General features: G+C 48.3%; 62 protein-coding genes and 1 tRNA gene (2 of these 63 running past the window's edge). 32 read left to right on the forward strand and 31 right to left on the reverse strand.

The window, feature by feature from the left end:
• The 4 genes in view from IEV19_RS03940 to IEV19_RS03955 are tightly spaced (at most 28 nt apart) and all read right to left on the reverse strand, a layout consistent with a single transcriptional unit that may run on beyond the window.
• Positions 1 to 155, reverse strand: the beginning of a protein-coding gene (locus IEV19_RS03940) for an MBL fold metallo-hydrolase RNA specificity domain-containing protein (RefSeq protein ID WP_308418523.1). Its footprint begins 1207 nt before the window's first position; only the first 155 of its 1362 coding nucleotides appear in the window; its start codon is at positions 153 to 155; its stop codon lies off the left edge, out of view.
• Between the two features lie 11 nt (positions 156 to 166).
• A complete protein-coding gene (locus IEV19_RS03945; RefSeq protein WP_188369386.1) occupies positions 167 to 1006 on the reverse strand; it encodes a restriction endonuclease in 840 nt (279 codons plus the stop codon).
• Positions 1007 to 1034: 28 nt separating this feature from the next.
• Positions 1035 to 1880 carry a universal stress protein gene (locus IEV19_RS03950; protein ID WP_188369387.1) on the reverse strand — a complete coding sequence of 282 codons (846 nt, stop codon included), beginning with the start codon at positions 1878 to 1880 and terminating at the stop codon, positions 1035 to 1037.
• 17 nt (positions 1881 to 1897) lie between these two features.
• Positions 1898 to 2743 carry a universal stress protein gene (locus tag IEV19_RS03955; protein ID WP_188369388.1) on the reverse strand — a complete coding sequence of 282 codons (846 nt, stop codon included), beginning with the start codon at positions 2741 to 2743 and terminating at the stop codon, positions 1898 to 1900.
• Positions 2744 to 2860: 117 nt separating this feature from the next.
• On the opposite strand from IEV19_RS03955, the gene trxA reads away from it, so the two are divergent.
• Positions 2861 to 3160 carry a thioredoxin gene (gene trxA / locus IEV19_RS03960; protein WP_188369389.1) on the forward strand — a complete coding sequence of 100 codons (300 nt, stop codon included), beginning with the start codon at positions 2861 to 2863 and terminating at the stop codon, positions 3158 to 3160.
• Between the two features lie 71 nt (positions 3161 to 3231).
• Here the strand turns inward: trxA and IEV19_RS03965 are convergent, their stop codons facing one another.
• On the reverse strand, positions 3232 to 3531 hold the full coding sequence (locus IEV19_RS03965) for an HPF/RaiA family ribosome-associated protein (protein ID WP_188369390.1): 300 nt from the start codon (positions 3529 to 3531) through the stop codon (positions 3232 to 3234).
• 360 nt (positions 3532 to 3891) lie between these two features.
• Between IEV19_RS03965 and IEV19_RS03970 the strand changes: the two genes are divergently transcribed.
• The 13 genes from IEV19_RS03970 to IEV19_RS04030 all read left to right on the forward strand — a co-directional run bounded on the left by IEV19_RS03970 (position 3892) and on the right by IEV19_RS04030 (position 15939).
• Positions 3892 to 4893, forward strand: coding sequence for an efflux RND transporter periplasmic adaptor subunit (locus tag IEV19_RS03970; RefSeq protein WP_229732473.1), 1002 nt, complete (start codon positions 3892 to 3894; stop codon positions 4891 to 4893).
• Entirely contained in the window at positions 4890 to 6152 is a 1263-nt protein-coding gene (locus IEV19_RS03975; protein WP_188369392.1) for an ABC transporter permease, read from the forward strand. The genes IEV19_RS03970 and IEV19_RS03975 overlap by 4 nt, the downstream gene beginning before the upstream one ends.
• Before the next feature lie 9 nt (positions 6153 to 6161).
• Positions 6162 to 6839, forward strand: coding sequence for an ABC transporter ATP-binding protein (locus IEV19_RS03980; RefSeq protein ID WP_188369393.1), 678 nt, complete (start codon positions 6162 to 6164; stop codon positions 6837 to 6839).
• 80 nt (positions 6840 to 6919) lie between these two features.
• Entirely contained in the window at positions 6920 to 7369 is a 450-nt protein-coding gene (locus IEV19_RS03985; RefSeq protein ID WP_188369394.1) for a hypothetical protein, read from the forward strand.
• A gap of 28 nt (positions 7370 to 7397) precedes the next feature.
• Positions 7398 to 8480, forward strand: a complete 1083-nt coding sequence (locus IEV19_RS03990; RefSeq protein ID WP_188369395.1) for a DUF6920 family protein — start codon at positions 7398 to 7400, stop codon at positions 8478 to 8480.
• A gap of 84 nt (positions 8481 to 8564) precedes the next feature.
• Positions 8565 to 8651 (forward strand) — tRNA-Leu (locus IEV19_RS03995).
• A gap of 109 nt (positions 8652 to 8760) precedes the next feature.
• Positions 8761 to 10011 carry an NAD(P)/FAD-dependent oxidoreductase gene (locus IEV19_RS04000; RefSeq protein ID WP_188369396.1) on the forward strand — a complete coding sequence of 417 codons (1251 nt, stop codon included), beginning with the start codon at positions 8761 to 8763 and terminating at the stop codon, positions 10009 to 10011.
• A 122-nt stretch (positions 10012 to 10133) separates the two neighbouring features.
• Positions 10134 to 11033, forward strand: coding sequence for a MerR family transcriptional regulator (locus tag IEV19_RS04005; RefSeq protein ID WP_188369397.1), 900 nt, complete (start codon positions 10134 to 10136; stop codon positions 11031 to 11033).
• A 23-nt stretch (positions 11034 to 11056) separates the two neighbouring features.
• Positions 11057 to 12514, forward strand: coding sequence for a bifunctional phytoene desaturase/3,4-desaturase (crtID, locus tag IEV19_RS04010; RefSeq protein WP_188369398.1), 1458 nt, complete (start codon positions 11057 to 11059; stop codon positions 12512 to 12514).
• 7 nt (positions 12515 to 12521) lie between these two features.
• Complete coding sequence (locus IEV19_RS04015) at positions 12522 to 13361, forward strand: phytoene/squalene synthase family protein (RefSeq protein ID WP_188369399.1); 840 nt, start codon at positions 12522 to 12524, stop codon at positions 13359 to 13361.
• Positions 13362 to 13371: 10 nt separating this feature from the next.
• Positions 13372 to 13821, forward strand: a complete 450-nt coding sequence (locus tag IEV19_RS04020; protein WP_188369400.1) for a sterol desaturase family protein — start codon at positions 13372 to 13374, stop codon at positions 13819 to 13821.
• A 5-nt stretch (positions 13822 to 13826) separates the two neighbouring features.
• Positions 13827 to 15314 carry a 1-hydroxycarotenoid 3,4-desaturase CrtD gene (gene crtD / locus IEV19_RS04025; RefSeq protein WP_188369401.1) on the forward strand — a complete coding sequence of 496 codons (1488 nt, stop codon included), beginning with the start codon at positions 13827 to 13829 and terminating at the stop codon, positions 15312 to 15314.
• Entirely contained in the window at positions 15307 to 15939 is a 633-nt protein-coding gene (locus IEV19_RS04030) for a carotenoid biosynthesis protein (protein WP_188369402.1), read from the forward strand. Before crtD ends, IEV19_RS04030 begins: the two co-directional genes overlap by 8 nt.
• On the opposite strand, the gene IEV19_RS04035 is transcribed toward IEV19_RS04030, so the two are convergent.
• From IEV19_RS04035 to IEV19_RS04060, 6 genes are all read right to left on the reverse strand, one after another.
• Positions 15924 to 16655: a DUF3291 domain-containing protein gene (locus IEV19_RS04035; RefSeq protein WP_188369403.1), complete on the reverse strand. Its 732-nt coding sequence runs from the start codon at positions 16653 to 16655 to the stop codon at positions 15924 to 15926. The two genes, IEV19_RS04030 and IEV19_RS04035, sit on opposite strands and share 16 nt — an antisense overlap.
• Before the next feature lie 2 nt (positions 16656 to 16657).
• On the reverse strand, positions 16658 to 17218 hold the full coding sequence (locus tag IEV19_RS04040; RefSeq protein ID WP_188369404.1) for a TlpA family protein disulfide reductase: 561 nt from the start codon (positions 17216 to 17218) through the stop codon (positions 16658 to 16660).
• Positions 17219 to 17282: 64 nt separating this feature from the next.
• Entirely contained in the window at positions 17283 to 19556 is a 2274-nt protein-coding gene (locus tag IEV19_RS04045) for an aconitate hydratase (RefSeq protein WP_188369405.1), read from the reverse strand.
• 193 nt (positions 19557 to 19749) lie between these two features.
• A complete protein-coding gene (locus IEV19_RS04050; RefSeq protein ID WP_188369406.1) occupies positions 19750 to 20703 on the reverse strand; it encodes an AAA family ATPase in 954 nt (317 codons plus the stop codon).
• 3 nt (positions 20704 to 20706) lie between these two features.
• Positions 20707 to 22137, reverse strand: coding sequence for a peptidylprolyl isomerase (locus tag IEV19_RS04055; protein WP_229732474.1), 1431 nt, complete (start codon positions 22135 to 22137; stop codon positions 20707 to 20709).
• Positions 22130 to 23014: a peptidyl-prolyl cis-trans isomerase gene (locus tag IEV19_RS04060; protein ID WP_229732475.1), complete on the reverse strand. Its 885-nt coding sequence runs from the start codon at positions 23012 to 23014 to the stop codon at positions 22130 to 22132. The genes IEV19_RS04055 and IEV19_RS04060 overlap by 8 nt, the downstream gene beginning before the upstream one ends.
• 113 nt (positions 23015 to 23127) lie before the next feature.
• Between IEV19_RS04060 and IEV19_RS04065 the strand changes: the two genes are divergently transcribed.
• The 10 genes from IEV19_RS04065 (at position 23128) to IEV19_RS04110 (ending at position 30301) form a co-directional block, all read left to right on the forward strand.
• Positions 23128 to 23574 (forward strand): SRPBCC family protein, encoded by a 447-nt coding sequence (locus tag IEV19_RS04065; RefSeq protein ID WP_188369408.1) that lies wholly within the window; start codon positions 23128 to 23130, stop codon positions 23572 to 23574.
• 3 nt (positions 23575 to 23577) lie between these two features.
• Positions 23578 to 23835, forward strand: a complete 258-nt coding sequence (locus IEV19_RS04070; protein WP_188369409.1) for a hypothetical protein — start codon at positions 23578 to 23580, stop codon at positions 23833 to 23835.
• Between the two features lie 19 nt (positions 23836 to 23854).
• The gene (locus IEV19_RS04075; RefSeq protein ID WP_188369410.1) at positions 23855 to 25015 is read left to right on the forward strand and encodes a serine hydrolase; all 1161 of its coding nucleotides are present in this window, start codon (positions 23855 to 23857) and stop codon (positions 25013 to 25015) included.
• A 4-nt stretch (positions 25016 to 25019) separates the two neighbouring features.
• Positions 25020 to 25535, forward strand: coding sequence for an SRPBCC family protein (locus IEV19_RS04080; protein WP_188369411.1), 516 nt, complete (start codon positions 25020 to 25022; stop codon positions 25533 to 25535).
• A 62-nt stretch (positions 25536 to 25597) separates the two neighbouring features.
• Positions 25598 to 26371, forward strand: a complete 774-nt coding sequence (gene modA / locus IEV19_RS04085; RefSeq protein ID WP_188369412.1) for a molybdate ABC transporter substrate-binding protein — start codon at positions 25598 to 25600, stop codon at positions 26369 to 26371.
• Positions 26364 to 26768, forward strand: coding sequence for a TOBE domain-containing protein (locus tag IEV19_RS04090; RefSeq protein ID WP_188369413.1), 405 nt, complete (start codon positions 26364 to 26366; stop codon positions 26766 to 26768). The genes modA and IEV19_RS04090 overlap by 8 nt, the downstream gene beginning before the upstream one ends.
• On the forward strand, positions 26765 to 27436 hold the full coding sequence (gene modB / locus IEV19_RS04095) for a molybdate ABC transporter permease subunit (protein ID WP_188369414.1): 672 nt from the start codon (positions 26765 to 26767) through the stop codon (positions 27434 to 27436). The genes IEV19_RS04090 and modB overlap by 4 nt, the downstream gene beginning before the upstream one ends.
• Positions 27433 to 28317 carry an ATP-binding cassette domain-containing protein gene (locus tag IEV19_RS04100; RefSeq protein ID WP_188369415.1) on the forward strand — a complete coding sequence of 295 codons (885 nt, stop codon included), beginning with the start codon at positions 27433 to 27435 and terminating at the stop codon, positions 28315 to 28317. Before modB ends, IEV19_RS04100 begins: the two co-directional genes overlap by 4 nt.
• Positions 28318 to 28330: 13 nt before the next feature.
• Entirely contained in the window at positions 28331 to 28891 is a 561-nt protein-coding gene (locus IEV19_RS04105; RefSeq protein WP_188369416.1) for a cysteine hydrolase family protein, read from the forward strand.
• Between the two features lie 12 nt (positions 28892 to 28903).
• Positions 28904 to 30301, forward strand: a complete 1398-nt coding sequence (locus IEV19_RS04110; protein ID WP_188369417.1) for a short-chain fatty acid transporter — start codon at positions 28904 to 28906, stop codon at positions 30299 to 30301.
• A gap of 77 nt (positions 30302 to 30378) precedes the next feature.
• Here IEV19_RS04110 and IEV19_RS04115 read toward each other — a convergent pair whose 3' ends face one another.
• Positions 30379 to 30900 carry a fasciclin domain-containing protein gene (locus IEV19_RS04115; RefSeq protein ID WP_188369418.1) on the reverse strand — a complete coding sequence of 174 codons (522 nt, stop codon included), beginning with the start codon at positions 30898 to 30900 and terminating at the stop codon, positions 30379 to 30381.
• Positions 30901 to 31020: 120 nt separating this feature from the next.
• Between IEV19_RS04115 and IEV19_RS04120 the strand changes: the two genes are divergently transcribed.
• From IEV19_RS04120 to IEV19_RS04130, 3 genes are all read left to right on the forward strand, one after another.
• Entirely contained in the window at positions 31021 to 31578 is a 558-nt protein-coding gene (locus IEV19_RS04120) for an RNA polymerase sigma factor (protein WP_188369419.1), read from the forward strand.
• Positions 31571 to 32359 (forward strand): anti-sigma factor, encoded by a 789-nt coding sequence (locus IEV19_RS04125; protein ID WP_188369420.1) that lies wholly within the window; start codon positions 31571 to 31573, stop codon positions 32357 to 32359. The genes IEV19_RS04120 and IEV19_RS04125 overlap by 8 nt, the downstream gene beginning before the upstream one ends.
• A gap of 165 nt (positions 32360 to 32524) precedes the next feature.
• Positions 32525 to 32992: a hypothetical protein gene (locus tag IEV19_RS04130; protein ID WP_373284800.1), complete on the forward strand. Its 468-nt coding sequence runs from the start codon at positions 32525 to 32527 to the stop codon at positions 32990 to 32992.
• Between the two features lie 73 nt (positions 32993 to 33065).
• On the opposite strand, the gene rimO is transcribed toward IEV19_RS04130, so the two are convergent.
• The 13 genes from rimO to recR all read right to left on the reverse strand — a co-directional run bounded on the left by rimO (position 33066) and on the right by recR (position 43776).
• Entirely contained in the window at positions 33066 to 34370 is a 1305-nt protein-coding gene (rimO, locus tag IEV19_RS04135; RefSeq protein WP_188369421.1) for a 30S ribosomal protein S12 methylthiotransferase RimO, read from the reverse strand.
• Between the two features lie 62 nt (positions 34371 to 34432).
• Positions 34433 to 36115, reverse strand: coding sequence for an amidase family protein (locus tag IEV19_RS04140; RefSeq protein ID WP_229732476.1), 1683 nt, complete (start codon positions 36113 to 36115; stop codon positions 34433 to 34435).
• Positions 36091 to 36963: a DUF2911 domain-containing protein gene (locus IEV19_RS04145; RefSeq protein WP_229732477.1), complete on the reverse strand. Its 873-nt coding sequence runs from the start codon at positions 36961 to 36963 to the stop codon at positions 36091 to 36093. Before IEV19_RS04145 ends, IEV19_RS04140 begins: the two co-directional genes overlap by 25 nt.
• On the reverse strand, positions 36960 to 37913 hold the full coding sequence (ftsY, locus tag IEV19_RS04150; protein WP_188369422.1) for a signal recognition particle-docking protein FtsY: 954 nt from the start codon (positions 37911 to 37913) through the stop codon (positions 36960 to 36962). Before ftsY ends, IEV19_RS04145 begins: the two co-directional genes overlap by 4 nt.
• 88 nt (positions 37914 to 38001) lie before the next feature.
• A complete protein-coding gene (locus IEV19_RS04155) occupies positions 38002 to 38154 on the reverse strand; it encodes a DUF4295 domain-containing protein (RefSeq protein WP_188369423.1) in 153 nt (50 codons plus the stop codon).
• Between the two features lie 6 nt (positions 38155 to 38160).
• Entirely contained in the window at positions 38161 to 38343 is a 183-nt protein-coding gene (gene rpmG / locus IEV19_RS04160) for a 50S ribosomal protein L33 (RefSeq protein WP_188369424.1), read from the reverse strand.
• Between the two features lie 18 nt (positions 38344 to 38361).
• Entirely contained in the window at positions 38362 to 38598 is a 237-nt protein-coding gene (gene rpmB, locus IEV19_RS04165; protein ID WP_188369425.1) for a 50S ribosomal protein L28, read from the reverse strand.
• A gap of 72 nt (positions 38599 to 38670) precedes the next feature.
• Positions 38671 to 39918, reverse strand: coding sequence for a competence/damage-inducible protein A (locus IEV19_RS04170; RefSeq protein ID WP_188369426.1), 1248 nt, complete (start codon positions 39916 to 39918; stop codon positions 38671 to 38673).
• Entirely contained in the window at positions 39918 to 40256 is a 339-nt protein-coding gene (locus IEV19_RS04175; protein ID WP_188369427.1) for an Hpt domain-containing protein, read from the reverse strand. Before IEV19_RS04175 ends, IEV19_RS04170 begins: the two co-directional genes overlap by 1 nt.
• Entirely contained in the window at positions 40257 to 40868 is a 612-nt protein-coding gene (locus IEV19_RS04180) for a fumarylacetoacetate hydrolase family protein (protein WP_188369428.1), read from the reverse strand. It lies immediately after the preceding gene.
• 13 nt (positions 40869 to 40881) lie between these two features.
• On the reverse strand, positions 40882 to 41658 hold the full coding sequence (locus IEV19_RS04185) for a 3'-5' exonuclease (RefSeq protein ID WP_188369429.1): 777 nt from the start codon (positions 41656 to 41658) through the stop codon (positions 40882 to 40884).
• Between the two features lie 51 nt (positions 41659 to 41709).
• Positions 41710 to 43071, reverse strand: coding sequence for a dihydrolipoamide acetyltransferase family protein (locus IEV19_RS04190; RefSeq protein ID WP_188369430.1), 1362 nt, complete (start codon positions 43069 to 43071; stop codon positions 41710 to 41712).
• Positions 43072 to 43155: 84 nt separating this feature from the next.
• The gene (recR, locus tag IEV19_RS04195; RefSeq protein WP_188369431.1) at positions 43156 to 43776 is read right to left on the reverse strand and encodes a recombination mediator RecR; all 621 of its coding nucleotides are present in this window, start codon (positions 43774 to 43776) and stop codon (positions 43156 to 43158) included.
• A gap of 58 nt (positions 43777 to 43834) precedes the next feature.
• On the opposite strand from recR, the gene IEV19_RS04200 reads away from it, so the two are divergent.
• Positions 43835 to 45295: a sodium:solute symporter gene (locus IEV19_RS04200; protein WP_188369432.1), complete on the forward strand. Its 1461-nt coding sequence runs from the start codon at positions 43835 to 43837 to the stop codon at positions 45293 to 45295.
• 6 nt (positions 45296 to 45301) lie between these two features.
• Here IEV19_RS04200 and IEV19_RS04205 read toward each other — a convergent pair whose 3' ends face one another.
• Positions 45302 to 45664, reverse strand: a complete 363-nt coding sequence (locus IEV19_RS04205) for a CoA-binding protein (RefSeq protein WP_188369433.1) — start codon at positions 45662 to 45664, stop codon at positions 45302 to 45304.
• A gap of 187 nt (positions 45665 to 45851) precedes the next feature.
• Positions 45852 to 46859, reverse strand: coding sequence for a 3-oxoacyl-ACP synthase III family protein (locus tag IEV19_RS04210; RefSeq protein WP_188369434.1), 1008 nt, complete (start codon positions 46857 to 46859; stop codon positions 45852 to 45854).
• A gap of 207 nt (positions 46860 to 47066) precedes the next feature.
• Between IEV19_RS04210 and IEV19_RS04215 the strand changes: the two genes are divergently transcribed.
• Positions 47067 to 49526, forward strand: a complete 2460-nt coding sequence (locus IEV19_RS04215; protein WP_188369435.1) for a S9 family peptidase — start codon at positions 47067 to 47069, stop codon at positions 49524 to 49526.
• A 3-nt stretch (positions 49527 to 49529) separates the two neighbouring features.
• Here the strand turns inward: IEV19_RS04215 and IEV19_RS04220 are convergent, their stop codons facing one another.
• On the reverse strand, positions 49530 to 50840 hold the full coding sequence (locus IEV19_RS04220) for an ABC1 kinase family protein (protein WP_188369436.1): 1311 nt from the start codon (positions 50838 to 50840) through the stop codon (positions 49530 to 49532).
• A gap of 26 nt (positions 50841 to 50866) precedes the next feature.
• The gene (locus IEV19_RS04225; protein WP_188369437.1) at positions 50867 to 51526 is read right to left on the reverse strand and encodes a TetR family transcriptional regulator C-terminal domain-containing protein; all 660 of its coding nucleotides are present in this window, start codon (positions 51524 to 51526) and stop codon (positions 50867 to 50869) included.
• A gap of 362 nt (positions 51527 to 51888) precedes the next feature.
• Between IEV19_RS04225 and htpG the strand changes: the two genes are divergently transcribed.
• Positions 51889 to 53772 (forward strand): molecular chaperone HtpG, encoded by a 1884-nt coding sequence (gene htpG, locus IEV19_RS04230; protein WP_188369438.1) that lies wholly within the window; start codon positions 51889 to 51891, stop codon positions 53770 to 53772.
• Between the two features lie 59 nt (positions 53773 to 53831).
• Positions 53832 to 54185, forward strand: coding sequence for a DoxX family protein (locus IEV19_RS04235; protein WP_188369439.1), 354 nt, complete (start codon positions 53832 to 53834; stop codon positions 54183 to 54185).
• A gap of 33 nt (positions 54186 to 54218) precedes the next feature.
• Here IEV19_RS04235 and IEV19_RS04240 read toward each other — a convergent pair whose 3' ends face one another.
• Positions 54219 to 54629, reverse strand: coding sequence for a hypothetical protein (locus IEV19_RS04240; RefSeq protein WP_188369440.1), 411 nt, complete (start codon positions 54627 to 54629; stop codon positions 54219 to 54221).
• Between the two features lie 3 nt (positions 54630 to 54632).
• A complete protein-coding gene (locus tag IEV19_RS04245) occupies positions 54633 to 55196 on the reverse strand; it encodes an RNA polymerase sigma factor (protein WP_188369441.1) in 564 nt (187 codons plus the stop codon).
• 127 nt (positions 55197 to 55323) lie between these two features.
• Here IEV19_RS04245 and IEV19_RS04250 point away from each other — a divergent pair, with 127 nt between their 5' ends.
• Positions 55324 to 55367: the 5' portion of a DUF6249 domain-containing protein gene (locus IEV19_RS04250; protein ID WP_188369442.1), read on the forward strand. It continues 310 nt past the right edge of the window; the window shows 44 of its 354 coding nt (coding positions 1–44); its start codon is at positions 55324 to 55326; its stop codon lies beyond the right edge, outside the window.

A 55367-nucleotide genomic window follows, 5' to 3' on the forward strand; every position in this document is an offset into this window, starting at 1 on the left:
ACAGCCACCGGCAGGGGTTTCCAGTTTTCCTCTCTCAGTGACTTCAATCCCTGAAACATCCCACAATCGACCATGAGGTCCATGTCGCCGGCAGACACGTGAAATTTAGACCCCGTGACCGTACGTGCTGCTCCCAAAAATCGTACACTGACCATCATCATTCTTTTTAGATCCGACAGAGGTCCTCGATCTCCTTTAATATCCTGGATTTCCGATTCTCAGAGACCCCCAGGTGATCCAGGAAAAATGTGTCCTTTATAAGTTGTCTGCACAGTACAATATCCCGGCTAAGCAGGAAGTGTTTTTCCCGCTGAGACAGGAGGGTTGATACCGTAATGGGATAGAGGGCAAGCCGGTCTATCCTGTTCCTGATACCGTCGTCTTCAGGGTAATCCCAGCTGAGCAGATACAATCCTGCGCATTTGCCGTAAGCGACCGCTTCCTGGGTGAACCTGGTATTGGTGACCACCCAGCCTTCGTCCGGTTTTGAGAAACCAGCCCCTTCCCCGTTATCTGCAGACTTTACATCCTGGAACCTCGAATGGATGTAAAGGGGAATCTTTACGTTGCAGTTTCGCCCTTCCTCCCCGTGAAATTTACACTCGATCAGGAAGGTCTTCCCGTTCTTTCGGGCCAGTACATCGATCTCATGGGATACGCACTTCCCTTTAACTACCTCTCCTACCCGGGTTTCATAACCGGAATACTGCAAAAGGGTACTGATAAACTTTTCGAACGGAAATCCGGTCGGTCCCAATTCATAAATCGCTTTTTTCAATTTGTATTTGGAGGCGTAGACGGGTCTTTTTCGCTTGAGCATGGCATAGGCCCGGTTGTAGATCTCCCGGGTGCTAATCCCTGGAAACAACTCTTCTTCCACCTTCTGAAGTATATCATTCACCGTCGCCTCATCTGCCCCGCTGTGCCTGAGTGAATCGGCAAGTCGGAGTGAGGAGAAGGGGACCGTTTCCCCAGATGATTTAACGATCTCTACACGGTGTTTCATATTCCTGATTTCCTATAACCTTTTAGTGTTATTCATTGGGGTGCGGCAAAACCAGGAAAGGAATGGTGACATGAAATCCTATCTTTTTGATGACAGGCTCTATGAACAGTCTTTCCAGGAAGGTGTGCTTGTTCTGCACCATGGCCAGAAGGTCGACTTTGGTTTTAGACTTAAAGCTATTGATCCCGTCTATGATCTCCTGGCTGGGCACATCGTGGAATTCGTGTTTTAGTTCGGCAAACATTCGGGAAAGACCCTCTTTATTGCGTTTTTGTTTCTCCGTTAATTCGTATCCCGTGGAAACGTGTAAGACATGAATCAGAGATTTATACATAGAAGCGATCTCCATCAGGACGGAGAGCTTGGTATGCTGATAATCCACTTCAAAATCAGTGGGGAACAAGATCGCTCCGGGAGCTTCATAGGAGTACTCTGCCGGGATCGCGAGCACCGGACATGGCGCTTTCTTGATCACGTGGACCGTATGAGATCCCAAAAAGATCTCCTTTGCTCCGGTGGCTCCCTGGGTTCCCATGATGATCATATCCACTTCCTCCTTTTTGGCGAGGTCACATACCTCATCCACAAGCAGATTGAAGACAGAGTGAATGACAAAAGTGTGCTTGGGGTTTTTAAATTTTCGTTCCAGATCTTTTTTGAGATCCTCGAGGTTTTCCATGGAAAGTGACTGGTATATGTCCCCAAGACCTATCTGACCCGGACTGTGAAGGATGTACTCCGATTCGTAAATAGCCGGGGTGTAGGTATTCAGAAGATAGAACCTGCATTTTTCATTCTTAAAGAGCTTTAGCGCATACGTAATGGCGTTATAGGCATTCTTTGAAAAATCGGTAGGAAGGATGATCGTTTTCATGACCGGGGTACTTTTAGTTATCGTGCGATATTCTGTAATACAAGGAAAGGGATCTTGATGTGCAACCCCAATGTATTAACCGTGGAAGGCATCAGCATGTCCTCCAGGTGAGAGTGTCTGGTATTGACCATGACCAGCATATCGATATTCTGGTGGACGATGTACTTGGTGATGGCAACGGTCTTGTCTTTTTCTTCAGTGGTTTCAAAGGTGAGGTTGGCCTTTTTTAATTCATTCTTTAAAAATTCTTTGTTATCCTCCTGCCTCAAAGACAGTTTTTTCATTGGATCTATATAAAGCAGGTGGATATTAGACCGGAAGGAACCCGTGAGTTCACAGAGAAGTTTCAGCTCTCTTCTCTTGTAAGGGATCAAATAATTGGTGGGAAACAACAGTTCACGGGGCGCGTGATAGACGTAATCCTCGGGAATGGCCATTACAGGGCATTGCACGTATTTCATCACCATAAGCGTATTGCTGCCAAAGGTGATGCTCCGGTCATTGGCCGCACCCCGGGTACCCATAACCACAATATCTGTATTCTCACGGTTCACGAGGTCATTCACCTCGTCAATAAGAGAACCAAAGGCAGGAATGGTCCGGAAGGTGTGCTGAGGATTAGGTGAATACTCCCTGATCCTTTCCAAGATTTTCTCCAGGGCTTCGACGGATCGCTGCTCTACTTCCTCTTTCTTTTTATTCAGCAGGGAACGGTCTGTAATATTGCCAAGCTGGTAGACCTCATCTGCATAGGCATGGAGGACGAAAATCTCGCTTTGCTCGTATTTAAAGATCTCACAAGCGTATTTGAGGGCGTTAAAGGCATTTTCCGAAAAGTCTGTTGGAACCACTATCTTTCTCATGACCGTCTCTTTTGGATATCTTCCTTAAAGGTAGCCATTTCCAGCACTCAGAAGTATGACATTCGTCAGGTTGAAGTCCTGTTTTTTTAATTAGTTTTACGAGGCTCAAAAACGAATATGAAGAGTAGTTTTAAAAATATTATTTCCTCGGAGATTCCGGTTCTGGTCGACTTTTACGCTGATTGGTGCGGGCCGTGCAAGGTGCTGGCCCCCATCCTGAAGCAGGTGAAGGACCAACTGGGTGACTCCGTGAAGATCATCAAGATAGATGTAGACAGGAATGCCTCCCTGGCCGAGCGGTATCAGGTCAGGGGTGTTCCCACCATGATCCTGTTCAGGGATGGCAAAACGCTCTGGAGGCAGTCAGGGGTCATGCAGAAGAACGACCTGGTGAAGGTAATAGAGTCCTACGCTTGATAAACAGCAGCAGGTTGGGTACAAAAACCTCCCTTTGGCCAGGGAATACCTCTTAAGTATAAAAATTTAATTCAGCGTTTGCTGTAGACGGCCTTGCGTTTTTTAAGCTGTCGTTCCATTTCTTTAAGCGTGGCGGCCGCGGCTTTCTCAAAATTGTCTTCAGTAGAACCGGCAAAAATCCGCGGGCCGGGTACCTCCATCTTCATTTCACACACCTTGTTCTTCCCGCTGGAATCATTGGCGAGCTTGAAGTATACATCTGTACTCAGAATCCAGTCATATTTAGCCGAAAGTTTTTGAAGTTTTTGTGTAAGTAGTTCGTTCATCGCCTCACTGGTCGGCATGTGTACGTATTGAATATTGATGGTCATAAATCTGAAGTTTATTTACAGGTTCAAGATAAGTTTTCCCTCTTTGTCTTTTTATGACAATTGTCAGGCCGGATTTGTAAAAAATTTACTTTCGCCTCAATTGAGATCACCCGACCATTTCCGAAGATATAGATTTTGTAATTTACTTAAAAATACGACAAATTTCCACAGGTAGACCCTACTTCGGGCGAATGTGATAATTATCATGGTGTAAAGGCTCTTCGGGGAGTAATTTTGCACTAAAACCACAGTATGGGCAAAGCGTTTATATCGGGGGTTTTATTATCGGCTTTAGTCCTTTTTGTTGGGATGATGTTCCTCAGTTGTAACGATAAGAGGGAGCGCGTATACCCGCAAAGAATGATGATCACAGAATCTGTGTACTCCTCGGTGACCATACAGCCAGACAGCCTGTACATGGCTTATGCCTCGGTGGGGGGCATCCTCGACAGGAACCTTGTGGAAGAGGGGTCGGTGGTTTCCAAGGGCGAACCAATTTCCCAGATCATCAACAGTGCCCCTGCACTCAACCGGGAGAATGCCAGGCTTGCCCTTGAACTGGCAGAACAAAACTACAAAGGCAACAATGCCGTTCTGAAAAGCCTCCGGGAACAGATCGATGCTGCCAGAATGCAATTCAGAAATGATTCCATCAATTATGAACGGCAAAGAAAACTCTGGGAACAGGGCATAGGTTCCCGGGCTGAATATGACAGGCGGGAACTGGCCTTTGAACTCTCCCGCAATAATCTCAGCTTGAAGGAAAGTGCTTATGCCCAGGCCAAAAATGAGCTAGAATCTCTCTACAGGCAGGCCCGCAACAATTACGAATCTGCCCGCATTACTGCCGGGGATTTCGCCATAGAAAGTAAGATCAACGGCACTGTTTATGCCCTTTACAAAGAAGCGGGAGAGATCGTGACCACCATGGAACCGGTTGCCTCAGTAGGCAGCAGTGAAAAATTCCTGGTGGAAATGCTCGTAGACGAGGTGGATATTGTAAAAATTATGCTGAGACAAAAGGTCCTGATCAGTCTTGATGCTTACCCCGGAAAGGTATTCGAGGCCGAGGTGAGCAAGATCTACCCAAAAAAGGATGAGCGTTCCCAGACCTTTAAGGTGGAAGCCCTTTTTGTGAACCCACCACCGACCTTGTACCCGGGACTCTCAGGGGAGGGGAATATTATCATCGACCAGAGGGAAGATGCCCTGGTGATCCCTAAGGAATTTCTCAGCCATGACAGTATCGTAGAGACCGAAGGAGGTCCGGTGACCGTCAGAACAGGCCTGCAGGATCTCGATAAGGTAGAGATCCTCTCGGGGATCGATGCCGGTACTGCACTTGTAAAACCGGAGAAATGACCAACTGGAGCGTCATACTCAACATCGCCAAGACCCATCTCCTGACCAAGATGAAATCTACTGTGACGGCCTCCCTTGGGGTCACATTCGGAATCGGGGCTTACATTACTCTTGTCAGTTTTATGACAGGGCTCAATCAGATGCTGGATGATCTGATCCTGAACCAAACCCCTCATATTCATCTCTACAACGAGATCGAACCCTCTGAAGATCAACCTGTTTCACTGTACAAGGACCTGGAAGGAGCCTTCAATGTGGTCCACTCAGTAAAGCCCAAACAGAGTCAGCGCAAGATTCACAACGCCATTCCCATTCTCAATTACCTGAAGAAAGATCAAGGCGTACGAGGAGCCACACCACAGATGAGGACCCAGATCTTTTACCTCTCAGGCTCTATAGAACTGGGAGGGAATCTCACGGGTGTAGACATAATGGAAGAAGTGCGAATTTCAAATTTCCGGGATTATATCGTATCTGGAAGCCCGGAAGCCCTCAGGAATTTGGAGAACGGGATCCTGTTGGGCGCCGGACTGGCTAAAAAGATGTCACTGGATATTGGAGACAGAGTTCAGGTAAGCACCGTGGATGGAGGCATCTTTCCACTTAAGATCGTGGGGATCTACCAGAGCGGGATCGCAGATATCGACAATATCCAGAGTTATGCAAATCTGAAAACGGTACAAAGGATCAGCGGGGAGGCCCAGAATTACATCACAGACATCAATGTTAAACTCCACGACATCAGCCATGCTCCGTCTATGGCGCAAAAGCTGGGAAATCAGTTCGGGATCAAGGCAACGGATATCAATACCGCCAACGCCCAGTTCGAAACAGGTTCAAATATCAGGAACCTGATCACATATGCCGTTTCCATCACTTTGTTAATTGTGGCCGGGTTCGGCATTTACAATATCCTGAACATGCTCATTTACGAGAAAATGAATGACATTGCCATCCTCAAGGCAACCGGATTTTCAGGAAGGGATGTACAACTCATTTTTATGAGCCAGGCGATCATAATCGGACTCGTCGGGGGATTTTTAGGACTGCTGATCGGATTTGGCCTTTCCGTTTTTATAGATCAGTTGCCCTTTAATACCGAGGCTTTACCTACGATTACTACATACCCGGTTAATATGCAGTTCAGATATTACATGATCGGGATACTATTTGCCCTGCTCTCCACCTTTGTGGCGGGTTACCTGCCTTCAAACAAAGCAAAAAAAATAGATCCCGTCCGAATTATTCGGGGCAATTAAAAAGAAAGAATGGACTGCGTACTGGAAGCCAGACATATAGACAAACATTTCAGGAAGCCGGTGGACTTTCATGTGTTGAAAGACATCAGTTTTTCTGTGAAACAGGGTGAATTTGCTTCCATCATGGGAAAATCAGGATGCGGTAAATCAACCCTGCTGTATATTCTGTCTACCATGGATACGGACTACACCGGGGAACTGTTTATCAACGGGGAACTCATTACAGGCAGATCGCATCAGACCCTTTCCAGGGTCCGTAATGAGCACATAGGCTTTGTCTTTCAATTCCATTACCTCCTATCAGAATTCAGTGTCCTTGAGAACGTAATGCTGCCTGCAAAAAAACTCGGGGCCAGAACTCACAGGGAAATTGAGATGGATGCGAGGGAAAAGCTGGAGATGCTGAACATAGGTTATCTGGCTGAGAAAAGGGCTTCGAGGATATCGGGAGGAGAGAAACAAAGGGTGGCTATTGCCAGGGCCCTGATCAACAACCCCACCATCCTCATGGGAGACGAGCCTACAGGAAATCTCGACAGCTATAACGCTGACAATGTGCTGCAAATATTCAAACGCCTCAAGGAGGAACAGGGCTTATCGCTTTTGGTGGTCACCCACGATATCGACTTTGCAAAAAGTACGGACCGGATCATAGAAATGGAGGACGGAAGGATCATAAAATCCTGATTGAACATGAAAGTATGATATAAGTCATGAGTTAGAAAATGCTTCATGAATAACTTTAGGGTATATAAAAAACTGTCACTATGAGCAACCCAGTCGAACCCGCCTTTATTCCCATAGGTCGAAAGATAAATTGGTATGAAGTATATATCCTGGTGAATCACTGGAAATCCGATCTGGAGTTCTACAAGGAAGATATACAGTTTCTGCAGCAGCTAATTCAAAAATACCTGATCTGGATCACCAAGAAAGAAAATATGGAACGTGTGAACGAAATCAGGAAAAAGGAACACGAACTCCAATTGAGATGCCGGCAGTTACAAGATTCCGTCAAGGACCACCTCGGTGTTATCGTAGACGCCATCCAGGGTAAAAGAACCGTTTCCGGTGAGGAGTTCCGTACTCACCATAGCCAAATGGAAAGGGAATACGCAGCTTTTATCAAGGATTTCAGGGAGATCCGAAAGGAAGTATTTAAAGTGACCGAGTACGTGATAGACAGTGAGGAACTTCAACATATACTGGATTCCTGAATTAAGTTCTTAGCTCAATTTTTGACGCATGAAAGTGGTCCTCGTCACGCTACTGTGTCTGCACGGTCTCATACACATTATGGGATTCCTGAAGGCGTTCGAAATAGGACGGTTTCCCATGATGACGGAGAATATAAGCCGCTTACACGGGCTTGTATGGCTCTTTACCGCAGGCCTTTTCATGGTTTCCTTGGTTTTATATCTGATTCGCAGCGAATCTTGGTCCTGGGTCGGACTGGCCGGTGTGATCCTGTCACAGATCCTCATCGTGATTTCCTGGACGGATGCCAAGCACGGTACCTGGATCAATTTACTGTTGCTAATTCCCTTGATCACGGCGCTCTCAGAGATGAGATTTAATTCGATGACGGAGTGCGCAGTGGAGCAGCTTTACTCCACAAATGAGTCCATTTTAGATGAGAATTCTGAGGAAGCTCCACTTCACGAATTGCCGGGTATTGTGACCAAATGGATTGATAATTCAGGTATACAAGACCTCGGAGAGATTCGGAAAGTACATTTGAGGCAGAAAGGACAAATGAGGTTGACACCAGATGGCAGGTGGATGTCGTTTTCTGCGGAGCAATGGTTTAACTCTAACGAACCTGGCTTTGTCTGGAAGACCAAGGTCGATGCATTTGGTCCTATTTTTCTATCCGGCAGAGACCAATTGATAACGGAAAGGGCCAGCATGAACATATCCCTCCTATCCTCAATTCCGGTTGTTTCGGAAAGTGAGGATCCCAAACTCACTCAGGCTACTATGACCCGCTTTCTCGCTGAGATTTGCTGGTTTCCTTCTGCGGCACTTCATCCTTACTTGGTATGGGAATCAATAGATGAATACACTGCAAGGGCAACCTTCAGGGATCATCCTGAAGTATCAGGTGTGTTTCATTTTGATCCTCATGGTCAGATGGTTTCTTTTGAAGCCCTCAGATACAGGGATTCAGGGGAACATGCAAGTTTGGAGCCGTGGTCAGTAAGAAATACTTCTTTTAAGCAATTCGGACCTGTTAAGCTTCCCAATAAGTCGGAGGTTTGCTGGATAACGGACGAACGAGAATTCCATTGGCTGAACCTGGAAATCACAGAGATTGATTACAATTGAATTAAATTGAGACTATTTCCTGCTTTATTAAATTGGTGGATACAGATTAGGTTTCTATCTTTGCCTCCCGAAAATCAATTTCATGCCCACGTGGTGGAATTGGTAGACACGCTACCTTGAGGGGGTAGTGTTCGCAAGGACGTGCTGGTTCGAGTCCAGTCGTGGGCACCAAACGAGACCGCTATTTTCTTTACCATGAGGATAGCGGTTTTTTTATGCAGTGATTTCAGCATATTCCATATTTTAGCGAGGCCGGATAATCTAATCGGACATGTAGCATATGGGCAAGAGCATTCTAGTTGTTGGTGGTGGTATCGTTGGCCTCAGTTGTGCCTACTACCTGCAAAAGGAAGGGCACGAAGTTACAGTGATCGACAAGTCGGCCATGAACAGCGGTGCTTCCTATGTGAATGCGGGATATCTTACCCCCAGCCATATCATCCCTCTGGCGGCTCCGGGTATGATGGCTAAGGGAATCAAATGGATGTTCAACAGCAGCAGCCCTTTCTACATGAAGCCCCGCCTGGATGCCGATTTCCTGAGGTGGGCCTGGGCCTTTAACAGGTCTTCAACCCAGGCACATGTCGAAAAAGCCATTCCTTTGATCAGGGAGATCAATGTGCTCAGCAAGGACCTTTACAGCGACATGCACGATTCCGGGGAGCTGGGGGATTTTCAACTCGAGAAGAAGGGCCTGCTTATGCTGTATAAGACCCAGAAGGAAGGGCGACACGAAAAGGAGGTTGCCAGAAGGGCGGCCGATGAAGGCCTGGAGGTTACAGAGCTTACCCGGGAGGAACTCGACACCATACAACCCGGACTGAGTCCGGAGATAGACGGTGCCGTACACTATCTCTGTGACGCACATACTTCTCCCAATGAGATCATGGACCGACTCAAAATGTACCTGAGGGTACAGGGGGTTGTGATCCGACAGGATGAAGAGGTGATCGGGTTTACCCAAAATAATAAGAAGATTACCGGGACGCTGACTAAAAAGGCCACGTACAGTGCAGATGAGGTAATCCTTGCCGGGGGATCATGGACCTCCGGGCTTCTCAAAAATCTCGGGATCAGGTTACTGCTGCAGGCCGGAAAAGGTTACCGCATCAATGTTTCCAGGCCGGTGGGGATCAACCTCCCTGCCATCCTAATGGAGGCCAAGGTCGCCGTCACCCCCATGAAACATTTTACTCGATTTGCCGGGACCATGGAATTCTCAGGGATCAACCACAGGATCAGGCCAGAGCGGGTTGAGGCTATCGCCAGGGCAGCAGAGAGTTACTACACCGAGTTGGAGATCCTTCAACAGGAGAAACAGGCCGCTCAGTGCGGATTGAGACCGGTGAGCCCGGACGGACTGCCGTACATTGGCAAAACCTCCCACTATGACAACCTTACCATCGCCACAGGACATGCTATGATGGGCTGGAGCCTTGGGCCGGCCACGGGCAAACTCGTCTGTGAATTGATCTCTGAACAAACCCTGTCTATGTCGCTCGAGGGCTTCCATCCAGAAAGAAGGTTTTGACTAACCTTGTAATTTCCACAACGACAGAGGCATAAATACCTCAACTCTCTAAAATTTTAACTTTCCTCTTAGAACATTAGCGACAAAAAAATGTAACTTTGTTTAAGTTTTATCGATAAAACATGAACAACGTAAAGAAATACTTTAGTATTCGTGACCTTGAAAACCTTTCCGGGATCAAGGCCCATACGATCCGGATATGGGAGAAGAGGTACAACTTACTGGCTCCGGAACGCACCGCCACGAATATCAGAACGTATAGCCTTGCAAGCCTGCAAAAACTGTTGAACATCACCTTGTTGTATAACAACGGGTACAAAATCTCCAAGATCGCCAAGATACCGGAGGGAGAGTTGCCTGTAGTGGTAAGGGAGCTGGTGGCTCAGAACAGTACCAAAAGTCATGCGATCAATGCTTTCAAACTGTCGATGATCAATTTTGATGTCTCCCTGTTTCAAAAGACCTATAACAGCCTGATCGCCGAGCGGTCCTTCAGGGAGATATTTTGGGAAGTTTTCATTCCCTTGCTGAACGAACTCGGCCTGCTGTGGCAGACAGATACCATCAGCCCGTCTCATGAACACTTTATCACCAATCTGATCAAGCAAAAGATCTACATCAGTACGGAAAAAATACAGGAGATGGAATCTACGAGGGATGATAAGGTCTTTGTCCTTTTCCTGCCGGAAAATGAGATACATGAAATAGGCTTGCTGTTCGTGAACTATGAATTGTTACTCAGGGGATACAAAACCATTTATCTCGGACAGACCATGCCGCTGGAAAGTCTGACCGATCTTCAGAAATATTACAACAATCTTCATTTTCTCTCTTACTTTACTGTAATCCCTACAAAGGATGGATTGCAACAATACATTGAAGATTTCAACCGTATCCTGAGTCCGAACGGAGCTTCCAAGCTCTGGATCCTGGGCAGGCAGACCCAGTATCTCACAAGGGATAAACTGCCCGGACATATCCGTTCTTTTGAATCCGTGGAACACTTATCTGCCGCCCTCTAAGGCTTCGCCTATGCTTACCTCCCATGAGTAAAAAAGTTGTCATCATCGGTTCAGGGTTTTCCTCCCTTTCCGCATCCTCCTACCTCGCACAGGCAGGGTTTGAAGTAGAGATTTATGAAAAGAATTCAACCGTAGGTGGCCGTGCCAGACAGCTTGTAAGGAATGGATTCACCTTTGATATAGGCCCGAGCTGGTACTGGATGCCGGATATTTTTGAACGCTTTTTTGGCGATTTCGGCAAGAGCACATCAGACTATTATCAATTGGATAAACTCGATCCGGCATACAAGATCTTCTTCTCAGACGATGTCATCACAGTGGGCGATACTATGGACAAGATCTGCGAAGAATTTGAACGCATAGAGCCCGGAAGTTCGGTTCACCTGAGGAAATTTATCTCAAAGGCACAGGAGAACTATGACATAGCGATCAATAATATTGTTTACAGACCCGGTCTCTCCCCCTTCGAACTCGTAACAAAAGACACAGCGATGAGGGTCGACCAGTTCTTTAAAACCATCAGCGGGCAGGTCCGCAAGCAATTTAAAAATCCGAAGCTCGTTTCCACCCTGGAATTTCCTGTCCTGTTCCTGGGGGCCAAGCCCAGTAAAACCCCTTCTTTTTACAGCTTTATGAATTACGCCGACTTCGGATTGGGAACCTGGCATCCCAGGGGAGGGATGTACAAGATCATCGAGGGGATGAGGTCACTGGCCGAGGAACTGGGTGTCAAAATTCATACGGGGCAGGATGTTAGCAAGATCCTCGTAAAAGATGGAAAAGCGACCGGGATAGAAGCAGGTGGCAAGTTCATCGAAGCCGATTTTGTCCTCTCAGGAGCAGATTACCATCATTCGGAGACATTGTTGGAGCCACAATACCGCCAATTTTCAGAAGACTACTGGAACAAGAAGACATTCGCTCCCTCTTCCTTACTGTTCTATGTGGGATTCGACAGGAAATTAAAGAATGTGGAACACCACAACCTGTTCTTTGATACCGACTTTGAGAGACATGCCGAGGAGATCTACGACAGGCCAAAATGGCCAACTGAACCCTTGTTCTACGTAAACTTTCCTTCGGTCACAGATCAGAGTATGGCTCCGGAAGGTTGCGAAACAGGATTTTTTCTCATCCCGATCGCCCCGGACCTGGAGGACACCCCGGAACTAAGGGAGCAGTATTTTGATATAGTCATCAGGCGGCTGGAAGAGCGCACCGGTCAAAGCATCGAAAATAATATTATATTTAAGGAGTCCTTTTGCGTAAAAGATTTCAAGGAACAATACAATTCCTACAAGGGCAATGCCTACGGGATGGCAAATACCTTGTTGCAAACGGCATTCCTCAGACCTGGTTTGAGGAGTAAAAAAGTGAAGGACCTGTATTTTACCGGACAACTTACCGTTCCGGGGCCCGGAGTACCACCATCCCTTATTTCGGGCAAATTGGTTTCCGAACTTATTGCTCAAAAAAAATAATATTGCTATGAAGTCTATATTTGACAAAGTTTCATTTGAGTGCAGCAAGACCGTGACGGAGTCGTATAGCACCTCATTTGCATTGGCCACTAAAATGCTGGCCCCGTCTATCCGGAAGGATATTTATAATATTTACGGCTTTGTGCGCTTCGCTGATGAGATCGTGGATACCTTTCATGACTACGACAAAGAAACTCTCTTCAATGCGTTCCAAAGAGATCTTGAAGACAGCCTGGTAAACAAGATCAGCCTGAATCCCATTCTGAATGCATTTCAGCACACATATCATCGCTATGGGATCCCAAGGCATCTTGTGGATTCCTTTATGAAGAGTATGAGGATGGACCTCGATAAACAGGTATACGCCACCCACGCCGAATTCAAGGAATACATCTACGGTTCTGCAGACGTAGTGGGTCTTATGTGCCTCCGGGTCTTTGTCAATGGGGTTGACGAGCGATATGAAGCCCTTAAAGATTCAGCCATGGCCCTGGGGTCTGCCTTCCAAAAAGTGAATTTCCTCAGAGACCTCAAAGCGGATTACGAGGACCTCAACAGATCGTATTTCCCAAATACCAATCTTCTCCAACTCGATGAGGCTTCTAAACAGCGGATCGTGGAAGAGATTCGTGAAGACTTTAAAAAAGGGTATGAAGGTATTGCCAAACTTCCCAATGAAGCTAAATTTGGGGTGTATACAGCCTATAAATACTACTATCAGTTGCTCAGAAAACTTCAAAAAACACCCTCATTGGAGATCAAGAACGCCCGGATCCGTGTTCCAAATTACCAGAAATTCGGATTGCTGGCTACCTCCTATGTAAACTATAAGTTGAACCTGGTATAATTTCATCATCATGCAGATCGCACTTTGGATCCTGATATTTTTAACCACTTTTTGCATCATGGAATTCATGGCCTGGTTTACCCATAAATACGTGATGCACGGATTTCTCTGGAGCCTGCACAAAGACCATCACAGAAAGGATCACGATTCCTGGTTCGAAAGGAATGATGCTTTCTTTATTTTCTACGCCGTGATGAGTATGACCTTTATCATACTCGCAGGGGAAACTTCTTTCTGGTACGGATATCCCATTGGCTTCGGGATCATGGCCTATGGGGCTACCTATTTCCTGGTACATGATATTTTTATCCACCAGCGTTTCAAGCTTTTCCGGAATGCCAACAACTGGTACGCCCGGGGGGTGAGAAGAGCCCATAAGATCCACCACAAGCACCTGGGGAAAGAAGACGGCGAATGTTTCGGCATGCTCTGGGTACCGTTCAAATATTTCAAGAAATAAGGCTCATGCCCAAGGCCATAGTTATCGGCTCGGGAATTGCCGGTCTGGCATCAGCCCTGCGGATTAAAAAGCTCGGATACGAAGTAGACGTCTACGAGAAAAATCCATATGCCGGGGGCAAACTTCACGCGATAGAAAAGGACGGTTTTCGGTTCGACCTGGGGCCTTCCCTCTTTACCATGCCCCACTATGTCGATGAACTCTTTGAACTACACGGTAGAGAACCCGATGCTTTTTTCCGGTATTCCCGTAAAGAGACCATTTGCAATTACTTCTGGGAGGACGGTTCCCGCTTCTCAGCCAAAGCCGATAAGGATTCCTTTGTTCGTGATGCTGCTGCTGCTTTTGGGGAGGATGTGACAAACCTAGAATCTTATCTCGAAGGCAACCGGAGGAAATACGATCTTACGGCCGGTATCTTCCTGGAAAAATCCCTTCATAAAGCGAGTACCTACCTCTCACCCGATACCCTGAAGGCGATAGCCCGACTCGGGATCCTCGATCTGAATACTTCCCTCCATAAGGTAAACGCGAGCCGTTTCAGGAATCCAAAGCTCGTTCAGCTATTCAATCGCTATGCCACTTACAACGGTTCATCTCCATACAAAACCCCGGGAATCATGTCCCTGATACCCCACCTGGAGATGCATTTCGGAACGTTCATTCCTGAAGGGGGTATGCACAGGATCAGCCAGAGCCTGTATGAACTGGCCTGCGACATAGGTGTCCGTTTTCATTTCGAAAAAGAAGTGAAACAAATACTTACACAAGAGGGCCGTGCTGTTGGGATTGTGACAAATGAAGGATCTCATTCCGCGGATATCGTGATCTCCAATATGGATATCTATCCCACCTATAAAAAGCTTTTGCCCAAACTGCCCCATCCTAAAAAAACGCTAGCTCAGGAGAGGTCGAGTTCTGCCCTTATATTTTATTGGGGGATCAAGGGAGAGTTTGAGGAACTAGATCTTCACAACATTTTCTTTAGCGAGGACTATCCAGGGGAATTCAAGGCCATTTTCGACGATAAAAGCCTTGCTGAAGATCCCACTGTGTATGTGAACATTACCTCTAAGGACGTTCCCGATGACGCTCCGGAAGGGTCAGAGAACTGGTTTGTTATGATCAACGCCCCTGGGAATTACGGGCAGGATTGGCAAGCGCTAAAAAGGGATGCCCGACGGCATATCCTACAGAAGCTGGAAAAATGCCTGGGAAAAGACATAGAAACCAGGATCGTCACTGAACACGTCCTGGATCCCATCGGGATCGAGGATAATACCAGTTCTTATAGGGGCGCCCTCTACGGGGCTGCGAGTAATTCCAAATTCGCCGCCTTTTTGAGGCACCCCAATTTCTCGAGTCGAATTGAAAACCTTTATTTTTGCGGGGGTTCAGTACACCCTGGTGGAGGCATACCCCTTTGCCTGCTATCAGCGAGGATCGTTTCAGATCTGGTGCCTCAACCTTTCCTAAAAAAAGAACATGCCTGAGTCAAAAAATACGAAATGGGCCATTTGGGTCATCTGGATCTTCCACGTATCAGCCCTGATCGGGATCAGTGTGGGCTTTGAAAACTGGTTTGTCTCTAAAACCCCGATTAATCTCCTGATCTCCACCTTCCTGCTCTTTCTCGTATTTCCTGTAGGCAACCTTAAAAAGATTGTCACTTTTAGCGCTTTGTGGTTCTTGGGGATGCTGGCGGAATGGATAGGGGTACATTACGGGATCCTCTTCGGATCTTATTCTTACGGTGCCAACCTCGGACCTAAAATCGACGGGGTACCCATCCTCATTGGGATCAATTGGGCGCTGCTCAGTTTTATAACCGCGAGTATTGCCCAATACGTTTTATCCAACAAGGTTTTACAGGTCTCATTCGCTGCCATGTTGATGCTGGTACTCGATTATTTTATGGAGCAGTCGGCACCCCGCTTCGATTTCTGGGAATTTGAGGGCGGTATCGCACCTCTTTGGAATTACTGGAGCTGGCTGGGTGTGGCCCTGATCTTCCAGGTAGTAATTCTATGGATGAAGATCGGGGGCGAACTGAGGTTTTCTGCCCATCTTTACGCCGCCCAACTGGTATTTTTCCTCTACTTCTACCTCTGGCTCTGATCAGAGCTTTTCACCTTTAGGGCCCCAATATCTACCCCGTTCCAGCTACCCTCGAACCTGTATGGCTGAAACCTGGAAAACAATTCTTCCCGGTACCAGCCCAGTTTCCTGGTGTCTCCTATAACCCTGATGTGTTCCCTGCTCCTGTAGGCAAAGGCATCGAGGGATTGCTGGTCTTTCCACAAACTGAAGGTCGCCATCTGCAGGAAGGGCACCTCCCCTATCCCTTTGGTATAAATAAGTCCGGGATTATCCTTCAAAGGGCTTTGGGATGCAGGCACACTCTTCCAGAATTTTCTCAGGTATTTAAATTTGATGGTAGCCCGGGTTATGGCGGCAACATAAGGGATACTCTCAGAGGTTTCCGGATGCCGTGAAAAAGGCATATTGCCTGCCCACCGACCTCTGGATATCTTGTTCTTCATATAGAGGATCCAGTGTTCATCACTCCTTTTCCGGTACCTGTCCATAAGCTTGGAAGCCGCGAAGAACCGTTCTGCTTTTTCCTCGTTCTCCCATACCTGGAGGAGGGCATAAACCGTCCAGTCGGGCATAGGATTGAACCCCACCTTACCGCTACCGAGCAGTTTGTAGAATGTCTGTCCTTCCACTTTGCTGAGTTTCGGATGGGCAAACTGCATCATGCCAAATGCCCAAATCTTATTGAACAAAGTCTTGTACCGGAAGAAGGTAAGGGTTGTGATCTGTCCCGCCAACACTATTTATTGAGGAGATTCTCCAGGAGGTTTACAATGCTCGTACTATCCCAGTCGCCTATGCCATCCCGTTTAACTACAATATTCCCGTCTTTATCCAAAATATAGGTCGCGGGGGGTTCCGGGATCGGAAAGGGTGCCTTCTCCCCTATGATAAGGTAGGTCACAGGAAAATAGAAGTCGTTCTCCTCCATAAACTCCAGGACCGGTTCCCGTTCCTCATCCGTAATGATGTAGAAATCAACCTGCCCTTTGAATTGATCGTACAGATTTTGTATGCTTTTCAGTTCTGCTGCACTTGGAAGACGCCAGGAAGCCCAGAAATTGATGAAGACCACCTTACCCTTCGAGCGTTCAAAACTAAAAAAGTTCCATTGCTCATCCTTCAATGTCCATTCGTAATCAGCGATCGCCACCCTGTCCCCTTCCGGAATGACGTCAGGCGTGCCGGCAAATAATCGGTTCAGAAGGATCTTGCTGTGATATCCCAGGGGTGTTACAAAAAAAGAAAGCACCAGGACGATCAGCAAAATATTGAAAACCGTCTTTTTCTTAATGGCCATGAATACGCGACTTGATCTTGTTACCTATGATTCCGAATTAACTCTAATATACTGACCAATTGGCTTAAGCCGCATTTTCTTTTTTGATCATATTCAGGGCAGACCCTTCGCGGAACCAGGCGATCTGCTGTGCATTATAAGAATGATTCACCTTGATCAGATCCTTGGATCCGTCTGCATGCACCACCTCTATGGTCAGAGGAACATCAGGAGCAAATTTATCTATATCGACAAAATTGAAGGTGTCATCTTCCTGTATCTTGTCGTAGTCATTCTCATTGGCAAAGGTCAGGGCGAGCATCCCCTGCTTTTTGAGGTTGGTCTCATGGATCCTCGCAAAGGACTTCACAAGCACGGCCGCAACGCCCAAATGCCTGGGCTGCATGGCTGCGTGCTCACGGGAAGAACCTTCTCCATAATTGTGATCTCCTACAACAATGGTCTTTATCCCTTTCGCCTTGTACGCCCTCTGTGTGTCAGGAACTCCCCCGTATTCGCCGGTGAGCTGATTCTTGACAAAGTTGGTCTTCTTGTTAAAGGCATTTACCGCCCCGATCAGGGTATTGTTGGATATATTATCTAAATGCCCTCTGTACCTCAACCAGGGTCCGGCCATGGAGATATGGTCCGTGGTACACTTGCCGAAAGCCTTGATCAGGAGCTTCATCCCCTTCAGGCTTTCATTGGTGATGGGTGTAAATGGGGCCAGCAGCTGCAGCCTTTCGGAGTCGGATGCCACTTTAACCTCCACGGAACTTCCGTCTTCCTTGGGAGCGATATACCCGGCATCTTCTACGGCAAATCCTTCCGGAGGCAATTCATAACCCCTCGGTTCATCCAGTTTAACTTCCTGACCCTCCTCGTTGATCAGGGTGTCCGTGATGGGGTTGAAATCGAGCCTGCCCGAAATGGCTATGGCCGTCACCAGCTCCGGTGAGCCGACAAATGCCAGGGTATTCGGGTTACCATCAGCCCTTTTGGCAAAATTCCTGTTGAAGGAATGTACGATGGTGTTCCTGGGTCCGTTGGCAGCCTTATCGCCATAACGGTCCCACATTCCTATACAGGGCCCGCAGGCATTAGCAAATACAGTGGCTCCGATATCGTTGAATGTTTTTATGAAACCGTCACGCTCTATGGTATAGCGCACCATCTCAGAACCCGGGGTGATAGTGAATTTCGACTTGGTCTTGAGTTTCTTATCAGACACCTGTTTTGCAAGGGAGGCAGCCCTTGAGATATCTTCATAGGAGGAGTTCGTACAGGATCCGATAAGGCCCACCTCCACATTAAGGGGCCAGTCGTTCTTTTTGGCAGCCTCTCCCATTTTAGAGATAGGAGTTGCCAGATCCGGAGTGAAGGGCCCGTTTAAATGGGGCTCTAAAGTACTCAGGTCGATCTCGATCACCTGGTCGAAATACTTTTCGGGCTCCCTGTATACTTCGGGATCTGCCGTCAGGTAGGCCGCTACTTTTTTCGCCTCGTCGGCCACATCGGCACGGTCGGTACCCCTTAGGTATCTATCCATGGATTCATCGTATCCGAAAGTAGAGGTAGTGGCACCCACTTCAGCCCCCATATTGCAGATGGTTCCTTTACCGGTACACGACATGGAGGTAGCCCCTTCTCCGAAATATTCTATGATGGCGCCGGTGCCACCCTTCACGGTGAGTATGTCCGCTACCTTCAGGATCACATCCTTGGGAGCTGTCCAACCGCTGAGTTTTCCGGTTAATTTTACCCCTATGAGCTTAGGGAACTTCAATTCCCAGGCCATTCCCGCCATCACATCCACAGCATCAGCTCCACCCACACCGATAGCCACCATTCCGAGTCCGCCTGCATTAACCGTATGGGAATCCGTACCTATCATCATCCCTCCTGGAAAGGCGTAATTCTCGAGGACCACCTGGTGGATGATCCCGGCACCAGGCTTCCAGAACCCGATCCCGTATTTATTGGAAACGGACTCCAGGAAATCGAATACCTCATTGCTGGTCTGATTAGCTCTTTTAAGATCGGCTTCGGCCCCAACCTTGGCCTGGATCAGGTGATCACAATGGACTGTAGTAGGAACAGCCACTTTAGGTTTTCCTGCATGCATGAACTGCAAGAGGGCCATCTGGGCCGTGGCATCCTGACATGCGACGCGGTCCGGGGCGAAATCCACATAATCCTTCCCCCTTTTGAATTCCTTCGTAGGAATTCCGTCCCAAAGGTGGGAATACAGGATCTTCTCGGAAAGAGTCAAGGGTTTCCCTGTGAGTTCACGCGCTTTATCAACCCGCTCCGCCATCCTGGCGTAAACGCTTTTAATCATGTCAATATCAAATGCCATTATATGAGTTTTTACCGATTGTTAATCTCCCAAAGATAAAAAATTAATAAGGGTTGGGGAAACTTTTTAAAGCCCCTCCTAAGTATTGTCAAGTCCGCAAAACAGGGCAGGCCGGAATATTATTTTCTATATCTCCCGGCCCTGAATTTGAAAGGTTGTGAAGGAAATTCTGTTTTCTTCGGAAGTCCGGCTGCTACATCAGGTGGTTGATGATGTCCTCCTCGGTGATCCCTTCAGCTTCTGCCTTGTAATTCTTGATGATCCTGTGCCTGAGAATTCCGAGGGCAACAGCCTGCACATCTTCAATATCCGGTGAAAATTTACCGTTGACTGCAGCATGGGCCTTGGCACCGAGAACCAGGTTCTGGGAGGCTCTGGGGCCTGCTCCCCAATCGAGGTACTGGTTAATGTAGTCCGAGGATGACGGAGTGCCGGGGCGGGTACTGTTAACCAGCTTCACAGCGTATTCCACCACATTGTTAGGTACAGGTATCCGGCGTACCAGGTGCTGTACGGCCAGTATTTCTTCCGCATTGAATAAGGGCTTAATGGTAGCTTCCTCGTCATCTGTGGTCTCTTTGACGATCTGCACCTCCTCTTCCATGGAAGGGTATTTCAGTTCTATGGCGAACATAAACCGGTCTAACTGAGCTTCCGGGAGAGGATATGTTCCCTCCTGCTCAATGGGATTCTGTGTGGCAAGCACGAAGTAGGGAGCCTCCAGTTTATGTCTTTCTCCCGCTATGGTTACAGCCTTTTCCTGCATGGCTTCCAGAAGTGCAGCCTGCGTCTTTGGAGGGGTACGATTGATCTCATCGGCCAGGATGATGTTGGCAAAGACAGGGCCTTTGATAAACTTGAACGACCTGTTCTGGTCCAGCACCTCACTTCCCAGGATATCGCTGGGCATGAGGTCCGGGGTGAACTGAATACGCTTAAAATCCAGGCCAAGGGTCCTGGCGATGGTGTTGACCATAAGGGTCTTTGCCAGGCCCGGTACCCCGATGAGCAGCGAATGCCCTCCGGTGTAGATCGAAAGGAGAATAAGATTGATGACCTCGTGTTGCCCAACAATGACCTTGGCGATCTCTTTTTTAAGCGCCTGGTGTTTCTTCCCTAATTCCTCAATGGCCTTTACGTCAGACATGATCTATTCCTTCACCCAGTTATTTGCAAAGTCGCAGGACTTGTTAGCCGCATTGACGCTCACATAGGTATCTTCAATATGATCATCCATCCATTCCTGAATGGCTTTGTACTGCTTTTCCCTAAGCGCCAATTCCTGGATCTTGAGGTAGTCCTTGGCAAAATCGGCCTCGTGCTCGTCATACCTGTTGGTCACCTTCAAAATTTTATACTTGGGTGGTCCACCTCTCGGATCTGCTTCCAGCAAGGGATAAGAGATCTCCCCGTCCTTCAGGTTTCTCACCTGGTTATAGAGGGTAGGATCCATTTTTGTCAGCTCAAATCGGGAATCAAAATTGATGGGGTTTCTGAGAAGGCCACCGTCAAATTTCGTCTCTTTTTCGTCCGAAAAATTCAGGGCCGCTTCTGCAAAGGTATACTTCCCTTCCAGGATGTGTTTTCGGATGGTGTCAAGCTCTGTTTTAGCTGCGTCAATGGCAGATTGGGGGATCTCCGGCTGGATGAGGATATGCCTGAGATCGAGTTCCTGTCCCCGTATCTTTTCTATATAGATGATATGATACCCGAATACCGTCTCGAAAGGCTCTGAGATCTCCCCTTCCTGCAGGCTGAAGGCTACGTCCTTGAATTCCTTCACAAAGGGAGTCTGTCTTGTCATGCTGTAAAAACCACCTTTCGACTTCGACCCCGGATCCTGGGAATACAGGATGGCCTTTACACTGAAACTCGCATCATTATCCTCCACATCGGCCTTGATCTCCCTCAACTTGTTGATGACCTTTTGCTTCTCCTCCTCCGGGATCACAGGCATCTTCACGATCTGGGAGATCTCGAGTTCTGCTCCGAAAACAGGTTTTTCATCTTCAGGGATATTCCGGAAGAACTGGCGCACCTCTTCGGGGGTAACCTTGATATCACTAACGATCTTTTGCTGCATCTTCTCTGAAAGCATGCGGAGCTTATTGATGTTGTAGAGTTCCTCCCTGAAGTCTTCCACGCTTTCCTTCTTGTAGAATTGCAGTACTTTTTCCATTGAGCCAACCTGCTGGATCAATTGCTGGATCTGCCTGTCACTTGTGGCATTCACCTCGTCATCCGAAACAAGGATACTGTCCTGCACAGCCTGGTGAGCATACAAACGGTCTTCCATGAGTTTTCCCAGCAAACTGCAATGGGTGATATCTTCCGTGGAAGCGCCCTGACTTCTGAGGTCGATCAGCGTCTTTTCGATATCCGAATCCAGGATCACATAGTCGCCCACAACGGCCGCAATACCATCCAGTTTTATCCTTTGAAAAGACTTTGCGGTATCCACCTCCGCTATTGCAGCTTCCTGCCCTGTCGCATCTACGGGTTCTTCTCCTTGTTGTGCCTGAGAGAAAACAGCACAGGCCATCATCAGCACTGCCAGAATCTTGGTTGCTCCTTTATTCATAGATCTCAAATTCATTACGTTTTACAGCCTCATCGAGCAGTTCCGTCTCCAGTCTTCGAAGGAAATCAAGTTTCCGGCGGTTGAGCAGGACCTGCCTCAGAGTTGGCTTAATGTACCCCAGAGGGGCTATTTCGTTCAGAGTCCGGACTTCCCCGGTCTTACCCAAATATACCCCCAGGGAGTCCTCCAATTCAAAAAATTGTGATTTTTTTAGGTATCTCTCTTCATTCTCATAGTTCAAAGGTGGGATCTCCTGAATGATCCTTGTGAGGGGGACCCATAGGGAATCGTTGAAGTTCAGTTTTTTGAATTGCACCCCAATGGAGTCCAGAAAAACCTGGTCTTCCTGACTGAACCTGTCGAGACGTTGCCTCACTTCGTCCTTATTCAGGAACTGTTTCGGCAATTGAACAAAACGAAGCTGGACCACCTTCTCCTTAAGCAGGAAATTCTCTTTCTCGGTTTCGTAGAACTGTCTCAGTTGAGAATCGGTCACCGTGGTATCTTCACCCCGGAGTACCAAAGCCTCTTTGTAGGCCCGGGTATACAGGTCGACCCTGTAATTAGACACGAGTCTTTCGAACTCCTCGATCTGTTCCTCTGTAAGGTTGATCTGTGCCTTTTCGTACAAGAGCTGCTTAACTGCCCAGTTGTTTATGTAATTAGTGACCAGGGAGGCACTGTCCTGTTCGTTAACCGCGTTGTTGAGCAAAGACTGAATATCCTCCCTGTATAGATAGGCATCCCCTACCCTGGCAAGCGGATCATTCTCGGGAGCTCTTTTAAAGAGCCCTTCACAGGAGATCAAGACCAGAAAGAGTAGGAGACTTCCTAGAATGGTCCCCGGATATAAGCGATTTCCCGAAGCAAAATGCATTTCGCAAAATTAAGAATTCGAATCTCCTGAACAAGGATAACACCGGGCATTAACAGATTTTTATTTCTCACTTCTCAATATTTAGTAATTTTAGGCCTCTACCATACTGACTCATGAAATATCTCACTGAAATCACTGTAGATGTACCTCTGGCTGAATTCATAAAGAAATTTGACAACCCGGAGAACATGAAATTATGGCAAAAGGACCTGTTGTCGGTGGAACATCTGAGCGGAATCCCGGGTAAAGAGGGAGCCCAGATGGAACTGCGTTACAAGATGGGCAAAAGGGAAGTGATCATGGTTGAGACCATCCTCAAGCGCAATCTGCCACATGAGTTCCACGGCACATATGATGCCAAAGGGGTCCACAATATCCAAAAGAATTATTTTAAACCCCTTGGGGAAAACTCCACCAAGTGGATCTCGGAATCCGAATTTCACTTCAGTGGATTCTTTATGAAAATGATGGCCTTCCTTATGCCCGGGGCCTTCAAGAAGCAAACCTTAAAGTTCATGAAGGATTTCAAGAATTTTGCGGAAGGAAATCCCTCTAGTTGAACTATGAAACAGAATAGGAAGATCAAGTTATTGTGGGATTTCAGAGGCCCTGATGCGCTGGAGATCGCCAAACATCACGCAGTACACCTGTCCGATTTCATTAAAAAGGAAAAACTTCCGTTAGACATCAGCGGGTTCGATTCCCTCTCAGAACAGCATGCTGTCGCTTATCTGGTTGTGGAAGAGTCCATGATGATACAGATACGGGACGCCTTATTGCCTCATCGGGGGGAAGTTTATTTGGAAAAGGAATCTTCCTGATCCCTCATAACAAACCCTTATGCCGCAACTGAGTTCTTACCGCAAGATCTATATCTCCATCCTGGGCCTTTTCCTGATGGTCCTTGCAGGATGTTCGGGTGATCTTCCTGTTAAGGATCCGTTGGTACAGGCCCTGTCTTCGGAAGACCCCAGAATCAGGAAGGTTATGAACGATCCCGCTCCCTATGAGGTACAGATCAGGTACACCCAGATAGATCGAAAAGGGGATTCGGTTGTATTCAGGGATTTTGATTTCCAGGTTGATAGTGAACAATACTTTTATCCGGCGAGTACGGTTAAATTTCCCATTGCCGTTATGGCGCTCGAGAAATTGAACCGGCATGACAACCTGGACCTGAACACACGGTTCTACGTGGAAGGAGATACGCTGGAAACCACCTTTGGCAAGGAGGTTATCAAGATCTTTGCCGTAAGCGACAATGCGGCAAATAACAGGCTCCTGGAATTCCTGGGGCAGGATGCCATCAATGCCGGCTTCAGGACAAAAAATACCGGTCCTGCGAGGATATCCCACAGGCTTTCCGTGCCTGAAGCAGACGAGGTTACAACCAAACCCCTGATCATCTATCTGAACGACAGTACGACAACCCTGATTCCCGCCAGTATCAACAAACCTCCAAAACGGTTGCAATTGAAAGGAATAAAAAAGGGAAGCGGTTATTATGAGGGAGATTCCCTGATGACCGGGCCCTTCGACTTCAGCCTCAAGAACTACTACCCTGTGACCACCCAGCACGAGGTCCTGAAAAGGGTCGTATTCCCGGAAGCTTACAAAGAAGGTGAACGGTTCAGGCTCACTGACGCACAGCGTTCCTTTCTCCTGGACGCGATGAAGATACTGCCCCGACAAGCGGGCTATGACCCTGTGGAGTACTATGACAGTTACGGTAAATTCTTTTTATTCGGGGACTCTAAAGAGCCCCTCCCCGATCACGTAAAGATCTATAACAAGGTGGGGTACGCCTATGGCACCCTTACAGATTGCGCCTATGTTAGCGATGAGAAGAATGGGGTAGAATTTCTGCTCACCGCTACGGTCCTCGTCAACGAAGATCAGATATTCAACGACAATGCCTACGAATATGATGAGATCGGGATCCCTTTTCTCGCCGCCCTCGGGGAAGAACTCTACCAGCTCGAACTAAAAAGAAAAAAATAGGAATATGTCATCACTGGGATTTGAAAGTTTTACGAAAAAGATCTATATCAAGGCCCCACTGGAAAAACTCTACTGGTGCTGGGCTACGCCTGAGGGGATCTGTTCCTGGTTCCTCCGTGAAGCCGTGTATGTACAAAGGGAAGGCCAGGAAAGAAAACCGAAGAAATTCATCAGCAAGGGCGATCGGTATACCTGGCGGTGGTACAACTGGGATGGGGAGGAGACCGGCGAGATCCTGCAGGCTAACGGGAAGGACAGGATCGAATTTTCCTTTGCGGAATTCTGCAGGGTGACCGTCGATCTGAAAAAGGAGGGAGACCTGGTACTAGTCGCCCTCACACAGGCAAACATCCCTACCGATGAGGAGAGCAAGATGAACCTGCATGTAGGTTGCAGCAATGGCTGGACCTTCTGGCTTGCCAATCTCAAAGCATATCTCGAGCACGGAATCCTGCTCCACGAGACCAAAAAAGACCTCACGAAGATCCCTATGGCGAGTTTTGAGTTCGTGAATATGTAATACTCGGTTCTTCATTGTATATTCCCGGGAAACATCCGACCCTGGATCCAAAGGCCTATGTCATGATGAAATACTTCGCAGGCATTTTCCTCCTGCTTTTTGCGACGATCTTTTTGACGGGTTGCAGGGAGGGCAGGAATCATGAGAATACCCTCCGAATTGCCATAGCCTCCAACCTGCAATACGCTGTGGATTCGGTGGTAGCCGGCTTCGAAAAGGAGCATGAAATTATCTGTGAAGTGATCCCGGGTTCTTCCGGCAAACTCTTTGCCCAGATCAGGGAAGGTGCCCCTTATGATCTCTTCCTGTCTGCAGATATGGATTATCCGGAGGCCCTTTTCAAAGAGGGCAGGACAATTCAAAAACCCGAGGTGTTTGCCTACGGTGCCCTGGTGCTGTGGACCGGCAGACAGAATCTCAAGCCCAGCATAGAAATACTGGCCTCGGATTCCGTCAGGTATATTGCCTTGGCCAATCCGAGGATCGCCCCTTTTGGAAGGGCAGCGCAGGAAACTCTGGTGTATTACGGCATGGAAGAAAAAGTCAGGGACAAGATGGTCTATGGGGAAAGTGTGGCCCAGGCCAACCAGTTCATTCAGTCGGGTTCTGCCGAGGTGGGATTTACTTCCCTCTCCATAGTTATGAGTCCTGCTCAAAGGGAAAACGGCAAATGGATCCTTATTGACACCGCTGCCTACCAGCCCTTACCCCACGGTGCTGTACTCCTTCAGACCGGTAAACCTGTAAAGCCTGCTGCCAGGCAATTTTATGAGTATCTTTTCTCTGGGAAAGGAAAGGAGGTCCTCAAAAATTTTGGATATTCGGTACATGAATAGGTTTGAGGGACATATCAGCGAAATTGAAACCGATGGAGGGTTATCTCTGGTCACTGTCAGGACTGCAAAAGACCTTGTATTCAGGTGCATAATCATCGATACGCCGGCTTCAGCCCCTTACCTGGAAAGGGACAGAAAAGTTGAGGTCCTTTTTAAGGAAACAGAGGTCGTCATAGGCCTGCAAAATACAGAGAATATAAGCCTGAGTAACCGGATACCCTGCTCAGTGGAATTCGTGGATAAAACTACCCTCCTGAGCAGTCTGGATCTCAATTGTGCTGAGGGCAGGATTCGATCGGTAATCAGTACGCGGTCTGTAGAGGAACTGGGCCTGGTTCCAGGAAAATCCGTCATGGCCCTGATTAAATTAAACGAAGTGATGCTGGCGCCGTTATGAACTGGGACCCCCTGATACTGACCTTTGAACTGGCTTTGACAACCACCCTGGTGCTGTTGGTAGTCGGCATTCCTCTTGCCTACTGGCTCAGCAAGACCCGTGCCAGGATAAAACCCATACTGGAAACCCTGGTCAGCATGCCCCTGGTCCTTCCCCCTACAGTACTGGGATTCTATTTCCTTTTGGCCTTCAGCCCGAATAACGCCTTTGGTGCCTGGATAGACGAATGGTTGGGGATCCCTCTGGTCTTTTCCTTTGCCGGACTCGTTTTGGCTTCCGTAATCTACAGCCTGCCCTTTATGGTACAACCCATACAGGCGGGACTGTCCTCCCTTCCGCCTTCTCTGTCAGAAGCTGCTGCCACCATGGGGAAGTCAGCTTCCACCCAGCTTTTCCGCATCCTGCTTCCCAATATCAGGAAATCCCTCCTTACCGGGATCGTCCTCTCCTTTGCCCATACGGTGGGTGAATTCGGGGTGGTCCTGATGATAGGAGGAAATATCCCGGGGAAGACCCGGGTGGCCAGCATTGCCATTTACGATGAGGTTGAGGCCCTGAACTATGCCGCGGCCAATACCTATTCCCTGATCCTTTTTGTTCTCACCTTTGTACTCCTCCTCACTGTTTATTTGGTCAATGGAGGATATCTAAAACGATTCTGGAGATGATCGAGGTGCGCATCCATAAAGAACTCAGATCTAAAGGAGGTGATTTTTCACTTGATCTGGAATTGGAGATTCCTGAAGGGCAACTGATCACCCTCTATGGCCCTTCCGGTTCCGGCAAAACATCTTTGCTGAGGAGCCTGGCCGGATTGCTCACCCCGGATCGCGGCCGCATCGCTAGGAAAGAACAGGTGTGGTTCGACTCCCAAAAGCGGACTAACCTGTCGCCTCAGAAAAGAAACGTGGGGTTTGTATTCCAGGAGAATGCCCTCTTTCCCAACATGACCGTCCTGGGAAATCTGAAATTTGCCCAACAAAAGGGATCTTCCCATGATCTGTCGGAAGAATTAATCAGGGACCTCGACCTGCAGGACCTCAGGGACCGGTATCCGGACTCCCTTTCAGGAGGCCAGAAACAGAGGGTTTCCCTGGCAAGGGCCCTGGCACAAAGACCTGACATCCTGCTTCTCGACGAGCCCCTGGCAGCCCTGGATGCTGAAATGCGACTGAAATTACAGGAGTACATCCTCTCTTCCCACCGGAAATTCGGACTGACCACCCTGATGGTGAGTCACGACCTGGCTGAGATCATCAAACTCTCAGATCTGACTGTGGTCATGGAAAAGGGCAGGATCAGGAAAACCGGGACCCCCAGGGAGATCTTTATGGAAAGAAGACTGAGCGGTAAATTCCAGTTTACAGGAACCTTGCTGGAACTGGAGCGGGAAAGGGTCATTACAGTCGCCAGTGTTCTTATAGGAAACCATATAATCAAAGTTGCGGCTCACCCATCGGAGATGGAAGGCCTGCTTCCGGGAGACCAGGTTGTTGTAGCCTCTAAGGCTTTTAATCCCGTGATCTATAAGGTGGATGAACAGCAGTAATTGAATAAGCACTATGGAATTTAAGAATTCCCCGGCATTGATTTTAATCGACATCCAGAAAGGACTGGAGGAAGTCGACTATTACGGAGGTTGCAGGAATAATCCAGAAGCAGAACATCGGGCAGCGGACCTCCTGGCTATCTGGAGAGAAAAAAAGTATCCGGTATACCATATCAAGCATGACGGAAATCCCCCATCGCCCCTGTCGCCGGGGACTCCGGGAAACGATTTTAAGGACATGGTTACACCCGGGGATGGTGAAACCATTGTGGAAAAGAATACCAACAGCGCCTTCCTAGGGACCCCCCTGCACCAAATGCTGCAGGACTCCGGGATTACGGATCTGGTGCTGGTAGGTTTGACGACGGCCCATTGTGTTTCCTCTACGGCCCGAATGGCAGGAAACCTTGGCTACAACACCTTCGTGGTATCGGATGCGACCGCAACTTTTGATACCTTAGGCCCGGATGGGACAAAGTACGAGGCAGATTTGGTCCACAGGATATGCCTTTCGAGCTTGCACCGGGAATTTGCCACGGTAATAGAATCAGATATTTTGATCCCTAACCTTTAGACACGAGAAAGAATGATTCAGAAACTGGGAAAGAAGTTCACGGATATTTTTCAGAGGTTTATGCCGGATGCCTTTGTCTTTGCCCTTTTGCTTACCCTGATCACGGCGGCCTTGTCCATGACCTGGGTCGATGCGAGCCCTCTGATGGTCATCCGCTCCTGGTATGACGGTTTCTGGTTGCTCCTCGAATTCGGGATGCAAATGGTACTGCTGGTGGTCACGGGCTATTCCATCGCTTTATCCCCTCAGGTCAACAGGGGGATTGACAGCCTGGCGAAAAGGATCAGATCGCCCCGGCATGTCTATTATCTGGTTGTATTCCTGGGCTCACTTTTTACCCTGGTCAGCTGGGGATGGATGGTCATTACCGCTGTACTGGGACGGGAACTGGCCCTGAGGATCAAAGGGATACATTATCCCTATCTGATCGCCTGTATCTATTTCTCGAATTTGATATGGGTATGCGGCCTGTCGAGTTCCATTCCGCTGTTACTCAATACCCCTGGAAATTTTATCATTGAAGCCGGAATCCTGGAGACCACCCTGCCTACAGCAAATACCCTGGGGAGCGGACTCAACCTGGCTATGCTCGCCTTAATTGTGGTTGCGGGACCCCTGATGATGCATTACCTGGCACCTAAGACTGAAGAGGTCCCCACCCTGGAGAAATTACTCGGGCCGGAATCTGATAAGGTATCAACGACTATACATGAGGAAGCCCGACTCCTGAAACTTCCCTTCCGGGCATTTTCCGACCTGTTGAATAACAGCAGGCTCCTGCAATACGTGATCGCGATTTCGGGGCTGGTCTACCTGGTGCATCACTTTATGACCCGGGGACTCGACCTGAACCTGAACATCATGATCTTTATTTTCTTGATACTCGGTCTTTTCCTTCACGGAACGCCCATGCGGTATGTGATCGCCATGAAAAGAGCCAGTGGAAATATCTCGGGTATCGTTTTTCAGTTCCCCTTCTACGCGGGCATCATGGGGATCATGATCTACACGGGTCTCGGAGAGGAGCTGGCGATGTGGATGGCTTCAGTGGCCAGCGTGGATACCGTTCCCTTTTTTGCATTCCTTTCCGGGGCCCTGGTCAATTTTGCCATCCCGTCTGCAGGGGGTGAATTTGCCGTGATCGGGCCTTCGATCATAAAAGCCGTACAGGAGATAGGGGTCGCACTACCCCCGGAGGAGTTGAACGCTCTGATCTCCCGGGCCGTGATGTCTGTGGCCTATGGGGAGAGCCTCACTAATTTCCTGCAACCCTTTTTCCTGCTTGTGATCATCCCTGTTCTGGGAGCAGGGACGAAAATCCAGGCTCGCGACATTATGGGGTATTTGGTGATCCCTTTCCTCGTGTTTCTGATAATGCAGTTGGCTGTGGTCATGTATTGGCCGATCTGATTGCAGATTAATGATCTCCATAAAACGAAAAAGCACCGCCTTCTGGCGATGCTCTTTCTCAACAACCAACCAACCAACTACTTGGGCATGACCACATCCTCGATGATGTGAATCACGCCATTAGAAGCCATTACGTCTGTTTTGGTGATCTTGCTGTAATTGCCATTAGCATCCATCAGGAAGATCCCACCGTCTTTTTGTACGGCAGTGAGCTTTCCGCCATTCAGGGTGGTGAGCTCAGCTTTGCCATATCCTTTCTTTAGGGCACCGGCCACATCAGAAGCAGTGATGTTCCCGGCAACCACGTGATAGGTCAGAATAGCCGTCAGTTTTTCCTTGTTTTCAGGCTGAAGCAACGCGTTCAGTGTATTAGCATCGATCTTGGCGAACCCGGAGTTCACAGGAGCAAAAACGGTAAAAGGTCCGTCTCCTTGCAGTGCACCGATGAGGTCAGCCCCTTTCAGGGCAGTGACAAGGGTGGAAAAATCGTCCACAGAAACTGCGATCTCAACGATATCCTGAGAATTGTTCTGGGCTTTTACATTGGTCGTGCCGAACATAACAGCCACGGCAGAAAGAATAAAAATTACTTTTTTCATGATTTGTTTTTTAGTTTTAGAAATAATTGAATGATTCAGTGCACTCTTCTCCCTTATGTACACAGATGACCCCCGCATGGATGAACAAAGCCGTATTTTATCATATCTTTAACGTTTGCGATGGATGAGAATCTGCAGATAGAACGGCTTAAGCAGGGAGACAAGAATGCCCTGTATTTCCTGTACGACAAGTACTCCGGGGCGCTTTACGGGGTGGTGCTCAGAATGTGCAGGGAGCAGGGTCTGGCCGAAGACCTGCTGCAGGAGATATTTCTCACGATCTGGGAAAAGATCGATCAATACGATCCTGCTAAGGGAAAATTTTACACCTGGGCTTATCGCATCGCCAGAAACAAGACCCTGAATGCTTTGAGAAAATCGGATCCCCTCATCCAAACAGACGATTTAGGTGTATATAAGAATGTGAGGGAAGAAGAAGACCTTCAGGATTACGAAATGCTGAATGGAATGGTCAGGAAATTAGAAGCTCACCATCAAAAGGTCATTGAACTGATCTATTTTAAGGGATATACACACAGGGAGGCACATAAACTTATGGATGTCCCTCTGGGTACGTTTAAATCGTATGTGAGGCAGGCGATCAAGCAACTGAGGGATCACTATCCCCTGGCGATCGCCCTATTTTTGATATGTATTGAAGTGATTGAAAATGGATAGGAAGACGATACTGGAAAAAGGACTTTTACTGCCCTACCTGCTGGATGAACTCGATGAGAAGGAACGCCTGGAGGTAGAGAAGGTATTGGCAGAGGATGCCATCCTCAAAGCGGAACTCAACTCCCTGGAATCCAGCTTTGAAAAGATGGCTTTGGAAAACGCCGTTGCACCACCATCCTCTATTCGGAAACGACTGGAGGATACTCTCGGGGCTGCCGGCACAACACCTGATGAGAAAGTACGCTCCATCAGACCGAAAACTGGCTTTGACGGTACCCGACTCCTTGTAGCGGCTTCCCTGGCCGCCTTGTTTGCCCTCACCTCCTTTTGGTTCTACTCCCGCTGGCAGGATGCCGAAGAGAATATTAGACTGGTCAGGGAGGAGCAACAGCAGCTTCAGAAGTCCATAGAGGTCCTGTCAAACGAATTGCAGGATGTTCAGCAGCTCAATGGCCTGCTTGCCGATCGGGATGTTATCCCCGTTCTGATGGAAGGGAACCGCCTATCTCCGGAGGCCCGTGCAGTGGCATTTCTCAACCATAAGACGCGATCTGTACTGGTCAACCCAAAAGCCCTGCCCAAGTTATCCACAGAAGAGACCTACCAGATGTGGGCCGATGTGGACGGGGAGATGATCAATATGGGGCTGGTGCCCACAGACCAGGACCTCGTGAGCCTGGCTTATATAGAGGGAGCCGAATCCCTCAATATCACCATTGAGCCTAAAGGAGGCAGTGAACATCCTACCGTTGAACGGCTGATCTCCAATGTATACCTGTAGCGTCTGAAGCTTGCCTTCAAATCTGCTTACTTCCTTATTTTACGGGCGTTGTTAGTGCCTGGACCAAAAAAAAATCAAAATATATCAGGAATTTCAGCGTTGTAGTTGTTATAATACAGTAAACCCAAAAAAAAGAATACGATGAACTTAACAATTTCAACCAAAATGAACTTCGTGAAAAAATGGACTTTGTTCATGGCCTTACCAGCCATGCTGTTCTTTACTTCATGCAGCAAGGACGATGACGCCTTTGTAAGGGTGACTGTCAACGGAACCCAATTGAATACGAGCCCTTCTGATTTTGTCGTCGGGGATCGTTCGGATTTCAACGGGGATATCGATGCCAGTTTTACCGGGAACGGAGGAACCGCTATCCGTGTATTCAGCTGGAACAACAATTTGAGTACAGCCGACTACAATGCAGATATTACCGCTACCTCTGAAGGTAGTTTCCGAATGATCGTTCGGGATTCAGAAGAAGTCACTGTACTCGACCGTTCCATCCAGGGAGGTGCAGAGCCAGATTCCATCGATGGAGTAACTTCTGCCGGAGCCTCCGGAATATGGACGGTTACTATTGAGGTAACGAACTTTACAGGAGACGGAAGCTTCTCCCTGAGTGAAGGAAACTAATTGAATTAACACTCATATGAAAAGCGCTGTGTTACTCATAGCGCTTTTTTTGTGTTTCTATAAAGTCGAAAAATTAATCCCCCGGAACGCCGTACAGGTCGAAGTCCGCTGCCTCTGTGATCCGTATCTGTGCAAAGTCGCCCACCCTTAAAAAGTACTTGGAAGCATCGATGAGTACCTCGTTGTCTACATCAGGGGAATCGAATTCCGTACGGCCGACGAAGTAATTCCCTTCCTTCCGGTCGATGATACACCTTAAGTTCTTGCCTATCTTCTCCTGGTTGAGTTCCCAGGAGATCTGGGCCTGCAGTTCCATGATCTCGTTCGCCCTTTGCTGTTTGACCTCCTCCGGCACATCGTCCTCCAGGGAATAGGCGTGGGTATTCTCTTCATGGCTATAGGTAAAACAGCCGAGCCTCTCAAACCTCATCTCTCTCACCCACTCTTTCAAGATTTGAAAATCGGCTTCTGTCTCCCCTGGATAGCCAACGATCAGGGTGGTACGTATGGCCATGTCCGGGACTGCTTCCCTGAATTCCCTGAGGAGTTTCGTTGTTTTCTCCTTGGTGGTCCCCCGCCTCATACTTTTGAGAATAGGGTCCGAAATATGTTGTAGGGGGATGTCGATATAGTTGCAGATCTTGGGTTCTTCCCGCATCACCTCCAGCACATCCATGGGGAAGCCCGTGGGAAAAGCGTAATGCAGCCGGATCCATTCAATGCCTTCAACCTTTGCAAGGGCTTTGAGGAGTTCCGCCAGATTCCGTTTCTTGTAGAGGTCGAGCCCGTAATACGTCAGGTCCTGGGCGATCAGGATGAGTTCCTTTACTCCCTTGGCAGCCAGGTTTTCAGCCTCCTTCACCAGGTCTTCCACAGGAGTACTCCTGTGTTTCCCCCGCATCAGGGGGATGGCGCAGAAGGAACAGGGGCGGTCGCACCCCTCGGCTATCTTGAGATAGGCATAATTTTTTGGGGTAGTAGTCAGGCGTTCCCCCAGCAGCTCATGCTTGTAATCCGCGCCTAGCGCTTTTAGTAGATTAGGCAGGTCTGTTGTCCCGAAATAGGCATCTACGTCCGGTATCTCCTTTTGCAAATCGGGTTTGTAGCGCTCGCTGAGGCAGCCGGTCACAAAGACCTTTTCTACCCTGCCTTCTTCCTTCTGTCTGACAAAGTCCAGGATGGTATTCACGCTTTCCTCCTTGGCGTTGGCTATAAAGCCGCAGGTATTGATCACTACGATGTTACCCTCCTCCTCATGTACCACCTCCTTGTCATTGGCCCGCAGTTGACCCATCAGTACCTCCGAGTCGTAGACGTTCTTGGAACACCCGAGGGTGACCACATTGATCCTGTTCTTTTTACGGGTTTTTGTGCGCATGGCTGAAAATGAGGTGCAAAAATACGATTTAGATAAGCATCCTCAACAGGTACGATCGTGATTTATTTGTATCCCTCCGGGATTTTCCTCGCCTTGCTGGCCTTTTCATAAGCGGCCCCAAGCCTCAGGAGTTTTGGCTCTTCAAAGGATTTTGCGATAAAGGTCAGGCTGATGGGCTCCCCATCTGCTTTATAGGCCATGGGAACTGTAAGGGCGGGGTATTTAGCCACCGCCGCGTAGGCCGCATGATAGTTGTTGATCGAGAGGACAGCATCGAGTTGGTGTGTATCCATCGCATTGTTGAAATAAGTCCTGGTAGTGTTTTCCAGGTCTGACTTGATCCGCTGCAGTTCTTCTGCAGAGGTACTGTCTGTAACTACAGCTTCCAGCCTGGCCTGGCCATAAGGAATTCGGACCAGGGTGTCCAGGAGGTTAAAATCCATGATGTCCTGAACGGTTCTCACTGATACAGCCTGAGTATCCCTGACGTTCTTCGCGATATAGGCGGGCAGGTCTGCCTTCATATCCAGGTTCAGGATGCTCAGAAAACCGTCGAGTGGGATGGCAGGGGGCTCCAATTCCACGATCTCAACCCCCCGAGATTTTAAAAACTCGAGGGTCTCTCTGTAAATACTGTCTCGTTCAATCAGATTGGTAAAAGCTCCAAACCGCTTACCCTTCAGGTCTTCTTGTCCCAACTTTTCGGTCCAGCCAGCGCTGTACGCCTTTTTAACGGAACTGGGATCTTCAGGATCCTTACCAAGCATGGCATCGAGAAGAATGGCGTTGTCCACTACGTTTCGGGTCATAGGGCCGGGCGTATCCAAGGTGCTGGAAATGGGCACGATCCCTGACCTGCTCAGGAGTCCGATCGTGGGTTTGAGTCCCACCACTGAATTCTGGCTTGACGGGGAAAGAATGGAACCGGAAGTCTCCGTACCCACTGCTGCCACTGCGTAATTCGCCGCCATGGAAGTACCGCTTCCCGAGCTGGAACCTCCCGTCTCAAAGATCCTGCGCCCATAAGGGTTCAGGGTCTGCCCTCCGTAGGCACTGTAGCCCACCGGGCATCCGTCACAGAGGTAATACGCCCATTCGCTCAGGTTCACCTTCCCCAGGATCAGGGTCCCTTTTGCCTTCAATTGCTGAACGATAAATGCATCAGAGGTGATATTGTCCCGGAAGGCCAATGCGCCTGCCGTGGTCTTCATCCCTTCTGTATCGATATTATCCTTCAAAAGGACTGGCATGCCGTAAATTGGATGTTGGCCTTCTCCCCGCTCCCTGTCACGCTTCCTCGCTTCCTCCAGTACCTGTTCATTCAGGGCAATGACCGTATTGAGGGTCGTCTCGTTATTCAGTTCATATTCATAGATCCTCTTGAGATAGAACAGGGTGAGTTCTTCATAGGTAAGATTACCGTCGGCCACAGCTTTTTGAATAGACGGAATATCCTGCTCGAGGATCAGCGGTTTCAGGCTTTGATATCGCTCTGCGGGAAATGCATTCACTTCTTTGTAGAGGGGCCGGAAGATATCATTCTTATCCAGTACTTTAGACTGTATCAGTTTGTAACGCATCCTGGCATTCTCATGGTCCTGGTTGGCAGCAACCTCGGCCGAATCGTTGTAGGGGGTCCACAGGATCACCTCTTCATTGGAGGAGGCACTTTGTTTGCAGCCAGTAAAGATCAGTGCTGTTGCCAGCAACACCATCCATCCTATTCTTTGTTTTCCTTTACCCATTTTTTCCATTTTTTCACATTTTCCCGGTTCATCCGGACGAATTCGTCTTTGCCTTCCGCATCGGCAAGTTGGAGGGAGCGTTCAGCGGAACTTATAGCCCCCTTATAATCGCCCAGGCTTGCCTGAAGAAGCGATCTTACCCTGTAAAAATAATACGTATCTCCTCCCAGGTCAATGGCTTTTTGTACGTATTCCAGGGCTTTTTCGGGTTCCAGGCTTTCCTCCTGCAGGTAACGGGCGGCCTCGTAATAGGTCTGGGCGGTGGGATTTTCTTTCAGACTGGAGCTGATCGTATCGAGCATGGCCTTTTGGGTATCCACTTCAAGGGGAATGCTGACCACGGTATACCCCCATTTCCATTCCATCAGGGCCCCGTTGTGATGTATGGAGTCAAAACTGATCAGAAAATTCTCCTGCCAGTCGGCTTCTTTTTTGGGGGTGGCCCTGATCCTGAAGGCATCTTCGGAGGGATTATAGTCGGTGCGCCCGTCTCCCCAGTGGGAGGTGTTTCGGTGGAAAGCTATTTCCCAGGAACCTTCTTCCGGAAAGGCGTACAGGGCATAGGTACCCGGCTCCAGCGTATTTCCCAATACGTTAACCGTTGTGTTTGTCGTGAATTTAGTCGATTCGTTGGCCCCTACCCGCCAGATACGGCCGTATGGGACGAGCTTACCGAATAACTGGCGACCTCTTACCGCCGGTCGTGAATAGTCGACAGTAATGGTCGTGAACCCGATATCCTGTGTCACGGATGAAAACGGGCTGGCTTTTGGATGGCGGATCTGCCCGCTGATGGAAGCTGAAAACAGCAGCAGGATGAATAATCCGATGCCGTGAAAAGACCTCAACTGAAAAAGGAGTCTACGAATTCGAATTTGTTAAAGACCTGCAGGTCCTCTACCCTTTCCCCTACTCCTATGTATTTTACAGGGATCTGAAACTGGTCTGAAATGCCGATGACCACCCCTCCTTTGGCCGTCCCGTCGAGTTTGGTGACTGCCAGGGAGCTGACTTCGGTCGCCTTGGTGAACTGCCTTGCCTGCTCAAAGGCATTCTGGCCGGTAGAACCGTCCAGGACAAGGAGCACCTCATGGGGTGCGTCGGGGATTACCTTTTGCATCACCCGTTTGACCTTGCTCAGTTCATTCATCAAATTGACCTTGTTGTGAAGCCGGCCGGCCGTATCGATCAGGACCACATCGGCATTCTTGGCGGTAGCTGCGCTCAGGGTATCAAAGGCTACGGAAGCGGGATCGCTGCCCATTTTTTGCTTTACAATAGGCACATCTACTCGGTCTGCCCACACCTGCAACTGGTCAATGGCCGCTGCTCTGAAAGTATCGGCAGCACCCAGGACCACCGAAAATCCCTTCGCCTTAAACTGGTGGGCCAGTTTGCCGATAGTAGTCGTTTTACCTACCCCGTTCACGCCCACTACCATGATCACATAGGGCCTTTTATCTTCGGGGAGCTCAAAGTCCGTCGCCTCCCCCCTGTGCGTCTCGGAAAGCAGACCGGCGATCTCTTCTCTGAGGATCTTGTTGAGCTCATCCGTGCCCATATATTTGTCGGCAGCAACGCGCTGCTCGATGCGCTCTATGATCTTCAGGGTGGTATCTACGCCCACATCGGAGGTGACCAGCACCTCTTCCAGGTTATCCAGGACGTCATCATCTACGCGGGACTTGCCGGCAACTGCTTTTCCCAGTTTGGTAAAGAAGCTGGTCTTGGTCTTTTCCAGGCCTTTGTCGAGGCTCTCTTTCTTTTCCGAAGAAAATATTTTCTTAAAAATACTCATGGGAGGTGGTTGCTTGGAAGCATCAAATATAAGAAATAAAAAAAGCCGCTAACTTCCGGTAGCGGCTTTAATGATATGAGCTTTAGGACTATTTTTTAGCCAGCCATTCGTTTACCATCTCTGGGGACATCACAGATTCAACAAAGGTATAAGCACCGCTTTTGGGCGATTTTACCATCTTGATCGCTTTTGTCAGTCTCTTGGAACCTCCTTGGAGGGTTGCTACGGTCTTCTTAGCCATGTCTTATTACTTTATCTCTTTGTGAACGGTCATTCTCTTCAGAATGGGGTTGTACTTCTTGATCTCCAGTCGATCCGGAGTATTTTTCTTGTTCTTCGTGGTAATGTACCTGGAAGTTCCGGGCATACCGGATTCCTTGTGCTCGGTACATTCTAGGATCACCTGAACTCTATTTCCTTTCTTTGCCATTGTATCCTGGTATTGGGCTTATTTTATAATTCCGTTCTGACGGGCTTCTTTCAGCACGGCAGAAATTCCTTTCTTGTTTATACTCTTAAGAGCCCTGGCAGAAACCTTCAGGGTTATCCATCGGTCTTCTTCCGGGATATAGAATCTTTTTTTGGAAAGATTCACATCAAATCTCCTTTTAGTCTTGTTGATCGAAAAAGAGACGTTATTTCCGAACATCGCCCTCTTCCCGGTAATTTCACAAACTTTTGACATGCCGCTCTTCTTTACGTGATTTTAATCAGGTGGCAAATTTACGTCATTTTCACGGAAGCGCAAAAATCTTTCTCAGAATTTTAAAATTTCCTTCTGCAACATTTCCAGGGCCTTATGAACGCCTTTCTGAACGATCCTCACGCGGTGATTACCCATCGAAAAAGATTCTACCACCGTTCCCTTTTCGCTCGCAATGGCGATAAAAACGGTTCCGACAGGTGCATCTGAGTCTCCTTTCGTAGGGCCGGCGTTCCCTGTGGTTGCAATTCCGAAATCAGCCTTCATGATCCTGCGGACATTTTCTGCCATTGCCGAGGCTACTTCGGCACTCACCACAGAGTGTTTCTCTATGAGTTCCTCCCCCACCTGCAGCAGTTCTTTTTTGGTCCTTGTCGCGTAAGCTACTATCCCCCCTGTAAAATAAGCCGATGCCCCGGGCACGGAAGTGATCTGTTCTGCGATCTTTCCCCCCGTAAAGCTCTCAGCCGTGGCCATGGTCAGCTGTTTTGAGGTCAGCAACTTCCCGACGATAGCCTCCAGGGTACCTGATTCTTCCTCCCCCGAGATAATATCGCCTATTGTCGCATACAGCTTGTCTGCCACTTCCTTGATTCCCTTCTCCAGTATGGCCTTGTCCTGTCCTTTGGCTGTGAGTCTCAACCTCACCTTCCCCAAATTCGGCAGGTATGCCAGCTTGATAAAAGGTGGGAGAGAGTTTTCGATGAGGGAGATCCTTTCGGCGATCGCGCTTTCTCCCAGGCCGTAGGTCATCAGTGTCTTGTGCAGGATATACGGTCTGCTAAAACGGGCTGCGATTCCGGGCAGTACGTGATTTGCCATCAGTTCCTTCATTTCAAAAGGAACCCCGGGTAGTGAAATATACACCCGGTCTTTATGCTCGATCCACATACCGGGTGCCGTACCATGTGCATTGGGAAGTACTTTAGCCCGGGAAGGGACCAGGGCCTGCCTTCGGTTCACCTCCGAAATAGGAGTGGAGATGTACGTTCTGAAAAGGTACTCGATATTCTTCAGGACCTCTGGGTCCTTCACCAGGGTATCATCGAAATATTCACAGAGGGTGAGTTTGGTGATATCGTCCTTCGTAGGACCCAGTCCGCCGGTCATAAGAACGATCTGTGCCCTTCCTGAAGCTTCCTCCAGGGCCTTCAAAATATGTTGCCTGTCGTCCTGTACAGAGGTGATCTGGAATACAGAGATCCCTATCTTATTGAGTTCAGAAGCAATGAAAGCTGAATTGGTGTCGACGATCTGCCCGATCAGGATCTCATCGCCGATCGTAATGATCTCTGCAAGCATTATACATCAAAGTCTTTTTGCAGCTCTGAAATGACCTGTTGAATGTCTTTTTTAAGGGCGGGGAACTTTTCCCTGATCTGATCCATATTGGCCTCGTCTTTGCCCAGGGTCTCGATCTCCAGGGCTATGGCCCGCGTCTGCTCCATCCCCAGGATATCGACATTGGGTTTTATTTTGTGGGCGAGTTTATAGACATTTTCATAATCTGCCGTATCAATAGCCTTTTCCAGATCTTCCAGATCCTGAGGAACCTCTTCCAGAAATACCGTTACCACTGAGAGGACGAAATCATCATCCCCCTCTGCCATCTCATTTAACTTATCCAGGCTGTAGATCATCTACTTAATTTTTAATCGAAACATTTCCCTCCCCTTCAGTGTTCCCGAAAGGTAATCATTTGGACTCACTTTGCCAACCCCTGCAGGGGTGCCGGTAAAGAGGATGTCCCCTTTTTTAAGCGTGAAGAATTTGGAGACATAACTGATCAGCTCGTCTATGGGCCAAAGCATCTGTGAGGTATTTCCCTCCTGAACCACCTTCCCGTTCAGGGACAGGTCGAATGTGAGATTTCTCAGATCGCCCAGCGTATTTTTTTGTACCCATTTCCCGATCACGGCCGCCCCGTCAAAGCCTTTGGCCTTTTCCCAAGGCAGGCCTTTTTCCTTGAGGCGCGCCTGCAGGTCCCTTGCCGTAAAATCTATGCCCAGGCCTATTTCGTCATAGTACTTCGGGGCAAAGCGGGGGTCGATATGCTTCCCGACCTTTTTGATCTTCACCAGCACCTCCACCTCGTAGTGTACGTCCTGGGTGAACTCAGGGATATAGAAATCCTGTTCCTTTGGAAGGACCGCTGAATCGGGTTTGATAAAAACCACGGGGTCTGCCGGCCTTTCATTGGACAGTTCCTTGATGTGTTCTGCGTAATTGCGGCCTATACAAATTAGTTTCATACGTCGGTTGCCCTCAGGAAAGCTTGTTGTTGAGTTTGCGCAATTTGATCTGGGTCAGCACCTTTTTGGTATAGAGGGGAAAATCTGCATTGAGGATCCACCCAAAATACCCTGGCTCTTCTTCGAGGACTTCGCTTACCTTTTTTCCCTTGTGTTTCCCAAAGGTAAATATCTCTTCCTCCTCTTCATCAAAACCGATGAATCCTGCAAAATCCGCACTCTGTCGGTAGGTGGAGAAATCGGCCAGCTTCCTGATGTCATTCTCCAGGTCAGGGTATCGCTCCAGCTGAGCCAGGAGCACTTCGTAGGTCGCTGCCGTATCGGCCTTGGCCCCATGGGCGCCTACCAGTTCCTTATCGCAATAGAATTTATATGCTGCGGAGAGGGTGCGCTGTTCCATTTTGTGGAAGATGGTCTGCACGTCTACCGACACAGTATTCTTCATATCGAAATCGACCCCCGCTCTCAACATCTCTTCCGCCAGCAGTGGTATATCAAACCGGTCGGAGTTAAATCCCGCCAGGTCACAGCCTTTTATAAACTGATAGATCTCTTTGGAAAGCTGGGTGAAGGTGGGCTTGTCAGCCACCATTTCATTTGAGATCCCATGGATGGCTACCACAGCTTCAGGAATTTCACATTCGGGGTTGACCAGCCAGGTGCGCTGTTCCCTGCTGCCATCCGGCTTTTCTTTTAAAATGGATATCTCTACGATCCTGTCCTTCGCGACATTCGTTCCGGTTGTTTCCAGATCGAAAAAACAAATGGGTTTGTTGAGGTTCAGTTTCATTTCCTGCTGCTAAATGGGTTCAGGGGCCCGGAATCTTGACACTAACAGCGATCAGATCTCCCGGTCCATATCCCAGTTCTCCAGATACTCGGCTACGGCCTTGATAAACATACCTCCCAAGGCGCCATTGACCACACGGTGGTCATAACTGTGTGAAAGGAACATCTTGTTGCGGATCCCGATAAAATCCCCTTCCTCAGTTTCGATCACGGAAGGCATTTTACGAATAGCCCCCAGGGCCAGTATACCCACCTGGGGCTGGTTGATGATGGGGGTGCCGAATACACTGCCAAAAGTACCCACATTGGTCACCGTATAAGTTCCGTCCTTGATCTCATCGGGTTTCAGGGCGTTGTTTCTGGCCCTGTTAGCCAGGTCGTTCACTACTTTGGCCATACCCACCAGGTTCAGCTGGTCTGCGTTCTTGATCACAGGAACGATCAGGTTGCCGTCCGGCAGGGCTGCTGCCATCCCTATATTGATATTCTTCTTTTTGATGACCGTATCCCCATCCACGGAAATATTCACCATGGGGTATTTCTTCAGGGCCTTGGCCACAGCTTCCATAAAAATAGGTGTAAAGGTCAGTTTTTCCCCTTCCCTTTCTTCAAAGACATCCTTTACCCTGTTGCGCCATTTAACCACATTGGTGACGTCTACTTCTATAAAACTCTGGACGTGGGCTGAGGTAGCCACACTCTCTGCCATATGCTGGGCGATAAGTTTCCCCATACGCGTCATGGGTATGACCTCATCGGCCCCTGAGACCTGAGCGGTGGTTACCTTATGGGGAACTTCCGGTGCCCTGGTAGCCGACTTCTCAGGTGCAGGTGCAGGCTTGGTGGTCTCCTGCCTGGCTTCCACCTTTGGGCGGTCGCCATTCTTGCGGGATTCCACATAGGCGAGGATGTCATTTTTAGTGACCCGGCCTTCGAGTCCGGTACCCACTATGGCATCGAGCTCTTCCTGGGAAATAGATTCCTCCCTGGCTATATTCTTTACAAGAGGAGAATAAAACCTTTCCTCCCCCGACTGAACAGAGGGCGCAGTGGATGCTACAGTTTCCCTGGCTCGGACTACCTGCTCCTCGATCTCAGCACTGACCTCCTCAGGAACCGCCTCTTCTTCAGGTTTTGCTGTTGCTTCAGGTTCAGAAACGGGTTCGTCCGCTGACTCTGTCTCTATGACGGCCACCACTTCCCCAACCTTGATCACGTCATCCACATTGAAGCGTTTTTCAACAAGGACACCTTCCACCTCACTGGGCACTTCAGAATCTACTTTATCGGTGGCGATCTCAAAAACGGCCTCGTCCATTTCAATGGTCTCCCCCACCTCCTTGAGCCAGGAGGTCAGGGTGGCTTCGGCTACGCTTTCTCCCATTTGGGGGAGTTTTAGTTCAAATTTTGACATATTGTTATTCTGAGCCTTGTTGAGTTCAATATTTTTGCAAAAATACTATTTTTTCGGTCTGTTTTTTAAATTTTTCCTATTCTGCTAATCTGCCTTGAGGGAAGTCTCGAACGGGATCCTGTGCAGAATACTCCTTCCAAGGGTGATCTCGTCGGCGTATTCCAGTTCATCCCCGACGGCAATACCCCTGGCAATGGTAGAGGTCCTTACCTCCCGGTCCTGTATCTGCTTATAGATGTAGAAATTCGTGGTGTCCCCTTCCATGGTGGAACTCATGGCAAAGATCAGTTCTCTGATCTCCCCTTTTTTGACCTTTTCCACCAAAGAAGCGATGTTGAGGTCCTGAGGGCCTATCCCTTCCATGGGAGAGATCTTTCCCCCCAACACGTGATAGAGGCCATTGTACTGGCTGGTATTCTCGATAGCCATCACATCCCGTATATCCTCCACCACACAGATCAATCCACTGTCCCGCTTGGGGTTCGCGCATATTTCACACAGTTCCACATCAGAGATATTGTGGCAATTCCTGCAGAATTTGATCTCCTCCCTCAGGCTTTTCAAGGCCTGTGCCAACCTTCCGGTCTGGGATTCCGGCTGTTTCAACAGGTGTAGGACCAGCCTGAGGGCTGTACGCTTTCCCACCCCAGGTAGCTGGGACATTTCATAGACCGCATTTTCAAGGAGTTTAGACGAAAATTCCATACCAGCAAAATTACGTACTATTTTTACTTTTTGTACTTTGGGCAGGAAATTAATTCGAATGGATGCCTCCCGTATTCTGCTGTTGATCGGTGCGTATTTCCTGGTGCTGATCGTGATCTCCTACCTTACCGGCCGCAATGATTCCAACACCGATTTTTTCCGGGCCGGGAACAAGTCCCCATGGTTTGTTGTGGCCTTTGGGATGATAGGTGCCTCCCTTTCAGGAGTTACCTTTATTTCCGTCCCCGGGTGGGTAGAATCCTCCCAGTTCAGCTATATGCAGGTGGTTTTCGGTTACCTGGTGGGTTATTTTGTGATCGCCTTTGTACTCTTGCCTATCTACTACCGCCTCAATGTCACTTCAATCTACGAATATCTCCAGGGCAGGTTTGGCACGGTCAGTTACAAGGTGGGAGCGGTCTCTTTCTTTATCTCCAGGGTGCTGGGCGCTTCCTTCCGGTTGTTTCTCGTAGCCATTGTCCTCCAGCAGTTTGTCTTTGACGCCTGGAATATCCCATTTGAACTCACCGTAGTACTTTCTATCCTGCTGATCTGGATCTACACCTTCAGGGGAGGAATACGTACCATTGTCTGGACCGATACGCTCCAGACCCTCTTTATGTTGCTGTCAGTCGGCCTGTCCATCTACTTTATCAATGAAAAACTAGGATGGGACTTTTCGGAGTTTCTCGCTTCTGAGGAACTGAAAGAGTACAGCACAGTCTTTTTTACGGAAGATTTCAATCAAAAAAACCACTTTTTAAAATCTTTCCTGGGAGGGATGTTCATCACTATCTGCATGACGGGACTCGACCAGGACATGATGCAGAAAAACCTTACCTGCAAATCCCTGGGCGATGCACAGAAGAACATGGTCTCCTTCAGTATCATCCTGATCGTTGTCAACCTGGTCTTCCTGTTGCTCGGCGCTCTGCTGTTCATCTATGCCGATCGATACGGGGTAGCACTCCCTCTGATGGACGGGGAGCCCAAATCTGACCTGCTTTTCCCTGAGATCGCGCTCAACAGCGGACTAGGAAGCCTGGTAGCCACGACCTTTATCCTGGGGTTGATCGCCGCTGCGTACAGCAGTGCAGACAGCGCTCTCACCTCCCTCACGACCTCTTTTTGTGTGGATTTCCTCAACATTGAAAAAAGGGAGGCCGGTAGCCAAAAAAGGCTCCGGAAAAAAGTACACGTGGGGATGAGCCTGCTGCTGATTTTGGTCGTCATCAGCTTTAAATACCTGCTCGACCGCAATGTTATAGACGGGCTCCTGACCGTGGCCACATATACCTATGGGCCCTTGCTGGGGCTTTTTGCATTTGGGATCTTTACCAAATACCAGGTATTCGACCGGCTGGTTTGGGTGGTGGCCATTTCCTGCGTACTGGTCATCATAGGCTTGTCATACCTTCCGGCAAGCGTACTTGGGGGATACCAGATCGGGTATGAACTCCTCCCGATCAACGGCCTCATCACCTTTATCGGGCTGTGGCTGATCCGCAAGCGGGTCTGACAGTTCCTAATGGTACTGACCCGTAGAAAGCATTACCAGGGTACAGGCCACTTCCACTTCTATGTCCGCCGCGGCCAGCAGGTCATAAAACTCGGGGTTTTCGGTTCCGGGATTGAAGATCACCCTTCTGGGTTTGAGGTTGATCACAGTCTCATAAAACTGTCTTTGCCTTTTTGGGTTCATATACAGGGTGACCGTATCCACCCCTTCAAAATTGTCACATGAGGTCACAATGCGAACCCCGGCCACATGGCCTTCTCTCAGGCCAAAGGCGAGGACCTCTTCCCCGGCTTCTACCAGACGTTTTATCGCGATATGGCTATAGCGATAAGGCTTGAGTGAAGCTCCGAAGACCAGGGTCTTTTTCATGAAAATTTTTCGCTGTTAAAGTGTGTTAAGAAGTGTAACGTAATACAGAAGGTTTCGTCTTTTACACAAAGCTCATTCATTGGGAGGCTGTATTTTTTTAAAGTTAATGGTTAGTGTTTAGTGCGGCACTCCAATGATAGAAACCCCGGTGATCCCACCGGGGTTTTGTTTTAAACAGGCCCGTTTGTCACCATCGTATGATGACGCTGCCCCAGGTAAATCCACTGCCGAAAGCAGCGAGTACCACCAGGTCACCTTCCTTGATCTTTCCCTCTTCCCAGGCTTCAGTCAGGGCGATCGGGATAGAAGCCGCCGTCGTATTCCCGTATTTCATGATGTTGTTGTAGACCTTGTCATCGGGGAGTCTGAACTTGTGCTGAATAAACTGGGAGATCCGCAGGTTGGCCTGGTGAGGGATCAGCATATCGATATCCTCCACCTTGAGATCGTTCTTCTCCAGTCCTTCCATGATCACCTCAGAAAAGCGAACAACGGCATTTTTAAAAACGAACTGACCGTTCATATACGGGTAATAAGACTCATCGTCCGGATCATTGTCTTTTAGGATATCAGTCACCCACCTATGGCCGATTCCCGGTGCAAGCAGGGAGAGTTCCTCCGCGTGTTTTCCTTCAGAATGCAGGTGGGAAGAAAGTATCCCCTTCTTGGGATCCTCCTCCCTGGTCAGTACGGCAGCTCCTGCCCCGTCGCCAAAAATAACGGATACTCCCCTACCCCTGGTGGTAAAGTCGAGTCCCCCGGAATGCAATTCGGAACCGATGACGAGAACATTTTTATACATCCCGGATTTGATATACTGGTCGGCAACGGAAACAGCATAGACAAATCCCGAACACTGGTTCCTGACATCCAGAGCCCCAACGGTTTTGATATCGAGGTCGCGCTGGACCAGAACTCCGGGTCCCGGGAAGTAATAATCCGGACTCAGGGTGGCAAAGATGATGAATTCGATCTCGTCCTTATCGATCCCGGCCCTCTCAATGGCCTTCTTCGCAGCTTTCACTCCCATGGAAGTCGTGGTGTCCTTTCCTCTGACCACGTGCCTCCGCTCCTGTATCCCGGTGCGTTCCTGTATCCAGGCGTCACTGGTATCCATCAATTTGGAGAGGTCGTCATTAGTGACTACATGATCGGGTACGTAAAAACCCAGACCCGATATTCTAGAATTGTACATATAGGATGAGTTTAGTATAGGCAAGGGGGTAGTGCCCCGTCCTTTGTTTAGTTTCGTTTTTCTAAAATACCGATTCTTGCTATGCTTACCTAGAGAATATGTAAAAGATTGACAGGATCCGTGATAAAGGGACGAGAAGAATTTGACAGGGAGTGGATAAAATCAGCTTTATGTAGTAACTTATCCCGGCAAAAAATTTAACTCATTATGAAACTCAAATTGAAAGGAATTCTCATACCCCTCTTTGTTGCAGCCCTGCTCAGCCCTGCCACCGGATATTTCCAGGAAAAACTCACCTATCAGCAACCTTCCCAGGAGATCCTGGACCTGGTTAATGCCCCCCTGGCACCCGTGGTCAGAATAACAGACAACGGAAAGCATATGCTGTTGCTCTACCGGGATACATACAAGACCATCGCCGAGCTTTCGGAGCCCGAGATGCGCCTTGCCGGACTCAGGATCAATCCTGTCACCAATATCGGCAGCCGGACCAACTACTACAACAATATCATGGTAAAGGCACCATCAGACAGGGAAGCAACACAGGTAAAAGGTTTGCCGGAAAATCCAAGGCTGGCGAATTTCAGTTTCTCCCCTGATGAGTCCATGGTCGCCGTGACAAACACCACTGCTGAAGGAGTAGAGGTCTGGGTACTCGACCTCGATAAGGCGGAGGTGAAAAAGATCACCGAGGCCCAGGTGAATGCCAACCTCGGGGATGTGATCAACTGGTTCAAAGACGGGTCGGCCCTGCTCGTAAAAATGCTGCCTGATTCCCGGCAGGAGCTGATCGACCAGGCCGAAGCTGTACCGGAAGGGCCCACCATTTCTACCAATGACGGAAAAAAAGCGCAGAACCGTACCTATCAGGACCTGCTTTCGAATCCTTCAGATGAATTCAATTTTGAGCAACTCGCCCTGTCTGAGCTGTACAGGGTAGACCTGAACGGGAACAAGACGTTATGGAAACCGGCAGCCATGTACCGGTCTATCAGTTTTTCTCCAAACGGGGATTACGTCATGGTGGTCACGGTAGAACAACCCTTCTCTTACCTGGTACCCTATTACAGGTTTCCATCTACAACCACCATCTATTCCAATACGGGTGACCTGGTCAATACCCTTTTGAAGGTCCCATTGATAGAAGACCTTCCCAAAGGTTTTATGGCAGAGCGCAAAGGAATGCGGGATCTCAGCTGGCGTGCCGACAGGGGTGCAACCCTAGTCTATGCAGAAGCCCTGGACGAAGGGGATCCCGAAGTGGAAGTACCTTTCAGGGACGCTGTCTACCAGCTCGAGGCCCCTTTCACAGGTAAGGGTACCGAGATCCTTAAGACCATTAACAGATACCGATATATTTCATGGGGAAAGGACAACCTGGCAGTGGCCTATGATTACTGGTGGAATACCCGGAATACCAAGACCTATGTCTTTGATCCTTCAAACCCCGGGAAAGAACCGGTATTACTTTTCGACCGGAATTACCAGGATGTTTACAGTGATCCGGGTTCCTTCGTAACCAAACGAAACGAGTACGGAGCCCAGGTGCTCAGCCTGGACGGTAAGGGCCATGCATACCTGCTGGGTGATGGGTATTCGGAGAACGGGCAATTCCCTTTTGTGGACCGGCTGGACCTGAAGAGCCTGAAAAAAGAAAGGATGTACCAATCCCAACTCACCGACAAAAAAGAAGATCTGCTGGATTACAATGTGGCAAAGGATGAGCTGCTGGTGCGGATCGAATCGAAAAACACCTATCCGAATTACTATTACAAACACCTTAAAAAAAGAAAAGGGCCTACTCAGCTCACCTATTTTGAGAATCCCTTCAAAAGCATACAGGAGGTTCATAAAGAAGTGATCACCTACACCCGTGAAGACGGACTGGAACTCAGCGGCACCTTGTATCTGCCGGTAGGCTATGACCAGAATTCCGGTGAAAAAATGCCTATGATCCTCTGGGCTTATCCCAGGGAATACAAGGACAAGAACAGTGCTTCCCAGAATACCCAGAACCCGAATGAATTCACCTATCCCTATTGGGGTTCTCCTCTGTATTGGGTGACGAAGGGCTATGTGGTGCTGGACGATGCCGCTTTTCCGATCATAGGGGAAGGGGAAGAACAGCCCAATGATACCTTCAGGGATCAGCTGGTGTCCAATGCGAAAGCAGCCATAGATGCAGTAGATGCCATGGGGTATATAGATGCATCACGCGTGGCTGTGGGCGGACACAGCTACGGAGCCTTTATGGTGGCCAACCTCCTGTCTCACTCCGATCTTTTTGCTGCCGGTATTGCCCGCAGCGGGGCCTATAACCGTACCCTGACTCCTTTTGGATTCCAGAGTGAGGAGAGGAACTACTGGGAAGCCCCTGAGGTCTATTACACCATGTCTCCCTTTATGCATGCCGATAAGATGAAAACACCCTTGCTTCTTGTCCACGGAGTGGCCGACAACAATTCCGGCACCTATCCCATGCAAAGCGAACGGTATTTCAATGCACTGAAAGGTTTGGGAGCGACAGTGAGGCTGGTAATGCTGCCCAAGGAGAGTCATGGCTACAGGGCTAAAGAGAGTATCCTGCACCTGCTCTGGGAACAGGACCAGTGGCTTGAGAAGTATGTCAAAAACAAAACCACAGATTCGGAAGCCGGATCTGAGTAAGCATTATTTCATGTACTGCAGGTAGTTATTTACTTCCACTTTCGCCTTAAGGTCGTGTAATAGATTGTACAGGCCAAAAAAGGTGCGGTTGATATAGAGGAAGTGACGTGACCCTCGATTCCCGTTCATCTTGCGGATGTGTTCATCCTTGGAGTAACGCTGGCTGATGTCGGCGATGCGGCCCCAGAATTCATCGGATCCAAAATCAAAGGATTCCTGGTTGAAGGGCATGGTAAAGAGGGTGAGCAATTCCCTGAAAAGTTCTTTGAAGAATTTCCTTTCCTCTGGTGAATCGGCCGGGGTCAATATTTCCAGAGCCTCCAGTTTTACCTCGAAAAGAGCCTCATCCTCGATAACCTCCCTTCGTGCGAGTTCGAAGTAGGGAATGTAAAATTCATCGGGCACTTCCTTTATACAGCCAAAATCGATCGCGATAAGCCTGTGGTCCTGGCTGATCAGGAAATTCCCGGGATGGGGGTCTGCATGAACCCTCCTCAGCCCGTGCATTTGGAACATGTAGAAATCCCACAGGGTCTGACCCAACATATTCCCTGTTTCCGGGGTAAAAGAAGTCTTGGAAAATTCACTGAGATGCATGCCGTGCATCCAGTCCATGGTCAGGATACGCTCACTGGAAAGGTCTTCGAAATAGGTCGGAAAATCGAGATTGGGGATGTGTTTACAAGCCTCTGAGATCTCCTTACTCTGCCTTAATTCGAGGATGTAATCCGTCTCTTCGAGCAACTTGTCCTCCACCTCCTTGAAATATTTTTCGGAATCTTTGCCCTGCAGGTTGAACATTCGGATGGCAATGGGTTTGACCAGGGCGAGGTCTGAGGAAATACTTTCGGCTACCCCGGGGTACTGTATTTTAACGGCCAGTTCCTTGTCATCTTTCCATGCCTTGTGAACCTGCCCTATACTGGCTGCGTTGATGGAATCTCGCTCAAACCGATCAAAGACTTCTTCCGGATACTGCCCGAGGTATTTTTTGAATGTCTTCCGGACCAGGGGCGCAGACAAAGGAGGGACAGAGAACTGGGACAGGGAAAAGCGTTCTACATAGGCCCGGGGAAGGAGGTTCTTCTCCATGCTTAGCATCTGGGCCACCTTCAGAGCGCTTCCTTTCAGGCTCTTCAGGCTGTCGTAGATATCCGTTGCGTTATTCTCGTCGAGTTCCTCCCGGGTGATATCCCCGTTTACCAGCTTTTTGCTGTAATATTTTACATAATTACCCCCAACCTTAACGCCGGTTTTAACGAGCTTTCCTGCTCTTTCGATCTTTCCGGTGGGAATCTTGTCCAGTGTTTTCATGCAATAAGAGGGTAACTAGAAATTAATCAGGCCATGTTTTCCTTGAACAGGAATTTTCCAAAATCCAGGATACTGTCGAGAGGAGTGTTGTCAAAGACATCAAAAATGGTCTTGACAGATTTCTCTATGGCGATATCTGTCTTTTCTAAGCCTTTGGAGGAATCATCCATCCAGAACTTTAAGAGGAAAAGGAATTGTAACCAGGCTCCTTCGGAAAACAGGGCCGGGTTGTGCCTGGATATTTTAAATGACTTTTCTTCATTTCCCTCCTCGATCAGCTCCCCGGCAAAATCTCGGATCCTTTTTCTCAGACCTTTTAATTGTTCCAGGTTTTTTAGCGACATACGGTGTTCCGCAAGAGAATAGAGAACATAGCTCCGATTGAGGGTGAGTACCTCAAAAAAAGTAAAGAAGAAGGAGAGCATTTTATCCCTGTTACTGAACGATTCGTAATCCTTGTTCTTATGCAATACTTCCAGAGTATTGTCATAGAACATGTTCCAAACCTCTTTTTGCAAAGAATTCAAAGAACCGAAGGACTCATAGAAGTTCTCCTCAGACACCTCAATGGCCTTGCAAAATTTGTAAACCGAAGATGGACGCTTCTCATGATCTAAGACATAGGTCATGTACGCTGACGCAATTTCTGCTGCAGATTTAGATTCCCTGGATTTTTTTGTAGCCATTGTCGCTTATTTTTGTTTAAGCAAATTTACATTATAATAAACATGTAAACTGTTAAGGATTTGAGAATAATGGGATAAAGTTAAAAGCGCGCCTCCAAGTGGACAGCGCGCTTTCTAACAACCTAACCAATTAATAAACAAACTGATTACTAAAACCAATTTTACTTTTTCATAGCAATGATTTCGAAGCAATCATATACAAATATAAATAATGTTTAATTTATTACTCATATTTTTAAACAAAAATATTTGTTAAATTTTTTATCCTCCTATTTTGTCCCTCTATAGGTGCCAGATTGTCACTTTAATTCAATCTGGTATTTTTTTTGATTCCCATTGGCGTAAACTAAAATTATAGATCGATGGCAACAGGTAAAATCAATGTTTCCGTAGAGAATATTTTCCCGCTGATCAAAAAATTCCTGTACAGTGACCACGAAATATTTCTGCGAGAATTAATTTCCAACGCGACAGATGCGACTCTGAAACTCAAGCACCTGACTTCTATCGGAGAGGCCAAGGTAGAATACGGCAATCCCATCATAGAAGTCAAAATTGACAAGAAAGGCAAAAAGCTGCATATCATTGACCAGGGAATAGGGATGACAGAGGAAGAGGTTCGCAAGTATATCAACGAGGTAGCCTTTTCCGGGGCAGAGGAATTCCTTGACAAATACAAGGATGCCGGAAAAGATGCCGGGATCATAGGGCACTTTGGACTTGGATTTTATTCTTCCTTTATGGTCGCTCAAAAAGTGGAGATCCTGACTAAAAGTTACAAGGATGAACCCGCCGCCCACTGGATCTGTGACGGAACCCCGGAATTTACACTCAAAGAAGGAAAGAAAAAGGACAGGGGTACGGAGATCATCCTGCATATAAATGATGATGACAAGGAGTTCCTGGAAGAGCACCGCATCCGGGAACTGCTGACCAAATACAACAAGTTCATGCCCATACCGATTAAATTCGGTACGCGCACAGAAACCCTTCCAAAACCTGAGGGAGCCAAGGAGGAGGATCCTGCTCCAACAAAGGAGGTAGATAACATCATCAACAATCCGAATCCGGCCTGGACCAAAAAACCTGCCGACCTGCAGGATGATGATTACAAAAACTTTTACCGGGAGCTTTACCCCATGCAGTTTGAGGAACCCCTGTTCCACATCCACCTCAATGTGGATTATCCATTTAATCTCACAGGAATCCTGTACTTCCCCAAGCTCACCAACGACCTTAATATCCAGAAAGACAGGATACAGCTGTACCAGAACCAGGTATTTGTCACAGACAATGTGGAAGGGATCGTGCCCGAGTTCCTGACCATGCTGAGAGGAGTCATCGATTCTCCGGACATTCCTCTGAACGTATCCCGTTCATATCTCCAGGCAGACGGGGCTGTAAAAAAGATCTCTTCCTATATCACCAGGAAGGTAGCAGATAAGCTTGCCTCCCTCTTTAAAGACAACCGTGAGGATTTTGAAGCCAAATGGAACGATATCAAGATCGTGATCGAATACGGAATGCTCTCCGAAGAGAAATTCTTTGAAAAGGCGGAGGCATTTGCGCTCTACCCCACAGTAGACGGCAAGTATTACACCTTTGACGAACTCAAAGAAAAGATCTCTGGTCAACAGACAGACAAGGATGATAATTTGGTGGTCCTCTACGCTTCAGACAAGGAAGAACAACACAGTTATATAGATGCCGCCAAAGAAAAGGGATATGAAGTGCTCCTGCTCGATTCGCCCATCGTGGGCCACCTGCTTCAGAAACTCGAGACCTCAAAGGAGAAACTTTCCTTTGCCAGGGTTGATGCAGACCACTTGGATAACCTGATCAAAAAGGAAGATACCAAGATCAGTAAGCTCTCAGAAGAAGAGAAGGAGAAACTCAAGACCCAGGTTGAAGAAGTACTGGGAGATAAAGGGTATACCGTACAGCTCGAAGCCATGGACAGTCAGGCAGCACCTTTCATCATCACAGAACCCGAATTTATGAGGCGGATGAAGGAAATGCAGAGGACCGGTGGCGGAATGTTCGGCATGGGGAACATGCCCGACATGTACAACCTGGTGATCAATACTAATCACGAACTGGTCAGTGAGATCCTGAATACCAAAACCGCGAAGAAAAGGGAAAGGCTGATCAACCAGTCCCTCGATCTTGCAAGGCTTTCCAAAGGCCTGCTCAAAGGGGAAGCCCTGACAAAATTCATCAGACGGAGCTACGAGATGGTCAAATAATCTCGTATTAATTGATAAAAAAGACCGCTTTAACCGAGCGGTCTTTTTATTTTAGACCTATGAATGATCCCTGGCATTTCTACGCCATGTCCGTCATGTACGCTTTTGCAGGAGTGATGCACTTCATTAAACCCAAAGCTTATATGCGGATTATGCCTGCTTACCTGCCTTTTCACCGCGAATTGGTATTTCTCAGCGGGATCGTAGAGATTCTGCTTGCCGTTGGACTTTGCTTTAAGCCGACCCGCGATCTTTCCCTCATCGGAATCATCGGGATGCTGGCTGTGTTCTTGCTCGTACATTTTTATATGCTCAAAGGTGAGAAGGAAGGAGCCGGCATCCCCAAATGGATCCTGATCCTGAGGATCCCACTGCAATTTGGCCTGATGTACTGGGCATATTGGTATCTGTAGAATGAAGGACAGGTCATCAGCCCCCAGTTTACCCTAAAAATAGACCTGCTTGTTCACCCAGTTCCTTTTGAGCAGGATGATCTGAAGGCTGAATAGACTGCAAAATGCCAATAAGGAGTATACCACAATACGGGTATCTGAAGTAAAGGACGATCCATCTGAACTCAGAAATGTAAACGGCATCAGGTTCAGATCGCGAGTCAGGAAGAGAAGTGCCTCATTTTGTAGTGAACTTGTATAGCCCGCTACCATGAGAACCAGGGCAAGGCAGAAGATCAGGACCCAGGCTGTTTTTGAGAATACAGGTGTGTACCTCACAGGGCGACGTTCCATGACATTTATTGCGTCCATGACTTGTTTGGTAAAGCCTGCCGGAACCTCCTCCACCGGCAGTTCCTTCAGCGATTTCCTGATCGTTTCATCCCAAAAGTCTTCCTGTTTCATAGCTTATAGTTTTTGTGCCTCCATAAACGGGCGCAAGTCGGAGGCCAATTGTTTTCGGCTTCTGTACAGCCGTATTTTTATGTTTTCGGGGCTCAGGTCCGAGATCACTGAGATCTCCGCAATACTCAGTTCGTCATAATAGAACATACTGATAAGGGCAGCATCTTTTTCGGACAAACGCTCTATGGCCATGCGGATACTGCGTTTCTTATCCTCGTATTCCAGGCCTTCCTCTATGCCACCCGTTTCCCGCCCGTCATATCTCTGATATTCCAATGGAGTGGTTGAGGGGCGCCGGCTCATTTTTTTAAGTCGATCCAAACAATTATGGTAGGCTATTTTATACAACCATGTCGAGAAGCGGGCGCCTCCCTGGTAAGTCTCAAGCCCCTTGTAGGCCTTTAGAAATGTATCCTGAGCTGCTTCTTCCGCTACTTCCCTGTTCCTGAGCATTCTCACCGCGAGGGTATATACCATATGCTTGTACCGGTCGACCAAAGCCTCAAAAGCCTGCCTGTCCCCTTCAAGGGTGCGTTGTATCAATTCCGGGTCTGGAGTCGGCTTCATCTGTTCCATAAGACGGTCAAGAGAGGTCGCAGGTTACACTGTGAGTAAAAAAATACGCCTTTTTTGTAACCCATGCTAAATTGCCGGCGTCATACCTGGCAAACAACATTCATTTAAATCAAAAAACATGGGAGGAGAAGTAATTATTTTTATCAGTATGTTCCTGGTGGT

Source organism: Muriicola marianensis (assembly GCF_014638095.1).
Lineage (GTDB): Bacteria > Bacteroidota > Bacteroidia > Flavobacteriales > Flavobacteriaceae > Muriicola > Muriicola marianensis.

What these genes read in the sequence shown, in the direction of transcription:
- IEV19_RS03945 (WP_188369386.1), bottom strand. Translation starts at nt 1,006, where the DNA reads ATGAAACACCGTGTAGAGATCGTTAAATCATCTGGGGAAACGGTCCCC.
- IEV19_RS03950 (WP_188369387.1), bottom strand. Translation starts at nt 1,880, where the DNA reads ATGAAAACGATCATCCTTCCTACCGATTTTTCAAAGAATGCCTATAAC.
- IEV19_RS03955 (WP_188369388.1), bottom strand. Translation starts at nt 2,743, where the DNA reads ATGAGAAAGATAGTGGTTCCAACAGACTTTTCGGAAAATGCCTTTAAC.
- trxA (WP_188369389.1), top strand. Translation starts at nt 2,861, where the DNA reads ATGAAGAGTAGTTTTAAAAATATTATTTCCTCGGAGATTCCGGTTCTG.
- IEV19_RS03965 (WP_188369390.1), bottom strand. Translation starts at nt 3,531, where the DNA reads ATGACCATCAATATTCAATACGTACACATGCCGACCAGTGAGGCGATG.
- IEV19_RS03970 (WP_229732473.1), top strand. Translation starts at nt 3,892, where the DNA reads ATGATGATCACAGAATCTGTGTACTCCTCGGTGACCATACAGCCAGAC.
- IEV19_RS03975 (WP_188369392.1), top strand. Translation starts at nt 4,890, where the DNA reads ATGACCAACTGGAGCGTCATACTCAACATCGCCAAGACCCATCTCCTG.
- IEV19_RS03980 (WP_188369393.1), top strand. Translation starts at nt 6,162, where the DNA reads ATGGACTGCGTACTGGAAGCCAGACATATAGACAAACATTTCAGGAAG.
- IEV19_RS03985 (WP_188369394.1), top strand. Translation starts at nt 6,920, where the DNA reads ATGAGCAACCCAGTCGAACCCGCCTTTATTCCCATAGGTCGAAAGATA.
- IEV19_RS03990 (WP_188369395.1), top strand. Translation starts at nt 7,398, where the DNA reads ATGAAAGTGGTCCTCGTCACGCTACTGTGTCTGCACGGTCTCATACAC.
- IEV19_RS04000 (WP_188369396.1), top strand. Translation starts at nt 8,761, where the DNA reads ATGGGCAAGAGCATTCTAGTTGTTGGTGGTGGTATCGTTGGCCTCAGT.
- IEV19_RS04005 (WP_188369397.1), top strand. Translation starts at nt 10,134, where the DNA reads ATGAACAACGTAAAGAAATACTTTAGTATTCGTGACCTTGAAAACCTT.
- crtID (WP_188369398.1), top strand. Translation starts at nt 11,057, where the DNA reads ATGAGTAAAAAAGTTGTCATCATCGGTTCAGGGTTTTCCTCCCTTTCC.
- IEV19_RS04015 (WP_188369399.1), top strand. Translation starts at nt 12,522, where the DNA reads ATGAAGTCTATATTTGACAAAGTTTCATTTGAGTGCAGCAAGACCGTG.
- IEV19_RS04020 (WP_188369400.1), top strand. Translation starts at nt 13,372, where the DNA reads ATGCAGATCGCACTTTGGATCCTGATATTTTTAACCACTTTTTGCATC.
- crtD (WP_188369401.1), top strand. Translation starts at nt 13,827, where the DNA reads ATGCCCAAGGCCATAGTTATCGGCTCGGGAATTGCCGGTCTGGCATCA.
- IEV19_RS04030 (WP_188369402.1), top strand. Translation starts at nt 15,307, where the DNA reads ATGCCTGAGTCAAAAAATACGAAATGGGCCATTTGGGTCATCTGGATC.
- IEV19_RS04040 (WP_188369404.1), bottom strand. Translation starts at nt 17,218, where the DNA reads ATGGCCATTAAGAAAAAGACGGTTTTCAATATTTTGCTGATCGTCCTG.
- IEV19_RS04045 (WP_188369405.1), bottom strand. Translation starts at nt 19,556, where the DNA reads ATGGCATTTGATATTGACATGATTAAAAGCGTTTACGCCAGGATGGCG.
- IEV19_RS04050 (WP_188369406.1), bottom strand. Translation starts at nt 20,703, where the DNA reads ATGTCTGACGTAAAGGCCATTGAGGAATTAGGGAAGAAACACCAGGCG.
- IEV19_RS04055 (WP_229732474.1), bottom strand. Translation starts at nt 22,137, where the DNA reads ATGAATAAAGGAGCAACCAAGATTCTGGCAGTGCTGATGATGGCCTGT.
- IEV19_RS04060 (WP_229732475.1), bottom strand. Translation starts at nt 23,014, where the DNA reads ATGCATTTTGCTTCGGGAAATCGCTTATATCCGGGGACCATTCTAGGA.
- IEV19_RS04065 (WP_188369408.1), top strand. Translation starts at nt 23,128, where the DNA reads ATGAAATATCTCACTGAAATCACTGTAGATGTACCTCTGGCTGAATTC.
- IEV19_RS04070 (WP_188369409.1), top strand. Translation starts at nt 23,578, where the DNA reads ATGAAACAGAATAGGAAGATCAAGTTATTGTGGGATTTCAGAGGCCCT.
- IEV19_RS04075 (WP_188369410.1), top strand. Translation starts at nt 23,855, where the DNA reads ATGCCGCAACTGAGTTCTTACCGCAAGATCTATATCTCCATCCTGGGC.
- IEV19_RS04080 (WP_188369411.1), top strand. Translation starts at nt 25,020, where the DNA reads ATGTCATCACTGGGATTTGAAAGTTTTACGAAAAAGATCTATATCAAG.
- modA (WP_188369412.1), top strand. Translation starts at nt 25,598, where the DNA reads ATGATGAAATACTTCGCAGGCATTTTCCTCCTGCTTTTTGCGACGATC.
- IEV19_RS04090 (WP_188369413.1), top strand. Translation starts at nt 26,364, where the DNA reads ATGAATAGGTTTGAGGGACATATCAGCGAAATTGAAACCGATGGAGGG.
- modB (WP_188369414.1), top strand. Translation starts at nt 26,765, where the DNA reads ATGAACTGGGACCCCCTGATACTGACCTTTGAACTGGCTTTGACAACC.
- IEV19_RS04100 (WP_188369415.1), top strand. Translation starts at nt 27,433, where the DNA reads ATGATCGAGGTGCGCATCCATAAAGAACTCAGATCTAAAGGAGGTGAT.
- IEV19_RS04105 (WP_188369416.1), top strand. Translation starts at nt 28,331, where the DNA reads ATGGAATTTAAGAATTCCCCGGCATTGATTTTAATCGACATCCAGAAA.
- IEV19_RS04110 (WP_188369417.1), top strand. Translation starts at nt 28,904, where the DNA reads ATGATTCAGAAACTGGGAAAGAAGTTCACGGATATTTTTCAGAGGTTT.
- IEV19_RS04115 (WP_188369418.1), bottom strand. Translation starts at nt 30,900, where the DNA reads ATGAAAAAAGTAATTTTTATTCTTTCTGCCGTGGCTGTTATGTTCGGC.
- IEV19_RS04120 (WP_188369419.1), top strand. Translation starts at nt 31,021, where the DNA reads ATGGATGAGAATCTGCAGATAGAACGGCTTAAGCAGGGAGACAAGAAT.
- IEV19_RS04125 (WP_188369420.1), top strand. Translation starts at nt 31,571, where the DNA reads ATGGATAGGAAGACGATACTGGAAAAAGGACTTTTACTGCCCTACCTG.
- IEV19_RS04130 (WP_373284800.1), top strand. Translation starts at nt 32,525, where the DNA reads ATGAACTTCGTGAAAAAATGGACTTTGTTCATGGCCTTACCAGCCATG.
- rimO (WP_188369421.1), bottom strand. Translation starts at nt 34,370, where the DNA reads ATGCGCACAAAAACCCGTAAAAAGAACAGGATCAATGTGGTCACCCTC.
- IEV19_RS04140 (WP_229732476.1), bottom strand. Translation starts at nt 36,115, where the DNA reads ATGGGTAAAGGAAAACAAAGAATAGGATGGATGGTGTTGCTGGCAACA.
- ftsY (WP_188369422.1), bottom strand. Translation starts at nt 37,913, where the DNA reads ATGAGTATTTTTAAGAAAATATTTTCTTCGGAAAAGAAAGAGAGCCTC.
- IEV19_RS04155 (WP_188369423.1), bottom strand. Translation starts at nt 38,154, where the DNA reads ATGGCTAAGAAGACCGTAGCAACCCTCCAAGGAGGTTCCAAGAGACTG.
- rpmG (WP_188369424.1), bottom strand. Translation starts at nt 38,343, where the DNA reads ATGGCAAAGAAAGGAAATAGAGTTCAGGTGATCCTAGAATGTACCGAG.
- rpmB (WP_188369425.1), bottom strand. Translation starts at nt 38,598, where the DNA reads ATGTCAAAAGTTTGTGAAATTACCGGGAAGAGGGCGATGTTCGGAAAT.
- IEV19_RS04170 (WP_188369426.1), bottom strand. Translation starts at nt 39,918, where the DNA reads ATGCTTGCAGAGATCATTACGATCGGCGATGAGATCCTGATCGGGCAG.
- IEV19_RS04175 (WP_188369427.1), bottom strand. Translation starts at nt 40,256, where the DNA reads ATGATCTACAGCCTGGATAAGTTAAATGAGATGGCAGAGGGGGATGAT.
- IEV19_RS04180 (WP_188369428.1), bottom strand. Translation starts at nt 40,868, where the DNA reads ATGAAACTAATTTGTATAGGCCGCAATTACGCAGAACACATCAAGGAA.
- IEV19_RS04185 (WP_188369429.1), bottom strand. Translation starts at nt 41,658, where the DNA reads ATGAAACTGAACCTCAACAAACCCATTTGTTTTTTCGATCTGGAAACA.
- IEV19_RS04190 (WP_188369430.1), bottom strand. Translation starts at nt 43,071, where the DNA reads ATGTCAAAATTTGAACTAAAACTCCCCCAAATGGGAGAAAGCGTAGCC.
- recR (WP_188369431.1), bottom strand. Translation starts at nt 43,776, where the DNA reads ATGGAATTTTCGTCTAAACTCCTTGAAAATGCGGTCTATGAAATGTCC.
- IEV19_RS04200 (WP_188369432.1), top strand. Translation starts at nt 43,835, where the DNA reads ATGGATGCCTCCCGTATTCTGCTGTTGATCGGTGCGTATTTCCTGGTG.
- IEV19_RS04205 (WP_188369433.1), bottom strand. Translation starts at nt 45,664, where the DNA reads ATGAAAAAGACCCTGGTCTTCGGAGCTTCACTCAAGCCTTATCGCTAT.
- IEV19_RS04210 (WP_188369434.1), bottom strand. Translation starts at nt 46,859, where the DNA reads ATGTACAATTCTAGAATATCGGGTCTGGGTTTTTACGTACCCGATCAT.
- IEV19_RS04215 (WP_188369435.1), top strand. Translation starts at nt 47,067, where the DNA reads ATGAAACTCAAATTGAAAGGAATTCTCATACCCCTCTTTGTTGCAGCC.
- IEV19_RS04220 (WP_188369436.1), bottom strand. Translation starts at nt 50,840, where the DNA reads ATGAAAACACTGGACAAGATTCCCACCGGAAAGATCGAAAGAGCAGGA.
- IEV19_RS04225 (WP_188369437.1), bottom strand. Translation starts at nt 51,526, where the DNA reads ATGGCTACAAAAAAATCCAGGGAATCTAAATCTGCAGCAGAAATTGCG.
- htpG (WP_188369438.1), top strand. Translation starts at nt 51,889, where the DNA reads ATGGCAACAGGTAAAATCAATGTTTCCGTAGAGAATATTTTCCCGCTG.
- IEV19_RS04235 (WP_188369439.1), top strand. Translation starts at nt 53,832, where the DNA reads ATGAATGATCCCTGGCATTTCTACGCCATGTCCGTCATGTACGCTTTT.
- IEV19_RS04240 (WP_188369440.1), bottom strand. Translation starts at nt 54,629, where the DNA reads ATGAAACAGGAAGACTTTTGGGATGAAACGATCAGGAAATCGCTGAAG.
- IEV19_RS04245 (WP_188369441.1), bottom strand. Translation starts at nt 55,196, where the DNA reads ATGAAGCCGACTCCAGACCCGGAATTGATACAACGCACCCTTGAAGGG.